Origin of the sequence: Dyella sp. (genome assembly GCF_035277725.1) — a bacterium.
Lineage (GTDB): Bacteria > Pseudomonadota > Gammaproteobacteria > Xanthomonadales > Rhodanobacteraceae > Dyella_B.
Window position 1 is genome coordinate 1 of sequence record NZ_DATEJY010000039.1, and the last position, 50927, is coordinate 50927.

The window sequence follows — 50927 nt, forward strand, 5'->3', positions numbered from 1 at the left end:
CGACACGGTGTTCTGGTTGTCGCCGGCGCTGACGACGAAATAGTCCTGGATATTGCGCGCACCGAGTTGACGCGCTTGCGCCAATGCCGCCGCATGATTCGGACTGGGCGGGAGATGTACCCACCAGCCGCGGGTCTGGGTGGTCTGCTCTTGGCGTGCGCGCATGCGCTGTGCTTCCGAACCCAGCGCGTTGCGGGCGATGCGCAGATCTTCCTGCGTTGCAAACGGTCCCAGTGCCATGCACTGGTAGCTGAGCGTGTTGGCGTTAGGTGTGGCGGCAGCGGCGGCATTCGTGCTGGCGGGGGCGGGAGTTGGCGCGGCAGCCGTCGCCGGCGGCGGCACCGAAGCGGCGTGAGCCACGGTTGTGGCAGGCGGGGGCAATTCGGAAAGCAGATGCAGCTTGGGTACGCCGGGGTCGGTGGCGAAACTGGCATGCGTGTCGTTCTGGCCCAGCAGCAGCCATGCACCGACGGCGATATTCAGAGCGATCAGCAGAACGAACAGCAGGCGCAGCAGCATCGAACAAGTCCCCCTGGGATGGCCGATTCTAGGGGGATGGCTGCGATGGATGTGCGGTCGCGTACACATTGAGGCCGCGCAACACGCTATCGGGAGCCAGCTCGGCGGGAATGCCAAGCAGCGGCAGCAAGGCTTCGGCATCGCCCCCGTCCAACAGCAGGCGTGGCGACCTGCTCGACTGCCTGGCGACGTTAGCCGCAAAGCGTTCAATGAGCGCGGCAATCGCCTGCCAGCAGCCGGAGACCACGGCGTCGGCGGTGTTGTCGGCGATCTCGCGAATGGCACCGGGACGATAAGGCTTGATGCGCGCGGTGGCGCCGAACAGCGATTGCTGCATCAGCAACGGCCCCGGCGCAATCAGGCCACCGAGGTGGCGGCCATCCGCCGTCAGTGCATCGAGCGTCAGCGCGGTACCGATGCCGGCCAAGACACAGGGCGATGTTCCTGCCGCATGCGCCGCCACCATGGCGAGAAAGCGGTCGACACCCAAGCGTTGCGGTTCGGCGTAGGCGATGCGCACGCCGTACGCTTCGGCTGGCGTACGCACCCATTCCACCGGCTGTGCAAAAACCTCCGCGACGATGCGTTCGATCTGCGCTTCCCGCGCAGCGTCCACCACCGACGCACCAAGCACCCATTGTGGTTTTGCTTGCTCACGCCACGCCTGCGCCAAGGCAGCAGGAACATCTTCCTCCCATGCCACAGCGCCGCGAGCAAGCCAGTCACCCGCGTTCACGACGGCCCATTTCAGGCGCGTATTGCCAAGATCGAGCAGCAACCTCATGCGCGTCGCACCGTGACATCGGCGCTATCGATACCGCATAGGCCAGCCGCCGTTTGCAGTTGCAACGCGCCGCGCGCATCGATGCCGGCCCCCACACCGTCGAGGTCACCCGAAGCACTGCTCACGCGCAGCGGCACGCCGCGCAAGGCATCGTATTGGGCGTATTCCTCGACAAACGCGGCAAAGCCGTCGCGCTCGAATTGCGCCAAACCTTCCACCAGGCTGGTGACCAAGGCGGCGGCCGCGCGATTGCGATCAGGCGGCATGCCTTGGGTAAGCGTGGCCAGATCACAGATGGGTTGCCCGGCCTGTTCGCGCAGGGCATCGGTAAGACGCACATTGAGGCCGATACCGACCACCGCGGCGCACGGCCCCTGGTATTCGCCGCTCAGCTCGACCAGGATGCCGGCCAGCTTGCCGCTGTCGGCCAGCACGTCGTTGGGCCACTTCAGGCGCGCGCCATCGATGCCAAGCGCATGCAGCGCACGCAGCACGATCACGCCGATAGCCAGCGATAATCCCGAAAGCGACGCAAACCCCGCCTCGAACCGCTTCAGGCAGGACAGGTAGATGTTCATACCGGGCGGCGAGAGCCAACGTCGGCCGCGTCGACCACGGCCAGCAGTCTGGGTCTCGGCCATCACGATGCTGAAATCGAAAGCCCCGCTGCCGCGCCGTTGCAACTCGCTGGAGGTGGAGTCGATCTCCCAATGGATCTCCAAGGCGCCGAGCCGACGTGCTACCGCCTGCGGCAACGCTGTACGGATGGCCTGTTCTTCCAGCATCTGGGTCGGCCACGGCAACCGATAACCGGCAGCCCCCGCGGATTCGATCGGCACGCCCCGTTGGCGCAAAGCCTCGATCTGCTTCCAGATGGCGGCACGAGTAATACCTGCCTCGGCAGCCAGACGGGAGCCGGAAAGTGCCTCCCCGGAAGCCAGGACGGCCAGGAGCTGGTGCGGCTGCATGGTCTTTAGTGATCCAGGAGGGAAGCGACCGGACAAGGCCGCGAGAGGGAAAGAAGGCGGTAGCGCATTCATAAATTCTAAGCCACCGGCCGCAGCGTAGAGGGCACTGGCATCCCGGCGGGGTTTCTGGGACCATCGGGCGGCTAGGCTTAATGCCTTGGGGGCTTTGATCGCCATGCGCGCCACTTCATTGCTGCTCGTCTGCCTGCTCGGCCTCGGAGCTGCCGCCAACGCGGCGGCCTCAGGCGGTGCTGTGGCTACAGGGGGCATGGGCGGAAATTCCGGCTGCACGCACAGCGGCAGCAGCAGCGAGCATGGCAGCAGCCACGACGCGTCAGCTTCTTCCTCAAGCGGGGATGCGCTGAGCGTGCCCCGCAACGGAGGCTCGTCTTCGTCCTCGTCGTCCAGCAGCCACTCCAGCGGCTCCGGCAGCAACATGGACGAGAGTCCCACGCGCCTGAGCAACGGCGACTCCTCGCCCGATGGCTCTTCGCATGGTTCTTCCGGACTCAGCTGGCAATCGCTGCTGCCCGGTTCGATCCAGTAAGCACTCCCGCGCAAACCACCCAGCGAATCAGGTCGGCGGCAGCGCCACGCTGAAGCGTGCGCCGCCGAATTCCGGCGAACGATCCACCGTCAGCTCGCCGTTATAGGCACGCACAATGTCCTGCACGATAGACAGGCCGATACCATGGCCTTTGACGCGCTCGTCGCCACGCACGCCACGCTGCAGGATCTTCTCGACCATGTCGTCTTCGATGCCGGGGCCATCGTCTTCCACGCTGAGCAACAAGCCCGGTCGCGGGCGCCCGGGTTGGCGTTGCGCCTTCACCACCAGCAGCACGTGATGGCCGGCCCACTTGAAGGCGTTTTCCAGCAGATTGCCCATCAACTCCAGCAAGTCGCCCTGCTCGCCATAGAACGCCGCGCCGTCCTCGATATCGAATTCGCACAGCACGTTCTTGGCGGCGTAGACCTTTTCCAGGCTTTGCACTAGATCTTCCGCGCGCCCGGCAATCGGCACCGCGGCGGCGGCAAACGTCTGGCGTCCGGTCGTCGCTGCACGTGCCAGCTGATAGGCGACCAGTTCGTCCATGCGGCGTACCTGATCCAGCACGGGTGCGCGTACGTTGGGCGGCAGTTCGCTGGCTTCCACCTGCGAGCGAATCACTGCCAGCGGCGTCTTCAAGCTGTGCGCCAGGTCGGCCAGCGTGTTGCGATAACGCGTGCGCTGCTCGCGCTCGCTATCGATGAACCCGTTGATGCGCCCGGTAAGGCCGGTGAGTTCGGCGGGATATTGGCTATCCAGATGATCGCTCTGGCCGCGCTCGACGCGGCTCATGTCGCTGGCGACCTTGCGCAACGGCGTAAGGCTCCAGCGCAACAGCAACAGCTGCAGCACGATCAGCATCACGCCGAGCGTGGCCAACCAGCCGACCAGGCTGCGCCGGTAGACGGTGGTGTTGCTTTCCAGTTCGGCTTCGGTCTGCGCCACCGTAAAGGTGAGATGCACTGGCGGACGCTCCGGCGCGCCCGCCGCGACCGGAACATCCAGCGCCACGCCAAAGCTGAAGTAATAAAGCCGCCCAAGTTCGGTATCCACCGGGCCGATGAATTGCTGCTGCCCCGGCTGCAACGGATGCAGAAAACTGAAGTCGCGCTGCAAGGCCGACGACGATTCCCAATGAAAGCCGTGATCGCCAATCACCACCGCATACAGGCCGGAACCGGGGCGGGAGAACATGGGGTCCGGCGGCGTGTCCGGCATCAATGGCGTGCCATCACGCCGCGGATCGGTGCCGGCAATATAGGTGATTACATAATCGTGCAGGCGCGCCTGCAGCTTGTTGAGTTCACTGGCGGCGTAGGTGCGCGACAAGGTCCAGCCGACGGCGCCCAGGAAGGCAGCCAGCACGAGGCCGGTGGTAAGCGCCGCTCGCGCCGCCAGCGAGAACGGGCGGCGCTCGGCGGCATCATTCGTCTTCGCTGCGAGGAATGGCAAAGCGATACCCGCGTCCGCGCACCGTCTCGATCGGTTTCAACGTGCCTTCCGGATCCAGCTTCCGGCGCAGGCGGCCGATGAAGACCTCGAGTACATTCGAATCGCGATCGAAATCCTGTTGATAGATGTGCTCGGTGAGATCGGCCTTCGACACCAGCTCGCCCGCGTGCAGCATCAGGTATTCCAGCACCTTGTACTCGTAGCTGGTGAGGTCCACCGGCTTGCCTTCCACCATTACCGTTTGCGCGGTGGTATCCAGCTTGATGGGCCCGCAGGCCAGCACCGGCTTGGACCACCCGCTCGCGCGGCGCACCAGCGCATTGATGCGCGCCAGCAGTTCTTCGACGTGGAACGGCTTGACCAGGTAATCGTCGGCGCCGTGCTTCAAGCCTTCCACCTTGTCCTGCCAGCTGCCGCGCGCGGTGAGGATCAGGATGGGATAACGCTGGCCGGCTTCGCGCAGCGACTTGACCAGGTCCATGCCCGACATCTTGGGCAGACCCAAGTCGATGATGGCCAGATCAAACGGCACTTCGCGGCCGAGGTACATGCCCTCTTCACCGTCCTGCGCGGTATCCACGGCAAACCCATCGCGTTTGAGTCGAGCCGCCAGCGTCTCGCGCAGCGGCGCTTCGTCTTCGACCAGGAGGATGCGCATCAGTGTTTCTCCTTCTTGCTCCCGCCGTTGGGAGACTTCTTGGGGGATTGTGCCGCAGGCGGCACGTGGGTGGCATCAGCAGGCACGGCGATGACGCGCACATGCCCTTCGGGCGTAAGCACCTTGATGCGGTACTCCACCCGGCGCCCGATATGACGCGGCTCGGCCGACAACACCTTGCCGCCGACCCGTTGCTGTACTTGCGTAACGGCCTGATCCAGGCTCATGCCACCCTGTGGCGGCGATGACTGGGCGACAGCCGAGCCGGCCACCAACAGCCCGGCTGCAGCCATCCAAGCGAGTTGCTTCAAAGCCATATTCCCTTAGGTTGCGTGCCGGAGGGGTCCGGCCGACGGGACATACTGCTCAACCCGGGCTGAATAATGACCGGACGGCTGAACGGCCTCACGCCGCCGCCAGCATCGGCGCCATCGCCTGCTCGATCAGCGCCCAGCCCGCCCCTTCCCGATGGGCTCCTTCGCTCAGGACACGCCGAAAACCACGCGCGCCCGGCTCGCCCTGATATAGCCCCAGGATGTGGCGACTGATGTGCTTGAGCGCCGTACCCCGCGCCAGCTCCGCTTCCACATAAGGCCGCATGTGTTGCAGCACGTTTTCGCGTGTGGGCAGCGGCACGCCATACAGCGCGTGCTCGACCCGCGCCAGCACGTACGGATCGTGATACGCCGCGCGCCCCAGCATCACCCCATCCACATGCATGAGATGTTCGCGCACCGCATCCACCGTGGTGATGCCGCCGTTGATCACCACCACCAGTTCCGGAAACTCGCGCTTCAAGCGATACACGCGCTGGTAATCCAGCGGCGGAATCTCCCGGTTCTCCTTCGGCGAAAGCCCCTGCAGCCACGCCTTGCGCGCATGCACGACCAGCACTTCCACGCCGGCTTCCAGCATGGTCTCGGTGAAGTGCTGCAGGTCGGCGTATTCGTCTTGATCGTCCACGCCTATCCGGCACTTCACCGTCACCGGCACCGACACGGCATCGCGCATGGCTTTCACGCAATCGCCCACCAATACCGGCTCGCGCATCAGGCATGCGCCGAAGCGCCCCGACTGCACGCGATCGGAAGGACAGCCCACGTTGAGATTGATTTCGTCATAACCGGCTACCGCACCATGACGCGCGGCTTGTGCCAACTCCTGCGGATCGCTACCGCCCAGTTGCAACGCTACGGGGTGCTCCTGCTGGCTATGTTCCAGCAGCCGCAACTGCTTGCCGCGCACCAGCGCGGCGCTGGTGACCATTTCGGTATACAGGCGGGCATTGGGGGAAAGCAGGCGGTGAAAGTACCGGCAGTGCCTGTCTGTCCAGTCCATCATGGGCGCTACGGACAGACGCCAGTCGTTGGGGTTGATGCTGTGCATGGCCAGCATTCTACCTGCAAGGCAAGCCACAGGCTTTTTAGCGTGGCTTATTACAAACCGCGCTCGTTATGTAAGTTCAAGAATCGAGCTGATTACAAAAGCGAAACTGCGCAACGTAGGCTGGGATGACAATCCCAGCATCGCCAAATCCATAGCTGAAATTTCATCCCAGCCTACGCGTTACCTTGCTTCAACACGCGCATCATCAACGGCAGGCCCTGCTCCAAGTCGCAACGAATCGGCCATCTGCTTGATTACCGGCAACCACCTGCTCTGTTCGTGCGGATCATAATCAAAGCGTACCGTTGCCAACGTGTCATCACGGATGATGATCTTCTCGTACACGATGCGGCCGGCAGGACTCAGGCAGGAATAGGCCACCACAGCAGGCTTGCTGACCTGATAAGTAACTTTGTTCTTCTCGCAATCCTCTTTCAGATTGTATTGCAGCATCTCCTTCGGCGTTTGCTCCAAGGCGTTGTAGCCGCCATAAGCGCGGATATCCGCATGACTGGCGTTGGATGCGAACTGCAAACCATCGCCGTTATCCGCTTCCTCGCCAGCGATCAACAATTTCGCCGGATAGTCCACGGCAAAATCGAACCGGACGTTGTGATACGTCGCCACATCGCTTGATGCCTGCTTAGCCGGCATCGCGGCGCCATGCGTCGTTGCCGATGGCGCACTGATCTGTGATTCGTAATGCGGACGAACGCCGTCATGGGTCGTCACTTGCTGGTGCGTGCGCCAACGAAATATCCACGCATACATGGCAATAAGCAGAACGCCCACAAGCAGCGCAAGGCTGGTCGCCCACGTCTTCTTTCCAGACATCCAGTCTCTCCCCTGAAACCCAACCACCCGCCGAACGCAAACACTATCAGCAAATCCATCCACCCATTGAAACCTCGTGCACGCAGTGCCAGGGCATACATGACGCAAGCATTACCAACTACATGCTTGGCGCCGGCGTACCGTCCGACCATTTGCTCACCGTGATCATCTGCACGTTGATCGGCTGCGCATCGCCGAGAAATTGCGGATTCGATATCACGGGCGAACCGGCCAGGTCGGCGCCCCAATCCATCTTGGCAGGCGTATAGAACATCACATGCGACATCCAATGGCCGGCCTGGTCATCGAGGTAGCCTTGCTTGGACATCATGTAAGACATCGCACCGGGCTCCAGCGGTGGCAGTTGCCTGGCGGCGAATGCCGCTTGCATGCCCTGCTGGATGCCTTCCTTGGAGTGCAAGGTCAGCGCCAGAACGGTCCTTTTCAATGTGAGCGGCAGGATGGAGGCGGCAGCCTGCGGGTTGAGGCACGTAGGTCCGCGCAACTTCGGATTCCAGAACTGCGGCGCATCGAACGCGGACATCCATGAGCGGTCCACGATGCACACATAGCCGTTGCTGCCTTTGACGGCTTCGACGTAGCCATGCGGCTGCAACACCATCACCGTGGCGTGGTCGGAAATGGCCGCGGGCGCCGCGCTTCGCGCCAGCTTTATCTCGGCGGCCTGGTCGGCCATCAGGTATTGGGACAGTGGCGCCATGCTGGGATAGCTGCGCTGTGCTTGCTGGGCAAACGCAGCGGGGGCGGCAGCCAGCGCGGCAAGCAGGCATGCGCCGAGCAAGCAGCTGAAAGAATGGACGTTTTTCATCGTGCGTTACTCCCCTTGTTCGTGATGGACCAGACGTTCCAGGTACACGCAAGCGACCGGCCTGACAGGCGTCGGGCCGGCAACGGGCTGTGTCATCTGGACGACGAAGAAGGGTGCACCAAATCGACAGGCGCCATCACCTAAGCCGATGCTGCTCGCCGCCCCTCCCACGCGTCCCCTTGTCTCGCCTGCCCCGAGCCCCATCTGAGAAAGCCATTAACGCGGAAACCGGGCAAATGCCGTAACCTATATCGCTTGTCCCGTGGCAAACACGGCACTCGCAAGGCAACGGCCCTGCCTCTCCCCGCGAGTTACACGCTGTCCCGTACAGCGCGCTTTCCCCCGTTTTACAACCCGAGAAGACAATCACCATGGTGGCTTTGGCGACCGAGCAAGTAATCGACGTCCATCACTGGAACGGCAGCCTTTTCAGCTTCCGCACCACGCGCGATCCGGGCTTCCGCTTCGACAGCGGCCAGTTCGTGATGATCGGCCTGCAGGTGGATGGCCGTCCGCTGATGCGCGCCTATTCCATCGCCAGTGCGAGTTGGGAGGAGCATCTGGAGTTCTTCTCGATCAAGGTGGAGAACGGTCCGCTCACCTCGCGCCTGCAGCACCTGCAGCCCGGCGACAGCATCACGGTAAGCCGCAAGCCCACCGGCACGCTGGTGCTGACCGATCTCAAGCCCGGCAAGCATCTGTATCTGCTCGGCACCGGCACGGGGCTGGCGCCGTTCATGAGCATCATCCGCGATCCGGAAACCTACGAGCGCTTCGACAAAGTCGTGCTGGCGCACGGTGTGCGCAACATCGACGACCTGGCCTATTCGGATTACCTGCAGAACGAACTGCCGCAGCACGAATATCTCGGCGAGCTGGTGCGCGAAAAGCTGATCTACTACCCCACCGTCACGCGCGAACCGTTCCGCAATCGCGGCCGCATTACCGACAACATCGTCGATGGCGCGATGGCGGCGGCGATCGGTTTGCCAGCGCTCAATCCGGACACGGATCGCGTGATGCTGTGCGGTAGCCCGGCAATGCTGGATGACCTGTGTGCGTTGCTGGATGCGCGTGGATTCCAGGCCTCGCCGCGTACGCGCGAGCCGGGTGATTACGTGATCGAGCGGGCATTCGTGGAGAAGTAGGCTGGGGTGCGAACCCCAACATGGCGATCCTTATCGGCATGGTGGTGTTGGGGTTCGCACCCCAACCTACGGGTCGCGATCAGTCGCGCACACGGCCTTTGCCTTCGTTGTCCCAATACCCAAACACCTTTCGCGCAATCAGCTTGTAAAGCCGCTTGCCCGTCGCACGCCACAACCGCGAATGCGGCGCAGGTGTATTCAATATCGCCCACTGACGCGCCGTCAACGCACGTGCGCAATACGTGCGCTTGTGCTTGAGCAGATGACGCAGATCCTCGCGCGCCAATAAGCGAAACAGGCGACCGCGCTTTCCGCGTGTCCAGGCGATCTGGAAATCGACCAGCGCGGGACGCCCATCGTCGCGCACCAGCCAATTCGGCTCTTTCGCCAGATCGTTGTGCACGATGCCATGCCGATGCAGTTGCGCCAGCAGGCGCAGCGCATTGCGGTAATAGGCCGGATCACGCGGCTGCGCGTGTTGCATGGGCCGGCCGGCGATATAGCCGCGCAACAGCTCGCGCCCGTTCCATGCCAGCAGCGCCGGCACGCCATCAAGGCCTTCGAGCTTTGCCAGTGCGCGTGCTTCGCGCGCTGCCGCGCGATAGGCAAACGCACGCGCCCACCATCTTGCCGCGCGAATATCGCGCCGAACGCATGGCACACCATCGCGCTGCACGATCTCGATGCGCCCCAGTTCGTCGGCTTTCAGCAGGATGGGATGGTTTGTCACGGGCTTACCTGGGAAGAAATCTCACAAATCGCCACCGAACAACCTAGGCGTCATTCCGGCGCAGGCCGGAATCCAGTCTAGAATGACGTGCACAGCACACTTCATAAAGGGTTTTGTGTGCTGCGCACGACGTATTTGACTGGATTCCGGCCTGCGCCGGCATGACGGTGCGCTTCGACATTGCATCGACACAAACACAAGCTCGAGGCACTTCCATCCAAGGACTCCTGCATGCTCTTCATGGACATCGCCCTCTACGCCCTCGCCATCGCGTTGATCATCGGCGGCCTGATCGGCACCGTGCTGCCCACGCTGCCGGGTATCCCGATGATCTTCGGCGGCGTCTGGCTGGCCGCGGCGCTGGACAACTACCAGCATCTCGGCGTCGCCTGGGTGATCGTTCTGGGCGTGCTGGCCGCCATCGGCGTGGCGGTGGATTTCATCTCCGCGTCGCTGGGCGCCAAGCGCGTGGGAGCAAGTTCGCTCGCTATCTGGGGCGCATCCATCGGCACCTTCGTCGGCATGTTCTTCGGTATCCCGGGGTTGGTACTCGGGCCTTTCGTCGGCGCTCTGATCGGCGAACTTATTTCCAGCAAAAGCGTGCTGCGCTCGGCTCACGTCAGTATCGGTACCTGGCTGGGACTCTTGTTCGGTACGCTGGTGAAGCTGGTGCTATCCGTGGTGATGGTGGCGCTGGCCGCGGGGGTATGGCTGTTCAACCTGTGACCGGTGGGGCATGCACGGCACGTGCGATGTCGCATAAGCTCGCCGCTCCAACTCCACAGGGATATTCGTCATGCTGAAACGTCTCGCCTTGGCTGCGTCGATTGCCGTGGCTGCCACCGGAACGGCTTGTGCGCAAGGCACCGCCCCATCCTCCTGGGTCGAGCGCAGCAACCAGGACGCCCAGGTCCTGCTCACCGCGCAGGCGCAGTTCAATCCCGAGAACGCCACGCAGATCGGCCTGCCGGGCTATGACGACAAGGTCAGCGACCTCAAGCCCGGCACCGATGAACGCCAGATCGCTGCGCTGAAGGAAGCCAAGAGCAAGCTCGAGGCGATGCTGGCGGCCGAACACGATCCCAACGTGCGCCAGGACCTGCAGATCATGATCAAGGCGGCCGCCTTGAACATCGAAGGTATCCAGCTCAATGACAAGTACATGCTGCCCTACTTCGACATTGGCCAGCTGTTCTTCAACGGCGAGTTCTATCTGCTGAAGGACGATGTGGACCCCAAGCGCCGCGCCTTGGCGGTGAAGCGCCTGGAATGCTATGTCGGCAAAGCGCCCGGCTGCACGCCGCTGACGCAACTGGCCCAGGCAAGAACCACCGAACGCCTGTCCGATGCGCATTTGCTCGGGCCCTACAAGGGCAACGTGGACCAGCAGCTCGCCAACACGCAGCGTTACGCGCAAGGCATTCGCCAGTTGTTTGTGAAGTACAAGCTGGACGACGCCGACGGCAAGGCCGCGCTCGATGCGATGGATGCACAGCTCAAGCAATACGATGCGTGGGTGCGCAAAACCATCATGCCGCACCAGCGCACCGACTTCCGCGTACCCGAGCCGCTGTACGCCTATAACCTCAAGGCAACCGGCATCGACATACCGGCCGACGACCTGATCAAGCAGGCGCAACTCGAATTCATGGAAGTGCAGCAGGCCATGGCGATGATGGCGCCGGTGGTGGCCAAGCAGGAAGGCACTCAAGCGTCCGATTATCGCGACGTGCTGAAGGCGTTGAAGAAGCAACAGCTCGGCAAGAACGACGTGGAACCCTGGTATCACCAGATCATCGCCAAGATCGAGGACACCATTCGCAACGAACACATCGTCACGCTGCCCAAGCGCGAGATGCAGATGCGCGTGGCATCCGACGCGGAAGCCGCTTCCACGCCCGCACCGCACATGGATCCGCCGCCACTCATCAACAATCATGGCGAACGAGGCACCTTCGTGCTGACCATGGGCAATCCGTCGACCAGCGGCGACAACTCGGACGCCTACGACGACTTCACCTTCAAGGCCGCCGCCTGGACGCTCACCGCGCACGAAGGGCGGCCGGGGCATGAGCTGCAGTATTCGGCCATGGTGGAACGCGGCGTATCGCTGGCACGCAGCCTGTTCGCGTTCAACAGCGTGAATGTGGAAGGCTGGGCGTTGTATGCGGAAGCGGAAATGCTGCCGTACGAGCCACCGGCCGGCCAGTTCGTTACGCTGCAGTTGCGTTTGATGCGCGCGGCACGCGCGTTTCTCGATCCCATGTTGAACCTGGGATTGATCAGCAAGGAACGCGCCCACGATGTGCTGCGTAACGACGTCGGCCTGTCCGAAGCGATGACGCGCGAGGAACTGGATCGCTACACCTTCAACAGCCCGGGCCAGGCCACTGCCTATTTCTATGGCTACATCCGCCTGCAGCAATTGCGCCTGCAGACCCAATTGGCGCTGGGCAAGCAGTTCAACCATCAAGCCTTCAATGACTTCATCATCGGCCAGGGCTTGCTGCCGCCGGATCAGCTTGCCGAAGCGGTGCGGACGCAGTTCATTCCGTCGCAGAAGAAGTGATGCTGCATCGGCTCCCTCTGCTGAGGGAGCCGCGCAGGCTGGGATGCAATCCCAGCATCCATGACGCACGGGAAAGGTGGGATTGCCCTTCCAGCCTTACGACTCCAGCCTACGACCCTGGGTAACGCGAACGATGGGTGGCGTGAAACTGTGGCGACGCTCACACCTCGGCATTTGTGAAGACCGTCGTCACATAAAACCAACGGTTCATCAAGCTACCTTTCTGGAAGATAGCTGTCACGGATATCGCCTCCCCGATATCCGTTAATCCTGCAGCCCCGCACCCCCGCGGGGTTTTTTTTGCGCCCTGAAAAAGTGCGTGGCCAAAAAAAGCTCCCCCGCCTCGGACGGGGGAGCCGGTGTGGCGGAAACTCAATACTTCAAGGTCACGCTGCTGGACGTGGTCGAGACGTTGTAGCTGCACTGCGGCGAGGTCGAGCCGACCGGATAATCCGCACCCCATGGCGTGCTGGAAATCTTGGTGAAGGCGGTATTGTAGACCGCGATGCTTGAGTAAGTGAGCGGCGAACTGGCCGGCAACTCATTGCAGCTGCTGACCCCATACACCTCCATCACGCCGCCGAACACCCACAGCAGGTTGCCGTAGGGGCTGGTGGTGAGCGTGGTGCTCTTGCCGGTGGTCACGTCCTTGGAGGTGATCGTCCACGTGCTGCAGCTGTTGGCGGCCTTGCACTGGGTGGTGCCCAGGATGGTGTCGCCCACGTTCACGTTGATCGGGCCGCTGTAGTAGGTCGTGCCGCTGACGCAGCAATTCCAGCTGGACAGCGTCCAGATCGTACCGCTGAAGGCGTCATAGCCAAGCACCGGTTGCAGGATGCTTTCCACCGTCGGCAACTGTTCCAGGCCGGGGAAGAAGTAATCGGTCTGGCCGGACTGGTTGGTCGGCGTGCTCGGCACTTTCCAGGTAGCTACCAGCTTGCCGATGTTCACCGAGCTGTCGTAGTTAGCGTCTTCCACCCAGCCGTTGATGGTGGGCTTGCGTACCGCCGAGATAGGCGGCATCGAGAAGCTGCCGTTCGCTTCCACGCGCGTACCGTCGAAACGGTAGTGTGCCTGCGTGCAGGCCGTCGGCTTGCGCAGCATGCCATTGGCCGATTCGATACTGCCGTCGGCATGCAGCGTTTCGCCTTCCGCAATGCGTTGCACGCATGACGGTGAGAAGAAGCCATTGGGCGTCACCACGTAATCGGTCGGCACGCCTTGGGGTCGTGCGTGGGTGGCGAACTCGCTGACCGCCTTGGGCGTAAATGATTGGCTGGCGTTTTCTGCCGCAAACGATACGCCGCATGCGCCGAACACCGTCATGGCAACGAGCGCGCAAGCGCTCTTCCACGATATCCGCAATTGAGTAACTGGTTTCATGACACGCGTCTCTCCTCTTTAGAAAAAATGAGCGAACGCGTTCCTTCGCAAACGAAGGGGTTTTTCACCGCTCGAGGTGAAGCACGAAACACAAGAAATCCCCGAAAGGGTACCCGGACCGTCCCTGTCGCCCTGGCAGGCCAAGACCGGGGCACTCTCGCGGCGAAGATGTGCAACACGGGTGAAGAAAACGCCCGCTTTCACGCGATTTGCACGAGTAATCGCCCAAAAGCAGAAGGGCGACACAAATCTCATGTCCGGGGATACCGATCAGTCCACGGCCCCCAGCTGGCGCAGCACCGCCGCCATCTGCTGATTGCCCTGTTTCAACGCTATCGCCAAAGGTGTCTGGCCTTGCACATCCCGGCTGTCGAGGCGCGCTCCCGCATGTACCAGGTCAGGCAGCACCTCATCGCGGCCGAACAGCACGGCAAAGGCCAGCGCCGTCTCGCCTGCGTTATTCACCTGATCGATAGGGCAACCGGCATGCAGCAGCCTGCGTGCGGTCTCGGTATGGCCCTTGTAGATGGCACCCATCAAGGCCGTGTTGCCGTTGCGGTCGGCAATGCACGCGTTGGCACCGGCACGCAGCAGATAGTCCAGCGCCTGCGGTTGCTCATCGTAAGCGGCCAACACCACGGCGGTGTAGCCGGGGCCATTGCGCGTGTCGATGGGATAGTGCGCGTCGCGCAGCAGGCGCAGGATATCCACCCTGCCCGCCCTGGCCGCATCGAACCATTCCGCGTCGTAGCGATGAGCATCGACCCACTGCGCCGCGGACGCTTGCTTGAGCGCATCCGCATGCATCCAAAGACGAAACTTGGGAAAGCAGACATAGGCGCCCACGAGCAGCGTCACCGCGAAAATCACAGCCATAGCGATATAGCGACGTTGCATGCGTATCTACTCGTGTCGAGGAGTGATGGAAAACGCGCCCTGCCTTCCGTGAGCAGGGCGCAACGGCTCAGCTGTCGGAAAGTTGATCCGCCAAACTTTTCACGCGCGCAACGTCCGCGTGCGTGGCCTTGGCCAGGCGCGTGCCGTAGTCGGCATCGGCTTTGTAGAAATACGACAGCATCGTGTATTTGTGGCCGTCGTCGGTGACGTGGTTGAGATCGGCGCTCAGTGCGGTGATCAAGTCCGCTTTGTCCTGCGTTGACAGGGCGCGATAGTACTCGCCAGCCTGCAGGAAATTACGCTTCTTCTCGATCGCACGCTGCTGCGTGGTGCCGCTCAATGCCGCTTGCACCAGTCGTGCATCCGGATCTTCGGAAATCGCTTTGGCGCTGGAAGGTTCAAAATTGATTTCGCCCTTGCGGCCGCTGATGTTCATGGCGCCGTCCTGGTCTTCGGAGTTCACCTGCACCAATGGACGGTTGACCGGGATGCTCTGGTAGTTGGCGCCGAGGCGATAGATCTGCGTATCGGCATAGGCAAACAGGCGTCCCTGCAGCATGCGGTCTTCCGAGGCTTCGATGCCTGGCACCATGCGCGACGGCGCAAACGCCGATTCTTCAGTGCTTTCGAAGTAATTGTCGGGAACGCGGTTGAGCGTCATCGTACCGATCTTCTGTTCCGGCACATCGGTCCAGATCTTGGTGTCGTCCAATGCATTGAAGTCGAATTTCGCCAGTTCCTTGGGCTCGAGCACCTGGATGTAGAGATCCCACTTTGGATAGTTGCCGGCCTTGATCGAGCCGTACAGGTCGTTGGTGTAGTGGTTCCAGTCCTCGGCCATGGATTGGGCCACTTGTTGTGGACGAAGACTGTGCAGACCCTGCTGGCTCCGCCAGTGGAATTTCACGTAGTGCACCTCGCCGTTGGCATTGACCATCTTGAACGCATGCACGCCAAAACCGTCCATATCGCGGTAGTTGTCCGGCATGCCTTCTTTCGAATACAGGCGCGTCAGCATGGCGGTGGCTTCGGGTGTGTGCGAGAAGAAGTCGAAAGCCAGGTTCGCATCCTGCACGCCGGTTACCGCGCTCGGCTTGTTCGCATGGACGAAATCCGGGAACTTGATGGCATCGCGAATGAAAAAGATTGGCATGTTGTTGCCGACCAGGTCCCAGTTACCCTGCTGGGTGTAGAACTTGGTGGCGAAGCCACGCGGATCGCGCGCCTGCTCGGGTGAGCCGCGGTAGTTCATGACGGTGGAAAACCGTACAAACACCGGCGTGCTCGTACCCGGCTTGAACACCACCGCCTTGCTCAGCGCGGAAATGTCGGCGGTCGGCTGGAAAACGCCGTATGCCCCCGTTCCGCGTGCATGCACCACGCGCTCGGGAATGCGCTCGCGGTCGAAGCGCTGCAGCTTTTCGATCAGATGGGAATCCTGCAGCAAGGTAGGCCCGTCGGGACCGGCCGTCTGCGAATTCTGATTGTCGCCGACGGGTGTGCCGGCATCGGTAGTGAGATGGACATCTTGCGCCTGGAGGCTCAAGACCACGCCCAAAGACAGGGCAAACAGGGAATAACGCGTGACGCGTTTTATGGTTTTCATGGATGACTCCTCGAAGGTGTGAGGTACGCAACAGCCGGCGTATTTCCACTGATGAAGTCTTCACGCGTCTAATTGTTTGTACGGATCGGATCGATAGGCGTTTTCTATATGGACGTCCATACGATGGAATGAAGAAAATCGCATGAAAAACCTGCACGCACGGAAAATTCTGCCGCGCAAGCAGCAAATAGCTGAGATGACCATCCCAGCATCGCCCTCCACACGAAAGCCGGGATGGTCATCCCAGCCTACATAGGGACATCTAGCCGCCTGACATCACCCAGCTCACCGGCTCCGTATTGGCGGGATGCGCATGCACCAACGGCAAGCCAAGCGTCTTCCACACGTCGACCATCGCCACCGCCAGCGCAGTCACCAGCGCCTGATCGTGAAGCGGCCCAGGTGTAATACGCAGACGCTCCGTTCCGCGCGGCACCGTTGGATAATTGATCGGCTGGATATAAATGCCGTGCTGTTCCAGCAACAGATCGCTCGCCTGCTTGCATAGATCCGGATCGCCCACCATTACCGGCACGATGTGCGTATCGCTCGCCATCACCGGCAAGCCGGCATCTTGCAGCGCTTTGCGTGTTGCCGCCACCGCCGCCTGCTGACCTGCGCGCTCAGCTTTCGACGTTTTCAGATGCGCAATCGAAGCCCTCGCAGCTGCCGCAATCGCCGGCGGCAACGCAGTAGTGAAAATAAAACCCGGTGCATGCGAGCGCACGGCATCCATCACCGCGCGCTTGCCGGCGATATAGCCGCCTAACGTACCGTACGCCTTGGCGAGCGTGCCTTCGATCACGTCGATGCGATCCATCAAGCCGTCGCGCTCAGCGATACCCGCACCACGCGGACCGTACATGCCGACGGCGTGCACTTCATCGATATATGTCATCGCGTTGTAGCGCTCGGCCAGGTCGCAGATGCCGGCGATCGGCGCGATATCGCCGTCCATCGAATACACGCTTTCGAACACGATCAGCTTGGGGCGGTTGCCCGCACGCGCAAGCAGTTCTTCCAGGTGCGCCAAGTCGTTGTGGCGCCAGATCAGCTTGTCGCTGCCGGCGGCGCGCACGCCTTCGATCATCGAATTGTGATTGAGCGAATCCGACAAGATCAGGCAATCGGGCAGCAGCCGGGCGATGGTGGAAATGCCGGCCAGGTTGGACACGTAGCCGGAAGTGAAAACCAGCGCCGCTTCCTTGCCATGCAGGTCGGCCAATTCGTGCTCCAGCGCCACGATGGCGCGGTGCGTGCCGGAGATATTGCGCGTACCGCCCGCACCGGCACCCATGCTTTGCGCCGCCTCGGTCAAGGCGGCGACCACGGCGGGATGCTGGCCCATGCCGAGGTAATCATTGGAACACCAGACCACGATATCGCGCGGGCCATCCGGCCCTTCCCAGCTGGCATGCGGAAAGCGCCCGGTCTGGCGCTCCAAGGTGGCAAAGACGCGGTAGCGGCGCTCCTGCTTCAGCTGGTCCAGCGTGGATTGGAAATGGGCGAGGTAGTCGATCATGCAATCCCCTGGAGCAGTTCCTGTCGCCGGCGGCGAGTGGTGGCGTGATCGTACGGAAGGCGCTCGGATTGTTGAAATTGAAAAATGATTTCGCCTCCATAGAGTCCGCCTATAGGGCACTTCCATAAATTGCGCGGAGCAGGCATCTATATGTTGCGAGAAAAGCTCCCTCCCCTACTGCCGCAGGGGAGGGAGCGCATCACCGCAAGCGACAGCTGGCTGGCACTTTATAGAAGTGCCCTATAGACCCAACGCCTCTTCTACCGTCGCCCCGGCGTTCGCCGGGACGGCGGGCAGAGGTTTGGCGATCTTTCTATGGGGAGATGGCTCGCACCTTTTAGACGGCTATTGCACAAACCCAAAAAACAGGCATACGCTGAAGCCGCACTCACACGATCCCCCCGTGTCCCCACACGGCGTGCCGGGTGCCTACAACCACATCGTCGTCAGGAGGTCGTCTTATGTCGTCCGCAGGCCTGGCAGTCGTTCGTCGTGCGCATCATCCAGACATGGTGCGCGTGGCTGCGCTCAGCGCAGCCATCACCCTCAACCTTGCCGCACTGGTCTTCGCCCTGCGTCCGTTGGCGCCGCAGATGGCCGAAGTGTTCAACGCGCCGCCACCCACGGTCGTGGATATCATTTTCAAGCCACCGCCGCCGCCCCAACCACCGCCCATCGTGTTGAAGGCATTGCCCAAACCCGTGCCGGTAACAGCGCCGGTGCACATACCGGTCGTGCGGCATGAACCGCCACCCGTGGTCGAGTCGCCACCCACCACCGAACCGTCGCACAACCTCGTCCCGGCAACGCCGCCGGCGGTGGCAACGCCGCCCAGCATCGCACCGGGCGTGGTCTCGCTCGCCTATCGTTCGTCGCCGTTACGTTTCCCCACGCAAGCCTTGCGCTTGCACATGCAAGGCACGGTGTTGCTGCGCGTGCTGGTGGATGAAAGCGGCAAGCCGATCGATGTGATCGTCGATCGCAGCAGCGGTTATCCGTTGTTGGATAAAAGCGCACGCGAACAAGTATTGGCGAGCTGGCTGTTTCAGCCAGCGGTGATGGATGGCCATGCGGTGAAGGCGTGGGCGCAGGTGCCGGTCAGTTTCGTGTTGCAGGATATGTAAAAGACAGGGTTGGGGAGTAGGGAATGGTCAAGAGCGATGGGCGGCATGTACCGCAGCATTGGCTTTTGCTGTTCCCTATTCCTCTTGTTTCCAACCGTATTCTGATCAACGCGCCACCGGCGTCACCGCCGGCTTGCGTGCCAGGTGCACGATCGTCCATATCAAGCCGAACAGCAGCAGCGCCGGCAGAAGAACCGGCAACAGCGACAAGGCAATGATCGGCAACACCAGCAGCATCACCACGCCGCTGATCACGATGCCAAGCGCGCCGGCGAGCAGGCTGAACAAGCCGCCGATCAAACCAAAGGTGATTTTGAAAGCCAGGCCGACCAAGGAACCCACCAGCCACAGCCCGCCTATCACCAGAAAGATTGCCATCAGTTCGATCATGTCCGTTCCTCCGACGTCGGTACGCGTTCGATGCGACGCGTCCGACAAAGGTTTAAGGCATTGTCCGCAAAGCTTGCACAACCTGCGATCGTGACTTGAGCAACTGGGAGGAAGCATAGGCCCCCACAAACGCGGTTTCATGCCTCGGAAGTCATGCTCGCTCCAGCCTTACGACCATTTAACGGTGCGCATGCTCCACTGCCGGGCATCTGCGGTCTGCTTACGAGTCCCATGCGTACATACCGAAATAGTCTTAAAAACTTGCGCGATATTGCACTTGCGTATTCGCTGGAAAAGAGTCCCGACCTCGCTTCGCTGTCACGCGAACTGGGCGCCATTGTGCATCGCGATGCGCAGGCGCTGGCCGTTGGCCTCTCCGATTTGCGAACGCACAACCGTGGTTTCGAACGCTGGATGCTGGCCCGTCGCGGCCATCCCGGCGTGAGTGTGCTGGTGATGGCATGGCCGCCCGGCTATAGCTCGCCGTCGCACGATCATGCGGGTTTGTGGGGTATCGAGATGAGCCTGTACGGCGCACTCGAAGTGGAGTCGTGGACGCGTGCGTCCACCTCGGAACCGTGGCAATTGCGCGGACGCGACTGGCTCGGTCCCGGCGATGCCACCTGGTTCGATGCGGACCCACCGTACATGCATCGCTGCCGCAATCTTTCACGGCAGGAAACGGCGTTGACCTTGCACGTGTATGGCGGCGATCTTGAAGACTACGCCACCTACGAGCAGGTCGAGGCAGAGCCGTACTGGCTGAGCTTGCCGCAGCGCGCGCGCATCGCCGGTCCGCTTCGCGTCTGATATCAACCTGAAGCCCGATCACCATTTCAAGGAGTGACATGTTTCGACGCGTCGCCATCGTTGGCGGCGGCGCCGCGGGAGCCACACTGCTCAGCGAACTGCTGGAGCGTCCCACGCCGCAGCCTCTGCATCTGGATTGGTACACCGGCGGCGGCACGCCAGGCCGCGGCATTGCCTATGGCACGCGTTCGGTACGGCATCTGTTGAACGTGCGCGCCGCATCCATGGGCATGTTTGCCAGCCGTCCCAACGGTTTCCTGGAATACATGCAGAAGCGCGATCCGGATATTTCCGGCACCGATTTCCTGCCGCGCTGCTGGTACGGCGAATACCTGGAAGCCGAAACGGCGAACGCACTGGCGCGCGCCAAAAGCAACGGCCATGACGTGCGCATCGTGCCGTATGCGGTGGATGCCATGGTGCCGGAAAACGAGGGCGTCACCATTTTCCAGGGCGAAAGCACCACGCGCGTCGAAGCGGCCGTGCTTGCGCTCGGCACGTTGCCGTCGCGCCCGCTTCCCAACGTGGATGACGCGTTGCTGGCCAGTGGCCGCTATGTGACGCAACCGTGGTCGTTGCTGGCCGAAGCCAAGCCGGATACACAGGCTTACCGCGTCGCGGTGGTTGGCCTGGGGCTTACCGCGGTGGACGTGATCATCGAGCTGGCTGCGCTGTGGCCCAACGCACGCTTCACCGCCATCTCCCGCCATGGCGTGGTGCCGGAGGTGCATCAGGCCAGTGCGTCGCTGCCGTTCGAGGATGGCGACGAATTGATCGAAACCATGCGCGATGCGCCGGACATCCGCACCTGGATGCGCCTGTTGCGCGAAGCCATCGAACACACCGACGACTGGCGCCGCGTGATCGACAGCCTGCGTCCGCACACGCCTGCACTCTGGCAATTGCTGCCGCAAGCCGACCGCGCACGTTTTCTGCGTCACGCGCGCTGGGCATGGGAGCGCGCGCGCCATCGCCTGCCGCAAGAAGTGGCGCAATCCATCGCCGAGCTGGAACAACAAGGGCGCCTGCAGCGTCTGCGCGGACGGCTGCACAGCGCGACGCTTGGCGAACGCGGCCCGCAACTCGCGTATGTACCGCAGCACGCACACCAGTCGCAGACGCTCGATGCCGATCTGATCGTGCAAAGCGTCGGCCTGGACAACGACATCCGCGGCACGCAGCACACCCTGTTGCAGCAACTGCTTACCAACGGCCACATCCGTCCCGATCCGTTCGGGCTGGGCATCCAGGCCACCCCGGAAGGCCGCCTGCTGCACGATGGCAACGCATGGCCGCGCCTGTATGCAATCGGCAGCATGCTGCGCGGCACGCTGTGGGAATCCACCGCCATGCCCGAAATACGGCAGCAGGCGCGCCAATTGGCGGACCGCTGGCTGGCCGACTGACGTAGGTTGGGGTGCGAACCCCAACTTTGCCATGCATGCGGGCATCACGACGTTGGGGTTCGCACCCCAACCTACGTCACCTCGCCCACGGCCGATATTCATGGCAACCCACGGCGAGCCGAGTGCCGATGCACCACGGCTCATGCTCTACTTCACGCCATGACGCTTTCGGAACTCATCCCGCTGCTCGCCTTCCTGCTGCATGCCGCCGGCATCCTTGCCGCCATGCACGCGGTGATGAACACGCGCACGCCGCAAGGCGCGTTCGCCTGGGCACTTGGATTGTCGTTGCTGCCCTACTTCACCTTGCTGCCGTATCTCTATCTCGGCCGCAGCCATTTCCAGGGTTACGTCACACTGCATCGCGTGCATCGCCAGCGTCTTTCGCAGGCCGCGCAGCGTGGCGAACGCAACCAGATTCCACCATCGTGCGATCGCTACAGCGCGCTGGTGCAAATGATGCACGGCACGTTTCATCCCGGGCAGCAACTGAAGTTGCTGATCGATGGCGAGACGACGTTCGAGGCGATTTTTCAGGCCATTGCGCGCGCCGAAAACTGCATCCTGGTGCAGTTCTTTATTTTTCATGACGACACACTTGGCCGGCGCATGCAGCAAGCGCTGCTGGAGCGGGCGGCGGCCGGCGTACGCGTGTTCGTGCTGTTCGATGGCATCGGCAGCCATGCCCTGCCCCGCCACTACGTCGACACGCTGCGCAACGGCGGCGTGGCCATCCATTCGTTTGCCACGCGGCGCCGGCCCAATCGTTTTCAGCTCAACTTTCGCAACCATCGCAAGATTGTCGTGGTAGATGGCAGGATCGGTTTTCTCGGTGGCCTCAACGTGGGCGATGAGTACCTTGGCCTCAAGCCGCCGCTCGCGCCATGGCGTGACACTCACCTGCAACTGGCCGGTCCGGCGGTGGCCGATCTGCAACGCAGCTTTGCGGTGGATTGGCATTGGGTCACCGGTGAATTGCCGCCCCTGTTGCCGGCAGGCCCCGCGCACGGCAGCGCGCATACGCTGATCGCCGCCTCCGGACCGGCCGATCCGCAGGAAAGCTGCTCGCTGTTCTTTACCGTCGCGATCAATGCCGCCTGCAAGCGCCTCTGGCTCAGCACACCGTACTTCGTACCCGACCAGGCCGTGCTGTCGGCGTTGCGACTGGCGGTGATGCGCGGCGTGGACGTGCGCGTGCTGCTGCCTTCGCGTCCGGATCATCACACCGTGTTTCTTGCATCCATCCTGCATGCGCACGATGCGATCGATGCCGGCATTCGCATCTATCGCTATCAGCCCGGCTTCATGCATCAGAAGGTGCTGCTGATCGACGACGACACCGCCTGCGTCAGCAGCATGAACCTCGACAACCGCTCGTTCCGGCTCAACTTCGAGATCGGCGCATTGAACGTAGATCGTGCGTTTGCCGAAGACGTGGAGCGGATGTTCGCAGCGGACTTCGCCAAGTCGGTAGAAATCACGCGCGATGAATATCGCAAATCGGCTTATCTGCGGAAGCTCGCCATGCACGTGGCGCGGTTGTTTGATCCGATATTGTAGGCTGGGATGAAATCCCAGTACCGCCATGCATGATCCATGCTGGGATTTCATCCCAGCCTGCGCTTAGACCTGGCGCGCTTCAGTCACCACGCAACGCACTGCGCCAATCGCCGCCGCGCAATAGCCATCCGAACACCGCCCCCACCAGCGCGCCAAGCAGCTCCCAGAACACGCGCAAGCCGATGTTGTCCGGATCGTGCACCTCAGCCAGCCGCACCTTCAGGTATTGCAGCGAGTTCATGTTGGCGTAGTTGAAATAGATCAGGTCCCACAAGTCGCCGCTGGCCGTCAGCAGCAGCGAGACCAGGAAGGCGATGGCGATCATCCGCAGCGGGCTCCAGCCCTGCTTGCGGCCAACGGCATAAGCGACCAGGTACACCAGCAAGGCCACGGCCGCACTGATGCCGCCCGCTTCCAGGCCGCCCACCAGCCCGTAGCCCATCCACGATTGGTCGTAATGCATCTGCCGTTCCCGCGTTCCTGAAGTGGTCGCTTGCATTATGCCGCCGCTCCGCTGTGGAATCTTGCGACCACTTCACCGGACCGTTTGCATGCATCCCCAGGCCGCCTTGATCGTCGTCGACGTGCAACCGGATTTCATGCCCGGCGGCGCGCTGGCCTGCCATGAAGGGGATGCCATCGTTCCCGGCATCGACCGGCTGCTGCGCCAACGTCTTTTCGGGCAAGTGGTCGCCACTCAGGACTGGCATCCGCGCGGGCACGTCTCCTTTGCCAGCACACATGCGGGAAAAAGTCCGTTCGAGCAGATTCCGCTGTACGGCCATCCACAAACGCTATGGCCCGACCACTGCGTGCAGGACACGCCGGGCGCAGCGTTGCACCCGGACATCGACTGGTCGCCGGTCGACCTGATCCTGCGCAAGGGCAGCAACCCGGCAGTGGATTCGTATAGCGCGTTTCAGGAGAACCACGGGCCGGATAGGCAGCGTCCTCGCACCGGGCTGGCGGGGTGGCTCAAGGAGCGTGGCGTGAGCGAGGTGTATGCCGTCGGGCTGGCGCGGGACGTGTGCGTGTTGTGGACCGTGCAGGATGCACTGGCGGCGGGATTCCGGGCGCGGGTGATCTGGGATCTGACGCGGCCGGTGACGTCGACGAGTGATGGCGCGATGCGGGCGAGGCTGCTGGAATGGGGCGTGGGGATGGTGGATTCGGCAAACCTTGGTTGATGCGCGAGCATCCGGACATCTCGTCTGCGCCCATCCGTTCACCTCACACCCGTCGCCCCGGCGAAAGCCGGGGCCCAGTGACTTTGAGGATCTAAAAGTCGCTGGGTGATTCGCTTCGCTCACCCCTTCGGGGCCATCCTTCGGATGTTCTTCGCGCTTCGCGCTACGTCCGGCTTTCGCCGGGACGACGATTTAAGGTTTTTCGTCGTATTCGAGTGAAGTACGGCCTAAGTTAGTGCCATTGCGCCTAACCCTCATCCTCTCCCGCCACACTGACCCGCACATCCTCGTCCGCCCCGATCCACACCGACACGCTGATCGGCCGGCAACACACCTGGCAATCCTCGATGTAATGCTGATCACCCGCCGAGGCGTCGACGAGTATCTCGATGTGCTCCCCGCAATACGGGCACTGGATCGTGCGTGGCCTCAGCATGTCCATGTCACGCCCCGGCGCGCTCGGCCAACTGCGCAATCGCCGCCGGTATGGCCGAAGGCATCTCGACGGTCAGCATGCGTGGCGCATCCGCTTCGCCCAGGCCGTTCTCCATTTCGTGCTCCCACGTCACGTGATAAGGCATGTGCACGCCCCAGCCGCCCAGGCGGATCACCGGCTCGATATCCGAGCGCAGCGAATTGCCCACCATCGCGAACTGCGCGGGCTCCAATGAAAACTCGCCAAGCACACGGTGATAAGTGGCCGTGTCTTTTTCCGAGACGATCTCGATGCGATGGAACAGATCCGCCATGCCGGACTGCGCCACTTTCTTTTCCTGATGAAACAGATCGCCCTTGGTGATCAACACCACCTCGTGATGCTCCGCCACCGCGGCGACCGCTTCACGCACACCGGGCAGCAGTTCCACCGGATGCTGCAATACGGTCTTGCCAACCTCCACCAATGCGTGAATATCCGCAGCGGAAATACGCCCCTCGGTGATCGCGATCGCAGTTTCCACCATCGACAGCGTCATGCCTTTTGCGCCATAGCCGAACAGCTTCAGATTGCGCCGCTCGGTAGCCAGCATGGTCGCCTGCACGTGGCTGTCGCCCACATCCACGTAGCGCCCGACCAGCTCGGTGAAGCGCGCGCTGGCTTGGCGGTAATAGCCCTCGCTGTGCCAAAGCGTGTCGTCGCCATCAAAGCCGATGAGCTTGAGCATGAGCCGTCCTTCGGATGGGGTTGGAAAGCTTACCGCGCCAGCCGCGCCGGCGCATGCCGAGCGTTACAATCGACCGCAGCATTGACGCGGGGGTTGGAAAGCATGAATGGCAATTGGGCGGGATCCTTCTGGCAACGGCCGCGCGTCGTGCAGATCGGCGGACGCCCGTTCGTCTCGCAAGGATTGAAAGACCACTTCTGGGACGACTTCTACCATCGCGCGCTGACCATGAGCTGGCCGGCCTTTTTCGGCGTGGCGATCAGCGTGTTCCTGATCTTCAACGCCCTGTTCGCGATGATCTATCAGGTCGACCCGAACGGCATCGCCAACCAGTTTCCGAAAGGCCTGGCCGGCGCATTCTTTTTCAGCGTGGAAACGCTGGCCACGGTGGGCTATGGCGACATGCATCCGCAGTCGGTCTACACGCACGTGGTGGCGACCGGGGAAATCATCCTGGGCATGGGCAACATCGCGGTGTTCACCGGGCTGATCTTCGCGCGCTTCTCGCGCCCACGCTCCAAGATCTTGTTCGGCAAGCATCCCATCGTGCGCATGATCGACGGCAAGCAGACGCTGATGCTGCGCGCCGCCAACATGCGGCAGAACCTGATCGCGCAAGCCTCGGCACAGCTGCATCTGCTGCGCCTGCATGCGTCGCCGGAAGGCTTTCAGATACGCCGCATCGAAGACCTGAAACTGGTGCGCGATCAGCACCCGATCTTCATGCTGAGCTGGAACGTGATGCATGTGATCGACGAGACCAGCCCGTTGTACGACGTGCCGCTGGAAAACCTCGAAGCCAGCGAAGCCGCGCTACTGCTCACCATCGAAGGCGTCGATGAAACCACCTCGCAATCGATGATGGCGCGGCAGCAATGGGGCATCAAGGAAGTGCGCTGGAACCATCGCTACGTCGATCTGGTACATCGGGATAGCGATGGCGTGAGCATCATTGATTACAACGTCTTTCATGACGTGTTGCCGATCGACGAACCGTAGGTTGGGGTGCGAACCCCAACATCGCCATCCACACCTGCATCACGATGTTGGGGTTCGCACCCCAACCTACGAGTTTCACGCACCGACGCGTTGACGCTCCGCATCGATATCCTTCACCGGCCGCACCTCGATACACCCCGTGGCCGCCCATGGAAACGACTGCGCAATGCGCACGGCCTCATCCATATCCTCGGCCTCGATCAGATTGAAGCCGCCCAGGTATTCCCGCGTTTCCGCAAACGGCCCATCCACCACCATGGTGCGGTTGTTGCGCACGCGCACGGTCTTGGTCTGCGCGGGCGGCTCCAGTTGCATGGAATCGAGCAGATGGCCTTCGGCGCGCAGCTCATCGGCATGCTTGAAGCAGCCGTTCATCATGGTGTCGAACTTGCCGGGGGGCAGCGTGTCCAGCAGGGTGTCGTCGTTGTAGATCATGACCAGGAATTTCATGGGCTTCTCACAGGGGCATGGGGATGAAAGGCGACCGACAGCCGGCGCAGGGTAGGCCAAGCCGGAAGCGCGGTCCAGGGCCATTACGCCTGCCTGGCGGCGCACCGTTCGAGACGCGCCCGGGGCGCCTGCCTTATAGTTCACATGCTTAGCTTTTGCCCAAGCGGTGCCCAGCTGCCGCCCCGTACCTTCCGAGTAACCTGAATGGGAATGCTTAATAACGCCTGGCTCGTGCTGGGATTGATCGGCCAGACGATCTTTTCAGGCCGCTTTCTACTGCAGTGGATCTACAGCGAATACAAGCGCCGCAGCGTCATCCCCGTGGCGTTCTGGTACGCCAGCATCATCGGCGCGCTGCTGTTGCTGTGCTACGCCTGCTACAAGAAAGACCCGGTATTCATCGTGGCCCAGGCCAGCGGCCTGCTGATTTACGTGCGCAACCTGCAGATGCGCCGGCGCGACAAGAAAGAACCCGCCGCCGAGCCGACGGAGCTTGCATCATGACGCTGAGCAACCAGGCCCTGTGGATCGGCCTTGGCATGGTCGGGCAACTGCTGTTCGGCGTGCGCTTCCTGGTGCAATGGCTGTATAGCGAAGCGCGCGGCCAGAGCCTGATCCCACCCGCTTTCTGGTACCTGAGCGTGGCCGGTGGCGTGATCGTATTGAGCTACGCCATCCACCAGCGCGAACTGGTGTTCATCATCGGCGAATCGGTGACGCTGGCGATTTTCCTGCGCAACCTGATCATGCTGCGCAAGCAGCCCGAGTCGGACTGACGCACATCACATGCGCCCGCTCTTGCTCTGCTTCGCCCTCCTGGCGCTGACGATTGCAAGAGCAGGCGCCGCCGCCCCCTCCTTCGATACACGCCCCGAACAAGCGGTCATCGCGCGCCTGCTACCGCATCAAGCGCAGCAATTCGAACTCGGCGCGCTACCGGCAAGCGGTCACGAGCGTTTCCGCATCGCTCGCGACAACGGCCATATCCGCGTGGAAGGCAGCACCCCGAGCGCACTGCTGTTCGGCGTGAACTGGTATCTCAAATACGTGGCGCACGTGCAGATCTCGCCTAATGGCGACCGCGTCGGCGATGCGCCGTTTCCGCTGCCGACGACGGTGATCGCGCGGGAAACACCTTACCCTTCCCGCTACGCTCTCAACGAAAACGTCGACGGCTATACCGCGCCTTACTGGGATTGGCCGCGCTGGCAGCGCGAAATCGACGTGCTCGCCTTGTCCGGCATCAATGCCGTGTTGATCGAGCGCGGCACGGATAGCGTGCTCTATCAAACCTTCCGCGATGCCGGCTACTCGGATCAGGACATCCGCAACTGGATCACCCAACCCGCGCACCAGAACTGGCAGCTGATGGGCAACCTGTGCTGCTTCAACGGACCGATCAGCACCACGCTGCTGCATAAGCGTGCAGCGTCCGCACAGCAGATCATCGCGCGCCTGCGCGAACTCGGCATTACACCTGTACTGCCCGGTTTCTACGGCATCGTGCCGGCGGATTTCCAGCGCAAGTTTCCCAAGGCGCATGTGATACCGCAGGGCGAATGGGCCGGCTTTACGCGGCCAGGCTGGCTCGATCCGCGCGACCCGATGTTTGCCAGGCTGGCTGCCTCGTTCTATCGACACCAGCGCGAGCTATTCGGCGACAGCAGCATCTACGATATGGAAGTGTTCCAGGAAGGTGGCGACGCCGGCGACGTGCCCGTACCGGAAGCCGCACGCGACGTGCAGAACGCCTTGCTTGCCGCGCATCCGGGTGCACGCTGGATGATGCTCGCCTGGCAGGGCAATCCACGTCAGGACTTGCTCGCGGGCGTGAATCGGAAGGACCTGCTGATCGTCGATATCGATCACGACCGCGCACCGCGCGACAACCGCCAAAAAGATTTCCAGGATGCACCGTTCCTGTTCGGCGGCATCTGGGAATTCGGTGGACGCACCACGCTCGGCGCCAACACCCGCAACATCACCCAACGGCTGCAACGCCTGGGTCGCAACAACGACAACATGGCCGGTACCGCGTTATTTACCGAAGGCATGGGCACCAATCCGTTCGCCTTCGACCTGTTTACCGAAATGGCCTGGCGCAGCGAGCCGGTCGATCTTGATGTATGGACTACCGACTACGTGCAACGCCGTTACGGCGCTGCCGATCCGCACGCATTGGCCGCATGGAACGTGCTGCTGCATACCGCTTATGACATCCGCATCGACCAGGTTGTGTTCAACAGCGAGCGCGATGCGGCACAGGAATCGCTGTTCAACGCACAACCCAGCCTTGTCGCCAATCGTGCCTCCAACTGGTCGCCGGAAGCGATGCGCTACAGCGCGCAAGCCTTCAAGCAAGCGCTGCCCGAACTGCTGCAAGTTGCCCCTGCCCTGCGCAGCAGCGACACCTATCACTACGATCTGGTGGATATCGCACGCCAGACGCTGGCCAACGAAAGCCGCCTGCTGCTGCCGCAGATCAAGGCGGCGTACGACGTCAAGGATCGAACGCGTTTCGAAACACTTGCGCAACGCTGGTTGAAGCTGATGGACCTGCAAGACCAGTTGCTTGCCACCAACCGATTCTTCCTGGTCGGCAACTGGCTGGCGCAGGTACAGCCGTGGGCATCTTCCCCACAGGAAGGCGCGCAGCTCGATTACGACGCGCGCTCTTTGCTCACTACCTGGGGCGACCGCAAGGCGAGCGAGGGCGCCAACCTGCACGACTACGGCAACAAGGATTGGGCCGGTCTTACGCGTGATTATTATCGGCAGCGTTGGCAGACGTATTTCCAATCACTGGATGAGGCGCTGCGCACCGGCACACCGCCCAAGGCAATCGACTGGTTTGCCATGGGCGAAGCGTGGAACCGCGGCAAGCAGGTGTATAGCGACAAGCCAGAAGGTGATGCCTGCGACGTTGCAAAACGTATCATCGAAGCATTGCGATAAATAACCGTAGGCTGGACTGAAACCCCAGCATTTCGCACCCTCAGTCAAGCTGGGATTATCATCCCAGCCTACGTCACTCATCCAACCTACACTGAGGACGTTATTCGTATGGTCAACGCAGCCGCAACGCACTACGCGCTGCATGCCGAAACCGCCGGCTCAAATCCAGCCGAGTGCCATCGTGCAGTACGACTTCCGCATGCCCTTGAAACAACGTATGCACTTCCCGGATGCGATTCATGTTGACGACGGTGCTGCGATGGATGCGCAAGAAATGCCCCGGGTCCAGCGACGCGTGCAGATGGCTCAGCGTTTCGCGATGCAGGTAAGTGCTGCCACTGGCATGGATGCGCACATAGTTGTCGTCGGCACGGATCCAGTCGATATCCGACACCGGAATCACCATGGTTCGCTCGCCTACCTGCACACTGATACGCTTTACGTAGTCGCCGCTGCCCGCCGCAACGCGATGTTGTTGCAGCCCGTGCCAGTGCCTGCGCACCCGCTCCATCGCCTGGTCGAAGCGGGCCTGGTCAATCGGCTTGAGCACGTAGTCGATCGCATTCGCATCGAACGCCTGCAGGGCGTGGTCAGCGAATGCCGTGGTGAACACGATCAATGGCAACGCTTCGCCGCAAGCGCGCTCGTGCAACAAGCTAAAGCCATTGCCGCCGGGCATCTGGATATCGAGGAAGGCCAAGTCCGGCTGCAGTGTTGCGATCGCCAGCGTGGCCTCCTGCACGTTGCCGCACTCGCCCACCACCTCGACATCCGCATGCACGGCCAACGCCTGGCGCAACGCCACGCGCGCAAGGATTTCATCATCCACCAACAAGGCGCGCAGGCGCAGAGCAGTCATGCGCCGACCTCCACGAAAGGAAAACGCAACGCCACGCGCGTGCCGCCGTCGGCACGCGGGGATAGATCCATATTCGCTTTGTCGCCGAACATCGCTTGCAGGCGTGCGCGGGTATTGCTCAAACCCACACCTTCCACGGCCCCGTTTGCCGGCAGGCCGAGGCCGTCGTCTTCCACGCACAGCAGCAAGTCATCACCATCGCGCCACGCAAGGATGTGCAATGCGCCGCCGTCGTTCTTGGCCAGCAATCCGTGACGCAGCGCGTTCTCCACCAGCGGCTGCAGGATCAGGCTCGGCACCATCGCCTTGCTGGTGTCGCCGACGTCCACGTGCGTCACCAACCGATCCTGGAACCGCACTTGCTGGATACCGAGATAGGATTCCAGAAACTGCATTTCGCGCGACAGGGGCACTTGTTGGGCATGGCGCTCTTCCAGCGTCAGCCGCAGAAAGTCGCTGAGCCTCGCAATCATCAGCTTGGCCTGTTGCGGATCGGCCACCGTCAGCGCAGAGATGGCATTGAAAGTGTTGAACAGAAAATGCGGCTGCAGTTGCATGCGCAGGGCTTGCAGTTGCGATTGCGCAAGCTGCGTTTCCAGTTGCGCATTGCGATATCGCTCATCGCGCAGCGAACGCCAGGATGCAAAGCCGCGCAGCACCACCAGCATCATCCAATAGGTCAGCAAGGCGAGATGGAATTTGTAGACGGATTCGTCGCGCAGCAAATCGCTCAGCGTGAGCACGTTTCCCTTGGGATTGGGACCACACCACCCGAAGTACAGCAGCAACATCACCGTGCTCTGCAAAGCGGCAAGCGCGATGCTGCTGGGAATATGCAGCATCCAGAATCGCCGCCATCCCTGTGCACCCGCACGACCCAGCCAGCTGACGACCGGCGTCAACGCCATCCATAAATAGAAGTCGATAAAGTTCCATGAGAGCACGCGGAACCACGACACAGAACGGCCTTCGCTGATGCCGCCAAGCACGGAGCTGGCCGCATACGACAGCGCCAGCACCGTCCAGAAGCCGAACGCCAGGCCGAAGGTTTTCAGTTTGTGCGTGCGGATCGACTCGTTCATGCCCCTTCGCCTTCCACCGCTGTATGGCCATTGACGCAACGCTAGTGTGCGGACTATGCAAAGGCTTTGGAAGCACGCTGCAAGGCTTTGTGCACGCACAACCGTTCACCCTGGCGATTCGACCGCTCACCCCGCATCAAAGGCGCTCGTCACAAAGCACGTGTCCGCCTGCCAAGGCATGCCGATGCTCGGCATTCTCACCGGACCTTACAGAGGATGCATATGGCGATCTTCACTCAAACCCGTCTAGCCACCATCACGGCGATTGCGTTGCTCGCTTGCCTGGTCATTCCGCTACACACCATGGCCGCGGATGCCGCGCAGATGTCGGTCGATGAAACACAGCAGACGCAAGCCGGCGTGATGGCCACCGACACGCATTGGTCCCTCGCCGAAATGACCGGCGATACCGCATGGCTCGATCAGATGCTGCTGCCGGAGTACCGCTCGGTGGGTAACAGCGGCCTGGTGCATGCCAAGGATGCGATTCTCGCCGGCGCCGCCAAGCGCAAGGGCACTAGCCTGGAACAGGCCCAGCTCAAGTTTGCGGAGTATCAGCGGCAGCATCCTTATGGCAGCGCGGTAGTCGTACATGGCAATACGGCTGTGATCACGTTTTATGACCCGGCGCTGGGGCCGCAGAAAGGTGTGCGTTCGTCAGATGTTTTCATTTACGTCGACGGGCGCTGGCATGCGTTGTATTCGCAGCATACGGGGGTGGATGCGTAGTGACGCACAGCTGCCGGATGCGTCCCCTCCCCTGCTCGCAGGGGAGGGCTAGGGTCAACGCTCCGAGCTTAAGGTTCTTCCAGCCGCTACAGAACCCAAACCCGTCATTCCAGCGAAAGCTGGTACGCGGGGAGAGCACATGGATGTGCTCGGCTTTGAGGAGCGAGGAATCCAGCGTCTTTGGGCTGAAAGGCACTCGATTCCAGCTTTCGCTGGAATGACAACAAGAGTTTCTCGCGGTTGAAAACCCTTAAGTTCGGAGCATTGGGGCTAGGGCGGGGTGCGAGCGTAGCGAGCGGCGGGATCTAAACCTCACTGCAATGCATGTCTTTCATGATGTTTTTCTGTCGTCAGCTGTGCGCTAAAGCTCAAGCAACCCCGCCCCGACCCTCCCCTACTGCCGCAGGGGAGGGAGCCGATCTCGGCAAGCATCACGACCTAAAACGAGTGCCATGCCCTCAAGCCAGCATCCACTCCGCCGCCTTGCGCGCATGAATCGCCGTCGTATCAAACAACGGCACCGCCGCATCCCGCGCGCTTACCAGCATGGATATTTCCGTGCAACCCAGAATGATCGCCTGCGCACCCCGCGCAACAAGCTCCGCCATGATGCGGCGATAGGCATCGCGTGAATCGTCGACGATCTTGCCCAGGCACAGCTCCTCGTACACCACCCGATGCACCAGCTCGCGATCGGCCTGTTCCGGTATCAATGTCTGCAAGCCATGCCGCGCCAGGCGTTCGGCGTAGAACGGCTGCTCCATGGTGAAACGCGTACCGAGCAAACCGACGTTGTGAAAGCCGGCAGCGCGAATGTCGTCGGCCACGGCATCCACCACATGCAGTACCGGCACGCGCACGACGGCTTCGATCGCGGGCGCCACCTTGTGCATGGTGTTCGCGCAGATCACCAGGCCTTGCGCACCGGCACGTTCCAGACGCCGCGCTGCATCCGCCAGCACCTGTCCGGCGGCATCCCAGTCGCCGGCATGCTGCAGCGTGGCGATCTCATCGAAATCGACGCTGTAAATCACCAGCCTTGCCGAATGCAGGCCGCCCAGCCTGGCCTTGATGGTTTCGTTGATCAGCCGGTAATAGGGAACGGTGGATTCCCAACTCATGCCGCCGATCAGCCCAAGCGTTTTCATCCTGCGTCCTCTCCGCGTGCAAACGCGTAGCATCGCGTAGGCTGGGATGAAATCCCAGCACCGGCCCCCGCATTGAAGTTCCGGGCCGGGCCGCCGATAACCCGGATGAGCCCGGCCCCATGCCGTGCGGCAGTGACCGGGAGACCCGCATGATCAGCACCCAGCCCAACCTCGCCTACCTCAAAACCGCCTGGGCGGCGCACGCCAGCATCAGTGCGGAGAACTGCCGCCAAAGCTACGAAGAGGCCGGCATCTCATTCGAGCGCGTCAATCACTCCTGGATCGTGCGCAAGAACGATACGCAGGTTTCCACCATGCCGCTGCGCTATACGCGGCAGGAGCTGCGCATGGGCTTCCTGGGCCGCATCGAGATGGAAGCGCGCAAAGCGGCGACGGAAATCGAAAGCGTGCTGCTGCGCGACCTCTCGCTGCCTGACGATCACGTGCTGATCGTGGAGCTGGAAGAATCCATGCGTCATCTGCGCCGCCGCGGCCACCGCGCGCTGGCCATCTTCATCGTGCCGACCGCCGCCGCGGCCCCTTCACAGCGCATCAGCGTGGAAATCCAGGCCTTTCTCGATGCCCCCCGGGCATGCCTGTACGCCCATGCCATGCAGGCTGACGGCCACACCGGCGCCGATCTGCTGGCGGGCTGCGCCAAACGTGAACGCCATCCCCGTGCTCAGACGTATGGGCAATTGGGGCAGCACATCGTTGCCACGCTGCATGGCGCGCTGGAGCGATCCGCGGCCAGCCAGCCCGCTACGCATTGATTTTTGCCCCGGGAGCGGGCTTACAATCGTTCACGACTTTTTCACCCGCTTCAGGGGCATCGTCGCTCTCTTTATAGGGCAAGTGTCTGGGAAAGGCGTTGAGCGTGTTGAGCAAGCTATCACCCACGGCGGGCGACCATACCAACGTATCGCCCGACTTGAATGTACTGAGTCACCTTCCGCTGGCGATCTACACCACCGACGCGGAAGGGCGCATCACGTATTTCAATGACGCCGCCGTCGCGTTCGCAGGACGGCAGCCTGCCCTCGGCGAAATGTGGTGCGTGACATGGCGACTGTTTCTGCCCGATGGCACGCCGCTGCCGCACGAGCAATGCCCCATGGCCATCGCCCTGCGCGAACGCCGCCCGGTGCGCGGCGTGGAAGCGGTGGCGGAGCGCCCCGACGGCAGGCGCGTGCCGTTCATGCCCTACCCTACGCCGCTGTTCGACGAGAACGGCGAGCTGATTGGCGCCATCAACGCGCTGGTGGATCTGACCGACCGCAAGCACGCGCAAGCGCAGCTCGCACAAGCGCAGGAACTCGCCGCGACGCAGGCGTCGGGCGCCGACGTACAGCATGCTGAAATGGTCGAAAATCTCGCCCGCTCCAAACGCGATTTCGAACTGCTGGTGCGCAGCGTTACCGACTACGCGATCTTCATGCTGGATACCACCGGCCACGTCACCAGCTGGAACGGCGGCGCGGAGAAGATCAAGGGCTATCGCGCCGAGGAAATCATCGGCCGCCATTTCTCCGCGTTCTACACGCCGGAAGACGTGGCCGCCGGCATTCCGCAACTGGCACTCACCACCGCATTGCACGAAGGACGCTTCGAAACGGACGCCTGGCGCGTGCGCAAGGATGGCACGCGCTTCTGGGCCAACGTGATCATCGATCCGGTGTGGAACAACGGCGAGCTGATCGGTTTTGCCAAAGTCACGCGCGATGCCACCACCCGCCGCAATGCGGAACTGGCGCTGTTCGAAAGCGAGCGCCGCTTCCGCGGCATCGTCAACACCGCGCTGGATGCCTTCGCGCAGATCGACGAATCCGGCCGCATTACCGAGTGGAATCCGCAGGCGCAGGAACTGTTCGGCTGGTCACGCGAACAAGTGCTGGGCAAGCCGCTGACCACGCTGTGCTTTCCGCACGGCGACAACACGGCGGAGGACTGGCTGACATCGGCGTGGCAGCACAAACCGGTACGGCAAACGCATCAACTCACTGCGGTGAATCGTTCGGGGCGGCGCTTCACCGCCGAATTGAGCGTCAGCGTGCTCTCGCTCGCCTCCGGGCCTGCGATGTGCATCTTCATGCGCGACCTTACCGAAAAGATCCAGATGGAAACCCAGCTGCGGCAATCGCAGAAGATGGAAGCGCTGGGCCAGCTCACCGGCGGCATCGCGCACGATTTCAATAACATCCTGCAGGCCATTTCCAGCTCGCTGGAAGTGGTGGAAATCATCGGCCGGCGCGCGCAATTCACTGCCGCCGACAAGCACATCCAGAACGCGCTCGGCAGCGTGCGCCGCGCCGCCGGTCTCACCCATCGCCTGCTCGCCTTTGCACGCCGCCAGGCCCTGGATCCGCAAGCCGTGGATGTGGGCGAGCTGATTGCCAGCATGAGCGAACTGCTGCGCCATTCGATCGGCGAACACATCGCGCTGGAACTCGCGCTGCCGGAAGAACTGTGGGCCGCGCACTGCGATGCGAACCAGCTTGAGAACGCCATTCTCAACCTCGCCATCAACGCGCGCGATGCGATGCCCAAAGGTGGTCGCCTGCGTATCGAAGCTTCCAACGTCAACGGTGATGATCCGTCCGCTTTCAACGTGCTTGATCCGGACGACAGCTACGTCAAGATCGTGGTGGCCGACAGCGGCACCGGCATGCCGGCAGACGTGCGCGAGCGTGCGTTCGATCCTTTCTACACCACCAAGCCGGTCGGCCAGGGTACCGGGCTCGGCCTGTCGATGGTGTACGGTTTTGCACGCCAATCCGGCGGCCATTGCGTCATCGAGAGTGAACTGGGCGAAGGCACGCGCATCATCTTGTTACTGCCGCGCTACGTCGGCCCGGCGCAGGCGCGTACCGAATGGGTGACGGCGCAAGGGCGGCCGGCCGCGCATGGCGAACACATCCTGCTGGTGGAAGACCAGAGCGTCATTCGTGAGGCAGTCACCGAAGTACTCGTCAAACTGGGTTACAACGTGACGCAAGCGTCGGATGGCCTGGAAGGTTTATCGATGGCGATGGCCGGACAAACCTTCGACCTGATCGTCACCGACATCGGCCTGCCCGGCATCAACGGACGCAGCCTGGCCGACACGGTGCGCCATGAGCATCCACACGTACCGGTGTTGCTGATCACCGGATACGATCCGACCGCGGTGCATTCTTCGCCAAGCCTGCCGGCTGGCATGGCGTTGCTGCCCAAGCCGTTCAACGTCGAGACGCTGGGGGAACAAGTGCGGCGATTGATCGAGTGGCGCCATGCGCAGCTCGAACCGAGCGGCGAGTAACGCGACGCAGGTCAGGGTGAGGCGCAACCGAACTCGCCATGCTGCAGGCATCGCGTGTTGGGGTTCGCGTTCCGCTCACCCCCACTTACAGCGAAACATCACATCCGCGCGCGCAAATGCTCCAGCGCACTCAGCAACGTGCTCACGCCATACGGCTTGTGCAAAAACAGGTCATAACGTGCGTGGTGCGGCGGAAACTGCGATTCGGGCACCGCGCTGCATAGAATGATCGGGCCGGCGTATCCCGCCGCGCGCGCTTGTTCGATCATCTCCAGCCCCGACATCATCGGCATCATGAAATCGGTGATGACCAGTTGCGGCTGTTCCTGCAGGATAAGGTCCAGGCCATAGCGGCCGTTGGAGGCCGTGGTGACGTGGTAGCCGGCATATTCCAGCATCCCACCGGTCACTTGCGCGACATCGGAATCGTCCTCCACCAACAGGATTCGTAGCATCAGCTCAATCCGCCTGGCCGGGACCGGCCGCCTTGGGGTTCAAGCCAAGCGCCAACCCCTGCTCCCCCATGTAGAACGGCTGCACGCGCAGATCGAAATGCCGATCGCGCATCTTGATGATGGATATGTAGCGTTGGTGCGTGTGATGACGGCGCGAAATGTTGAGCACCATCACATTATCGACCATGGCCGACAGCTCATCGTTGGGCATGGCACGGTCGACCTCCATTTCCGCGCATTCCTGCGTGTACACCACCGTCGCTCCGCATTCGCGCAATTGCAGGCTCAGGGCATTGATCAGATACGGCAGACGCTCGCGATAAATCAGGTTGTCGCGCAACACCACGATGCCATCGATGAAAACGCGTTTTGCACCAATCGCCTTGGCGTGCTGCACGATGCCATGCGCCACTTCGTCAACAACCAGTTCCGCCGGAGACAACCACAACAAGCGCAATACATTCTGGTCCGCCAGCCGATCCAGATCGAAGCCGAGTTCCCGTGCACGCGCACGCAAGCGCGTAGGACTCTCGTAAAAACTGAGCATCAACGCCGGTGCCTGCTCCGTCGCCTGCGCCACGAAATACATGCCCAGCGTGGTCTTGCCTGAGCCGGTAGGCCCCAAGATCAGCGTCGCCGATTCGGAGGGAAGACCGCCGCCCAGCAGCCGATTCAGATCCGGCAAGCCGGTGCTGACGGCGGTATTCGGATGCGGGCGCGGCGGCATATCGCTGATGCAGCTTTCGAGGCGCGGATACACTTCCACACCGTTCGCGCTGATGCGCAACAGATGCTTGCCGCTCAACACCTGCGCACCACGATGTTTGCGCACCTGGATGCTCGGCACCGCGCGGTAGCCGACGGTGTCGTAATTCATTTCGATCCAGCCGTCGACCATCGTGTGTTCGGGGCTGCTCTCTTCGCGCGCCTGATGCGTCAACATCACCAGCACGGCACCGGCCAGACCGGCCACGCCCTGCAAGGTGTGGATGAAAGAACGAAATTCATTCTCCGAAGCGACCGACTGCGCCACGAAGGTGCCATCCAGCACCATCGCCGTTGCATCGTGGCGTTTCAATTCGTGCTGGACCAGCTTCAAAAGGCCCGGCAAGCCTTCGCGTTCCAGCACGCCATAAGCACTGATGTACTCCATGCGCGAAGGCACCACGTCACGATCGAAAAACGCCATCTGGCTGACGTAATTGAGCATGCGTGCGCTCGATTCGGCCAGCAGCGACATGTACAGCGCCTTGCCGCCGGCACGCACGTGCGCATAGCAGAATTGATTGGCAAGCAGGGTTTTGCCCGCACCCGGCGGACCTTGAATGATGTACGCCGAGCCGCGCAAAAAACCGCCGCCCATCAGACGGTCCAGCCCTTCCACACCTGTGGAGATCTTTTCAATCACTAGCTGCTCTCCCCCGCTTTTTGTCGGTGGATCATACGGGCCCTTTGCCCGGACCAACAATGGCAGAGGGCACGGCAAGCGGACGTGCAGCAACCCGGCTTGATGACCGTCACGCGGCGCCGGGTATGATGCGATGCCACCAAACCGGCTTGTCGAGGAAACAGCGATGAAGCGCAGCGTGCTTGCTTGGGTTCTTGCTCTGTCCGCCAGCCCCCTCTTCGCCGCTGGCCAGGCGCCGGCCGTGCAACACATCAATCCATCCACGCTAGGCGCACCGCATGGCTACACGCACGTCATCACGGTCGATGGCGGGCGCACGGTGTACATCGCAGGCCAGGTGCCGCTCGATCAACACGGCCAGCTTGTCGGTGCCGGCGATTTCGCCGCGCAAGTTCGGCAAACTTTCGAGAATTTGAAAGCCGCGCTGGCGGCCGGCGACGCGAATTTTTCCGACGTGGTGGAGATGACGACGTATGTCACGGACATGTCGCAGATAGATACCTATCGCAAGATCCGCAACGAATACATGACCGGTCCCATGCCCACTGCCAGCCTGGTGGAAGTGAAAGGCTTGTTCCGCAAAGACGTGATGCTGGAAGTAAGCGCGGTAGCCGTCGTACCCGTGCCGATGCATGCGCCGGCGAAGCCGGCCGAACACACGCCCAAGGGTTAGTCGCTGTCACGACACATGTCCTCGCTCGCCCAAGAGCGCATGATGAAACGCGAGCAGCGGGCATCGTGCCCCGCTGCCGTTTTCCACGGCGAGGACCTTCCCATGCTCGACTGGCTGGATTACCGCAAGCAATTGATGGGCCGCATCGGCGAGATCGGCAAACTCAGCCCCGACACCGTCGCCGGCTACCAGACCCTGTCCAAGGCAGCCCAGAAAACCGGCAAGCTGGATGCCAAGACGCGCGAACTGATCGCCCTGGCCGTAGCGGTCACCACCCGCTGCGACGGCTGCATCACCGTGCACACCGGCGAAGCCCTGAAGCATGGCGCCAGCCACGAGGAAATCGCCGAGGCGCTGGGCGTGGCGATTGCCCTCAACGCAGGCGCCGCGCTGGTGTATTCGGCGAGGGTGATGGATGCGGTGAGTGCGCATGAGGCGGGGTCCTAATCCCGATGCTCCGGCCGTAACGTTTTTCACTTACCGGAAACTCTTGCTCGTCATTCCAGCGAAAGCTGGAATCCAGTGAAGTACGTCGTGCGAAGCACACAAAATCCTTATGTCGTGTGCTGCGCACGTCATTTTTTACTGGATTCCGGCCTGCGCCGGAATGACGTCAAGCAGGGCAATGCCACAGGCCAGCCACCGCGCCGTTTCAAAATCCGCCGCGCCAAACGTCTCCTCTCCAGCCGGCTCTGCGCCGGCTATTGACCTTGGCTACCCGAACGCGGAGACGTCGTGTCCATGCCCCTGCAGGAAGTTGAACGGCAATTGGCCGAACTGGCCGGCGCCATGCCGGAGCTGTTGAAGCACAACCAGGGTGTCGAGTTCTGGATCGAGTTCATGGACCGGGCCGATGCGATCCGCAACCGCGTATCGCTCGATCAGTTCGACTGGGTCACCGAACGTATCTACGAGGTGCTGGCCGCCTATGGCATTTGCACGCCCTCGCGCTGGATTCTGGCGGCCGCCGCTGGCGCCAACTGAACGGATTCAAGCTTGGCGCACATCGACCGATAAGGTTTCCAGGGCCCCAATGTTGCGGGGTCTTGGGGGTTCCGCCATGACTACTTCATCCGTCGTCGCAGCGCTGATGCTGCACAACCAATCCTGCTCCGCCTGCTGCGTGGGCGAGCCTTGCGTGGTCACCGAGCGCATCCTGGACGAATGGTTGCATCGCCAGGCTGCGCCCATGGCCGAAACGCAAACCGCGGCATGGCCCGCCGAAGACGCAGCATGAGCGCATCCCGGCTAAGCTAGCCCCACTCCAATGGGGAGCCAAAGCGGAAAGTGAGGGGCTTATGCATTCGCACCCGTTCTTTGGATTGTTCGCCGCCATCCTGGCCGTGATTCCTGCCTGGAAGATCGTCTCGAAAGCCGGCTACCACGGCGCGTGGTCGCTGCTGATCTTCGTGCCGCTGGTGAACATCATCATGATGTACGTGTTTGCGTTCAGCGTGTGGCCGATGGAGCGCGGGCGTACATAGCTTTTGAACACCACGGTCGTCATTCCGCTTTCGCGAGGATGACGGCCATATGGCCTCGTAGGCCGGGATGAAATCCCAGCATTGCGTACCTCATGGATGCTGGGATTTCATCCCAGCCTACGAGACTTGCACGCAACTTACGGCCGCGAGGCCCCCAACAAGCCCACCTTGTAACCCGCCTCGCGCAAGCGGCTGGTGGCCTTCATGCTCAACACCACCAGGATCACCAGGTTCACCAGCGGCACAAAACACCCGATCACCAGCAACACCTTGGTGCCGGTGGAATGCCCAAAACCGCCGCACAAACGAAGAATGCCGATGATCGCCATCACCAGCGCAACCAGGCTCAACGCCAATGCGAGACCTGGGGAATTCCGCGCCGCCATGGTCACGAAGTTCAAGATGATCGAATAAATCACCAGCTTCTGCCCGCTGGCAATCTGCTCCAGATCGGCACTGTCGGACGGTGAATGGTCGTCCACCTGCGCACGCGGCGCCTGATACGGATTGTCGTTGCTCATTATTCCCCCTGCTAACGCGATAACACGAAGAAACCTGCCGCTTGCAGCAGCAGATACACGATGAGAAATCAGCCCCCAGGCGGCCCTCGAAAGCGGACCGCCAAGCCACCTTGTACACGCGCAGGAACAGGCCACGCAAGCAAATTCATGCGACGCCAAACGCAGCCTTTGACGAAAATGTTATCTAACTATCATTGACACACAAATGTTATCTTGATACCAATGCACGCCACGGGCTGTCCGTATCTCGGGGAGGGGGTCGTGGACATGAGTGGTTTGCCATACGTTCGTCGCCGTCTAGTCACAGCGGTTGTCTTGGGCCTGATGAGCCCGCTCTGCGCCATCGCGCAAACGCAGGACGGCGGCAACCAGGCCGCCTCAAGCACGGCGCAGGCCACGCCGCAAAAAGCCGGCGCGCAAAAATCACGCAATACGCCGCAGCAAACGGCGCAACTGGGCACCATCATCGTCACCGCCAACAAGCGCGAAGAACGCCTGCAGGACGTGCCGATGGCGGTATCCGTGCTGGACGACACCAAGCTGCAACGCCAGAACGCGCTCAGCTTTACCGATTACGCCTCGCAGGTGCCGGGACTCAATGTGATCTCTTCCGGCGAAGGCTGGACGCAGCTGGTGCTGCGCGGCATCACCTCCGGCGGCAGGCAGCCGAATGCAACCGTGGGCACGTATATCGACGACACGCCGTTCGGATCGAGCACGGTGTATTCGGCCGGCAGCGTGCTCACGCCGGATATCGACCCCAGCGATCTGCAGCGCATCGAAGTGCTGCGCGGTCCGCAAGGCACCTTGTATGGATCGAACACGCTCGGCGGGCTGATCAAGTTCGTCACCACGCCGCCGGATGCCACGCAAGCCAGCGCGCATATCGGTTTCAGCACCAGCAGCGTGCAAGGCGGCGGCAGTGGTTATGGCGCGCACTCCACGGTCAATCTGCCATTGATCACCGACAAGCTCGCGCTGCGCGTGAACGTGTACGACCGCGACGATCCCGGCTACATCCGCAACATCACCACCGGCAAGACCGAGATCGACGAAGCGAAAGTCAGCGGCGGACGCGCGCAATTGTTGTGGACGCCGAACGATAAAGTATCGGTGCGTTTCTCTGCGCTCGCGCAGAATCTCCATAGCGATGGCCTGGCCAATCAAGGCATCGACATCGACCCCTCTACCTTGCGACCGGTCTATGGCTGGCCCAATCAGGCACGCGCTGCCAGCACGGGGTTGTTCAAGATCAAATACCGTCTCTACGATCTGACGGTAAATGCGGATTTCGGCTGGGCCAGGCTCGTTTCCACCACCAGCTACGGCACGCTGGGTTTCAAGGAAAACACCGACATTACGGCGCTCTACGGCCCGGTGCTGAATCCACTGTTTGGCCTCGCCAACGGTGGTTACTCAGAACTGCAACCGATCGCGTTGAACAAGGTGACGCAGGAACTGCGCCTGCAATCGCCGGCGGATCAAACCTGGGAATGGCGCGCCGGCGTGTTCTTTACGCATGAGCACACCACGGACAATCAGAGCATCCTGAGTTTCGACGCCACCACCGGCGCCCCCATCGACTTGCCAACGCTGGGGGTTATCGCCGAAGGGCCGGCGATCTTCCGCGAGTGGGCCGGCTATGGCGATCTCACCTGGCATGCCACGTCGCAACTGAGCATTCTGGTCGGCGCGCGCTACAGCAACGATTACACCTCCTACACGCAGACCAGCCAGGGTCTGTTGATCGGCCCCACCGACTTCACCATCGTCGGCCACGATCATCCGGTCACGTATCTGTTCAATCCCAGCTACAAATTCAGCGACGACGTGATGGCATATATCCGCGTCGCTTCGGGCTTCCGCCCCGGTGGCCCGAACGTAGGCGTACCGCCTGGACTCGGCGCACCCCTCACGTTCGATCCAGACAAGCTGGTGAATGACGAGTTCGGCCTGAAAGCGTTGATGCTCGACAAGCGCATGAGCTTCGACGGCGACGTGTTCTACATCGACTGGAGCAAGGTACAGCTCACCACCACCGTCGGCGGCATCAGTTTTCTCGGCAATGGCGGCAAGGCAACCAGCAAAGGCGTGGAATTGAACTGGACGTTCAAGCCGCTGCGCGGACTTACGCTGTTGGCCAATGCCACCTATACGAAAGCCGCGTTGGCAGCGGATACGCCCACCGGCAGCATCTATGGCCTGAAAGGCGATGCGCTGCCCTACGTACCGAAGTGGAGCGCGAACTTGGGCGCGGATTACGACTTTCCGATTGCCGGGGATTGGTCCGGTTTTATCGGCGGCAACGTCAGCTACATCGGCGCGCGTGCGTCGGAGTTCAATCCGGTGCCAGGGCCGCGCGTACGCCTGCCCGCTTACAACAATCTCGATCTGCACGCGGGTGTGAACGTCGATAACTGGACGGTCGAGGTGTACGCCAAGAACCTGGGCAACCAGCGCGGCATTACGGCGGTGTGGCCGGAAACGATCAATCCGCTTGGCAGTCCGTTCCAGGCCACGTACCAGACACCGCGCACGGTCGGCATGTCCGCCAGCCTCGATTTCTGAGCCCGCCCTTCATAAGCATGTTCCTGATGCTTCCCCTGCATGGAGTATCCGCATGAATCGCCACGTACGACGCCTGGTGGCTCTGTTCGCCGGCTTTACCGCCAGTTTCGCGATGGCGCAGGCGGCACCACCGACACCGCCAGGGCCCAGCACTGCGGCGCCACAACCAGGCGTCAATACCGAAACCGTACCACCCGCCATGACGCAACAAGACGTCACCGCGTTCTTTGATGGATTGATTGCCTTCGCACTCCAACGCAGCGATATCGCTGGCGGCGTGATCGTGGTGGTGAAGGACGGCAACGTGCTGTTCGCCAAAGGCTACGGTTACGCGGATCTCGCGCATCGTACGACACCGTCGCCGGAAAACACCCTGTTTCGCCCTGGCTCGATCTCCAAACTGTTCACCTGGACCTCGGTGATGCAGCTGGTCGAGCAGGGCAAGCTGCAGCTGGATCACGACGTCAACGATTACCTCGATTTCAAGATCCCGCCTTATCAAGGCAAACCGATCACCCTGCGCAACTTGATGACACACACGCCGGGTTTTGAAGATACCGCCAAGGGCTTGCTGCCGGCGTCGATTGGCGAGGTGAATCTGGAGCGTTACCTCAAGACGCATATTCCCGCGCGCATCTTCCCGCCGGGCGAGATCGTCGCCTATTCCAACTACGGTTGCGGTTTGGCCGGCTATATCGTGCAGCGTGTTTCCGGCGAACGCTTCGACGATTACGTCGCCAACCATATCTTCCAGCCGCTGAAGATGACGCATTCGAGCTTTGCGCAACCGCTGCCGCCAACGTTGGCATCGATGCTGTCGAAGGGTTACAAGACCGCCTCGGATGGCACGCCGCAACCGTTCGAACTGGTCGACCCGGCACCGGCAGGTTCCCTGAGTTCCACCGCCATGGACATGGCCCATTTCATGATCGCGCAGCTGCAGAACGGCCAGTACGGCAATACGCGCATCCTGCAACAACAAACCGCTGAGTTGATGCATAGCCAGCAGTACGTGCCGGCGCCAGGCATCAATGGTTTCGATCTGGGCTTCTATCAGGAAAACCGCAACGGCCTGCGTATCATCGGCCACGGCGGCGACACCGTGTATTTCCATAGCGACCTGCATTTGCTGCTGGACAAGAACATTGGCGTGTTCATGTCGTTCAACAGCGCCAGCAATCCGGAAGCGCATGGCACGCTGATGGTGCGCACGGCGATCTTTGACGCCTTTCTCGATCGCTACTTTCCCTATACCCAACCGGCTCAGCCAACGCTTTCCACCGCCAAGGACGATGCCGCGAAAGTGGTGGGCTGGTATGAGGCCAGCCGCCGCAACGAAAGTGCGCTGCGCATGCTGTACCTCACTGGACAGGTGAATGTCGGTGCGCAACCGGATGGCACGCTGATGGTGTCCTTCCTCACCGATTACGCGGGGCAGCCGCTGCGTTGGCGCGAAGTCGGCCCGCTGCAATATCAGGAAGTGAACGGGCAGGACAAGCTCGCGTTCGTCTCCAATCCGGATGGCAGCATTCGCTATTGGGCGACGGATTATCTGCCCGGCGTGGAAGTGTTTCAGCGTGTAGCCGGTTACAAGAGTCTGGGCAGCGCCGGCGTGCTGGTGGTTATTGCCATCGTGGTGATGCTGGTGACGATGCTGATCTGGTTCGTCGGCTGGCTGATACGTCGCCATTACCGCCGTTCGCTCGATCTCTCGCCGACACTGCTGCGTACTCGTTTGCTGTCGCGTCTTGGCACCTTGGCGATGCTGGTGAGCGTGCTGGGTTGGGTGGCGTTGCTGGTCGCCGCCGGCATTGACGAGAACGTGCTGCTGCACGGCTCGGCGACTCCATGGATGGTGCTGCTGTATGTGCTTGGTGTGATTGCGCTGTTCGGCGCCGCCGCCATCGTCGTGCACACCTGGCGCAACTGGCGCCCCGCCGAACGCAGCCGTTGGGTACGCGTGGGTGAAATCTTGCTCGCGCTGGCGGCGCTGTATCTGTTCTGGTTCATCCTGGCCTTCGGCTTGGTCAGCTTCAGCACCAGCTATTGATAAGGGGATCTCATGACCAAGCTCTGGCAAGCGCCACTCACCTTGCGCGCAAGCATCGAAAAGCGCCCGCTGACGCAGGCGTTCCACATCACCGGCTACACGTTTACCGAGAGCGAGGTGCTGGTGGTTTACCTGCAGGATGGCGAACGCGTGGGACGCGGCGAAGGGCTGGGCGTGTATTACCGCAACGACACACCTGCCTCCATGCTCAAGCAGATTGAAGCGTTGCACGAGCGCATCGAACTAGGCATCACGCGCGAACAATTGCAGGAACTGCTTCCCGCCGGCGGCGCACGCAACGCCCTCGATTGCGCGTTGTGGGACCTGGATGCCAAGCGCGCAGGCAAAGCGGTGTGGCAACTGGCCGGCATGCCCGCGCCGCAACCGCTATTGACCACCTTTACGTTGAGCGCCGACGAACCGGAGGTAATGGCCGAAAACGCCCGCCAGCTCCCCGATGCACGCGCGCTCAAACTCAAACTGACCAACGACCACCGCAATGCGGAACGTGTGCGCGCCGTACGCGCGGCACGCCCCAGTGCATGGATGATGGTGGACGCCAACCAGGGCTTTACGCGCGATTCGCTGCAGGATGCGTTGCCGGCTTTCGTGGAAGCCGGCGTTGCCGTGGTGGAGCAACCTTTCCCGGTCGGCAGCGAGAACTTGCTCGATGGCTTGAACTCCCCCATTCCACTTGCCGCCGACGAAAGCGTGCAGGATCACCGCGATCTGCAGAAGCTGGTGGGACGCGTGCAGATCATCAACATCAAGCTCGACAAATGCGGCGGCCTCACCGAAGCATTGACGATGGCGCGGATGGCGCGCGATCTTGGCTTCAAGGTGATGGTGGGCAATATGGGGGGATCATCGTGGTCGATGGCGCCGGCGTTCGTGCTGGGCTCGCTGTGCGCGGTGGTGGATCTGGATGGGCCGGTGTATGTGCGCACGGATCGCACGCCGGGGGTGAGTTATCGGGATGGGCGGATCTGGTGTGCGGATGAGGTGTGGGGTGGGCCGGTGACGGCTACTGCGTGAATCATGAGGAATGTTTCGTGGACTTGCCGCTTTCAGTGATGCCGATAAGCACCACACCGTCATTCCGGCGAAGGCCGGAATCCAGTGTGAATACGCCGTGCGCAGCACTCCCTATAAAACCAAATGCTGACTACCCCCAGAGCCGTCATTCCCGCGAAAGCGGGAATCCATCTTGCTCTGATGCATCCCTGAAAATGGATTCCCGCTTTCGCGGGAATGACGGCCTTGCGGAAACCCGAGCCTCTATGGCGTCCATCCGCTGCACGCCATAGAGGAAAGCCGCGCATGCCCACCACTAACAACCCACGCCAGCGCAACTGGTTCGGCCACCCACCCGGCCTCACCATCCTGTTCCTCACCGAAATGTGGGAGATGTTCTCCTTCTTCGGCATGCGCGCGCTGCTGGTCTACTACATGACCATGCACCTGGACATCCGCCAGGAATACGCCTCGCTGATCTACGGTGTCTACGCGGCGTTCGTCTACTTCACGCCAGTATTCGGCGGCATCGTTGCAGACCGCTGGCTGGGCAAGCGCAAGGCGGTGATCATCGGCGGCACCACGATGGCGCTGGGTCATTTCATGATGGCCTCCGAGCCGCTGTTCTATCCCGCGCTCGCCACCATTGCATTGGGCAACGGCTTGTTTCTGCCCAGTCTGGCCAGCCAGATCGAAGGCCTGTATCGCGAAGGCGACCCGCGCAGCAAGAGCGCGTACAACGTGTACTACGTAGGCGTGAATATCGGTGCCTTCATTGCGCCATTGATCTGCGGCAGCCTGGGCGAAGCCTATGGTTGGCACTGGGGTTTTGCTGCGGCCGGCATCGGCATGCTGACCTCGCTGGTGATTTATCTGGGCGGCCAGCACCATCTGCCGCGCGAGACTCAACGCACCGATAACAGCCAGCCCGCACGGCCGCCGCTCGATCAATCCGTATGGCGCCGGCTGGCATTCCTGATGGGCGTGGCGGCGATCATCGTGGTGTTCCGCGGTGCCTACGAACAGGTTGGCAACACCATCGCGCTATGGGCGGAGGAAGGCGTGGATCGCCACGTCACCACCAACTGGAGCATTCCCATGACGTGGTTCCAGTCGCTCGATTCGTTCGTGGTGTTTACGGCCACACCGTTGCTGCTGGCACGCTGGGCACGCCTGGCCAAGCGCGGCATCGAAACGCCCTGGCTGCACAAGATGGCGTTCGGCGCGGCGGTGGTGGGGCTCTCCTACATATTGCTGGCCGCGGTAGCCGCCTGGGCCGAGGCCCACGGCACGCGCGCCCACTGGGGCTGGCTTACCGCCTGGTTCGTGTTGATGACGCTGGGCGAGCTATACATCCTGCCGGTGGGCCTGGGGCTGTTCGGGCGCATGGCGCCGGAGGGTTTTCGCGCTACCTGCATCGCCACCTGGTTCTTCGCCGGCTTCTTCGGCAACCTGCTGGCTGGCGCGCTGGGCACCTTGTGGAGTCCGCTGCCGCACGGCTGGTTCTTCATGTTGATCGGCGGCGTAGCCGGCGTGGCCGCGTTGCTGCTGTATGTGGTCGGCGTGCGCATGGGACAGGTGGAAAAGCGCGAGAATGCGGGCCTGGCCGCCATGCTCTCCCGGTAACCCGATGACGACACCCAAGGACCTGCAACAACTGCTCAAGGATCGCTGGGACAGCTTCACCGCGTCCGAGCAGAAGATCGCCCATTACCTGCTGCACAACATCCGCGACCTGCCGTTCGAAACCGCCGCATCGCTGAGCAAGCGCGTCGGCGTCAGCCCCATGACCGTCGGCCGCTTTCTGCGCACGCTTGGCTACGACGGCCTCAACGAGCTGAAGGAAGCACTGCGCGGCGACGGCAGCTGGCGCCATCTGTACAAGGAACCGGAGCAACCCAAGGATACCGATGCGGTAGCCGCCCATCTGCAATCGGAGATCCGCGCACTCACCGACGTGCACGCGCTGGTCGCCACCAAGGAATGGAAATCGGTGACAAAACTACTGATGTCGGCCGACCGCGTTTCCGTCGCCAGCTTCCAGCACGCCGCCTTTCTCGCCGAGGGCTTCGCCAAGACGCTGGAGCACCTGCGTCCACACGTGTCATTCCACTCCGGCAGCGATGGTGCCTACATCGACATGCTGCTCGGCTCCACCCGCAACAGCTGCGTGGTGCTGCTCGACATGCGCCGCTATTTCAAGCAGTTCCGCGTACTGGCCGAAGAAGTCGCCGCACGCGGCATCCCGCTGGTGATGATCACCGACACCGACTGCTACTGGGCACGCGACCTCACCCCGCACGTACTGATGATCCGCCCCAGCTGGGTATGGCACAGCTACAGCGCCTACACCACCTTGTTCAGCCTGCTCGCCACCTCGTTCGTGCAGGAAATGGGCGAGGAGGTGATGGAGCGGTTGGGCGACGTCAACGAGTTGCGGCAGAAGCTGGTGGGGTATTTGGGTAGTGGTGTGCGTGAACCGTCGGCTGCAGGCACCGACAAGCGCAAGCCAAGAAAACCACGCTGACAACGTAGGTTGGGGTGAGCGGAACGCAAACCCCAACATCTCCGGGTGCTTGCGGGTCATGTTGGGGTTCGGCTTCACCTCATCCCAACCCACATACTGCTTCGACCCATGTAGTTCGTAAGCTGGGTTGCCAATCCCAGCATTCGCTGCCTCACACATGCTGGGATTTCATCCCAGCCTACGTACTGTGTACCGACGACTGCACCGGCTCAGGCAAACCAGACGCCGCAGCCTCGCTTGGCGGTTGAATCTTGCGGCCTTTGCGGAGGAAAGGCTTTTCGACGAAACGATAGGACAGGTACCCGGCAACCACCGCAAGCAGCATCGATATCGCCATGCCAGGCCAGAACTTGTGCGTCACTTTATTGATGACGATCTGCTGGATCGGAAATCCGTAGATATACATGCCATACGAAATATCGAATTTCCCGTTGATCAGCTTTTCGCTCAACGATTCGCCGATAACCGCCACCATAAGGGTGATGCCAAACGTTCCCAGGACACTGTATTCAAGCCCACCTGGCATGAGGAACATACCCGCGATGCCAAACATGCCCAGCAACCATCGGCTTGGATACCACGTCGCTTTTGTTACGGATAGCAGGGCGCCGCCGCTGAAGCATATTCCGAACATGCAAAGGTAATTCAGCGGCGCCCCATAAAACGCAAACCCGGTGCCGGTATGCACCAACGATGCCGTCCCGAGCATCGAGCCCACAAAGAGCGCGAGCACCATCTTCCACGATTGCGAAAAAGACAGCGCGACGCCGATGGCCACATAACAGAGACACTCGATCGGCAATGTCCAGAGACTTCCGTTGATCGCGTTTGGATAGATATAGTTTGCAAACACCCCTGGAATCGCCTGCCCCAGAAATGTCGAATACTTCAGGAACGTGACCCACGCAAACTTCGACGTGACGTAGTCCCATTCCGGCCCGCTCGCGTAGATGGCGCCCAGCACATACGTCATCAGAAACGAGCACACCACCATGCCAGGCAGCAGGCGCCTCAACCGCCGTTTGCTGAATTCGATGAAGTTGCCGGATCGACTGAAGCTGGCCGGCATGAAGTAACCGGATATCGAGAAGAAGATGGCGACCGCAACGAAGCCATAGCTATCCCAAAACGGATAAACAGGCTCTCCCAACCCATGCAGGGCAAATTGATGGCTGAATAGCACAAGCAAAGCCGCGAAGTGCCGCAGCAGATCGAAGGAATTCCCCCGATCG

Annotated in this window: 52 protein-coding genes; 26 read left to right on the forward strand and 26 right to left on the reverse strand. The window is 61.7% G+C overall.

Annotated elements, in window-relative coordinates; genetic code table 11:
- The 3 genes from VJR68_RS03225 to VJR68_RS03235 all read right to left on the reverse strand — a co-directional run.
- Window positions 1-519 (reverse strand): SPOR domain-containing protein (locus VJR68_RS03225; protein WP_324146109.1); only part of this gene is annotated, 519 nt, incomplete at its 3' end.
- A gap of 28 nt (window positions 520-547) precedes the next feature.
- Entirely contained in the window at window positions 548-1303 is a 756-nt protein-coding gene (locus VJR68_RS03230) for a type III pantothenate kinase (RefSeq protein WP_324146110.1), read from the reverse strand.
- A complete protein-coding gene (locus tag VJR68_RS03235) occupies window positions 1300-2271 on the reverse strand; it encodes a biotin--[acetyl-CoA-carboxylase] ligase (RefSeq protein ID WP_324146111.1) in 972 nt (323 codons plus the stop codon). The genes VJR68_RS03230 and VJR68_RS03235 overlap by 4 nt, the downstream gene beginning before the upstream one ends.
- A 175-nt stretch (window positions 2272-2446) precedes the next feature.
- Here VJR68_RS03235 and VJR68_RS03240 point away from each other — a divergent pair, with 175 nt between their 5' ends.
- A complete protein-coding gene (locus VJR68_RS03240) occupies window positions 2447-2818 on the forward strand; it encodes a hypothetical protein (RefSeq protein ID WP_324146112.1) in 372 nt (123 codons plus the stop codon).
- A gap of 27 nt (window positions 2819-2845) precedes the next feature.
- On the opposite strand, the gene VJR68_RS03245 is transcribed toward VJR68_RS03240, so the two are convergent.
- From VJR68_RS03245 to VJR68_RS03270, 6 genes are all read right to left on the reverse strand, one after another.
- Entirely contained in the window at window positions 2846-4273 is a 1428-nt protein-coding gene (locus VJR68_RS03245) for an ATP-binding protein (RefSeq protein ID WP_324146113.1), read from the reverse strand.
- Window positions 4245-4931 (reverse strand): response regulator transcription factor, encoded by a 687-nt coding sequence (locus VJR68_RS03250; protein WP_324146114.1) that lies wholly within the window; start codon window positions 4929-4931, stop codon window positions 4245-4247. Before VJR68_RS03250 ends, VJR68_RS03245 begins: the two co-directional genes overlap by 29 nt.
- On the reverse strand, window positions 4931-5248 hold the full coding sequence (locus tag VJR68_RS03255; protein WP_324146115.1) for a hypothetical protein: 318 nt from the start codon (window positions 5246-5248) through the stop codon (window positions 4931-4933). Before VJR68_RS03255 ends, VJR68_RS03250 begins: the two co-directional genes overlap by 1 nt.
- 88 nt (window positions 5249-5336) lie before the next feature.
- Window positions 5337-6317, reverse strand: a complete 981-nt coding sequence (dusA, locus tag VJR68_RS03260; protein WP_324146116.1) for a tRNA dihydrouridine(20/20a) synthase DusA — start codon at window positions 6315-6317, stop codon at window positions 5337-5339.
- Window positions 6318-6497: 180 nt separating this feature from the next.
- Window positions 6498-7214 (reverse strand): hypothetical protein, encoded by a 717-nt coding sequence (locus VJR68_RS03265; RefSeq protein ID WP_324146117.1) that lies wholly within the window; start codon window positions 7212-7214, stop codon window positions 6498-6500.
- A 55-nt stretch (window positions 7215-7269) separates the two neighbouring features.
- Window positions 7270-7980 (reverse strand): hypothetical protein, encoded by a 711-nt coding sequence (locus VJR68_RS03270; protein WP_324146118.1) that lies wholly within the window; start codon window positions 7978-7980, stop codon window positions 7270-7272.
- Window positions 7981-8351: 371 nt separating this feature from the next.
- On the opposite strand from VJR68_RS03270, the gene VJR68_RS03275 reads away from it, so the two are divergent.
- A complete protein-coding gene (locus tag VJR68_RS03275) occupies window positions 8352-9128 on the forward strand; it encodes a ferredoxin--NADP reductase (protein ID WP_324146119.1) in 777 nt (258 codons plus the stop codon).
- Between the two features lie 79 nt (window positions 9129-9207).
- Here the strand turns inward: VJR68_RS03275 and VJR68_RS03280 are convergent, their stop codons facing one another.
- Window positions 9208-9858, reverse strand: a complete 651-nt coding sequence (locus VJR68_RS03280) for an RIO1 family regulatory kinase/ATPase (protein WP_324146120.1) — start codon at window positions 9856-9858, stop codon at window positions 9208-9210.
- 240 nt (window positions 9859-10098) lie between these two features.
- On the opposite strand from VJR68_RS03280, the gene VJR68_RS03285 reads away from it, so the two are divergent.
- Both VJR68_RS03285 and VJR68_RS03290 read left to right on the forward strand, forming a co-directional pair.
- Entirely contained in the window at window positions 10099-10584 is a 486-nt protein-coding gene (locus tag VJR68_RS03285) for a DUF456 domain-containing protein (protein WP_324146159.1), read from the forward strand.
- 70 nt (window positions 10585-10654) lie between these two features.
- Window positions 10655-12427 (forward strand): DUF885 domain-containing protein, encoded by a 1773-nt coding sequence (locus VJR68_RS03290; RefSeq protein ID WP_324146121.1) that lies wholly within the window; start codon window positions 10655-10657, stop codon window positions 12425-12427.
- A 372-nt stretch (window positions 12428-12799) separates the two neighbouring features.
- On the opposite strand, the gene VJR68_RS03295 is transcribed toward VJR68_RS03290, so the two are convergent.
- The 4 genes from VJR68_RS03295 to hemA all read right to left on the reverse strand — a co-directional run bounded on the left by VJR68_RS03295 (window position 12800) and on the right by hemA (window position 17835).
- Window positions 12800-13810: a hypothetical protein gene (locus tag VJR68_RS03295; RefSeq protein ID WP_324146122.1), complete on the reverse strand. Its 1011-nt coding sequence runs from the start codon at window positions 13808-13810 to the stop codon at window positions 12800-12802.
- A gap of 270 nt (window positions 13811-14080) precedes the next feature.
- The gene (locus VJR68_RS03300) at window positions 14081-14707 is read right to left on the reverse strand and encodes an ankyrin repeat domain-containing protein (protein ID WP_324146123.1); all 627 of its coding nucleotides are present in this window, start codon (window positions 14705-14707) and stop codon (window positions 14081-14083) included.
- A gap of 67 nt (window positions 14708-14774) precedes the next feature.
- On the reverse strand, window positions 14775-16313 hold the full coding sequence (locus VJR68_RS03305) for a catalase (RefSeq protein ID WP_324146124.1): 1539 nt from the start codon (window positions 16311-16313) through the stop codon (window positions 14775-14777).
- 262 nt (window positions 16314-16575) lie between these two features.
- Window positions 16576-17835 carry a 5-aminolevulinate synthase gene (gene hemA, locus VJR68_RS03310; protein ID WP_324146125.1) on the reverse strand — a complete coding sequence of 420 codons (1260 nt, stop codon included), beginning with the start codon at window positions 17833-17835 and terminating at the stop codon, window positions 16576-16578.
- Window positions 17836-18296: 461 nt separating this feature from the next.
- Here hemA and VJR68_RS03315 point away from each other — a divergent pair, with 461 nt between their 5' ends.
- Window positions 18297-18959: a TonB family protein gene (locus VJR68_RS03315; RefSeq protein WP_324146126.1), complete on the forward strand. Its 663-nt coding sequence runs from the start codon at window positions 18297-18299 to the stop codon at window positions 18957-18959.
- 105 nt (window positions 18960-19064) lie between these two features.
- Here the strand turns inward: VJR68_RS03315 and VJR68_RS03320 are convergent, their stop codons facing one another.
- Complete coding sequence (locus tag VJR68_RS03320; RefSeq protein WP_324146127.1) at window positions 19065-19349, reverse strand: hypothetical protein; 285 nt, start codon at window positions 19347-19349, stop codon at window positions 19065-19067.
- 231 nt (window positions 19350-19580) lie between these two features.
- Here VJR68_RS03320 and VJR68_RS03325 point away from each other — a divergent pair, with 231 nt between their 5' ends.
- The 3 genes from VJR68_RS03325 to cls all read left to right on the forward strand — a co-directional run bounded on the left by VJR68_RS03325 (window position 19581) and on the right by cls (window position 23125).
- The gene (locus tag VJR68_RS03325) at window positions 19581-20159 is read left to right on the forward strand and encodes a cysteine dioxygenase family protein (protein ID WP_324146128.1); all 579 of its coding nucleotides are present in this window, start codon (window positions 19581-19583) and stop codon (window positions 20157-20159) included.
- Between the two features lie 38 nt (window positions 20160-20197).
- Window positions 20198-21565, forward strand: coding sequence for an FAD/NAD(P)-binding protein (locus VJR68_RS03330; protein WP_324146129.1), 1368 nt, complete (start codon window positions 20198-20200; stop codon window positions 21563-21565).
- 159 nt (window positions 21566-21724) lie between these two features.
- Window positions 21725-23125, forward strand: coding sequence for a cardiolipin synthase (gene cls, locus VJR68_RS03335; protein WP_324146130.1), 1401 nt, complete (start codon window positions 21725-21727; stop codon window positions 23123-23125).
- Window positions 23126-23204: 79 nt separating this feature from the next.
- Here the strand turns inward: cls and VJR68_RS03340 are convergent, their stop codons facing one another.
- Window positions 23205-23588, reverse strand: coding sequence for a hypothetical protein (locus tag VJR68_RS03340; RefSeq protein WP_324146131.1), 384 nt, complete (start codon window positions 23586-23588; stop codon window positions 23205-23207).
- 88 nt (window positions 23589-23676) lie between these two features.
- On the opposite strand from VJR68_RS03340, the gene pncA reads away from it, so the two are divergent.
- Window positions 23677-24312: a bifunctional nicotinamidase/pyrazinamidase gene (gene pncA / locus VJR68_RS03345; RefSeq protein WP_324146132.1), complete on the forward strand. Its 636-nt coding sequence runs from the start codon at window positions 23677-23679 to the stop codon at window positions 24310-24312.
- A gap of 247 nt (window positions 24313-24559) precedes the next feature.
- On the opposite strand, the gene VJR68_RS03350 is transcribed toward pncA, so the two are convergent.
- Both VJR68_RS03350 and VJR68_RS03355 read right to left on the reverse strand, forming a co-directional pair.
- A complete protein-coding gene (locus VJR68_RS03350) occupies window positions 24560-24748 on the reverse strand; it encodes a CPXCG motif-containing cysteine-rich protein (protein ID WP_324146161.1) in 189 nt (62 codons plus the stop codon).
- 7 nt (window positions 24749-24755) lie between these two features.
- Window positions 24756-25475 (reverse strand): HAD family hydrolase, encoded by a 720-nt coding sequence (locus tag VJR68_RS03355; RefSeq protein WP_324146133.1) that lies wholly within the window; start codon window positions 25473-25475, stop codon window positions 24756-24758.
- 102 nt (window positions 25476-25577) lie between these two features.
- Here VJR68_RS03355 and VJR68_RS03360 point away from each other — a divergent pair, with 102 nt between their 5' ends.
- Window positions 25578-26474, forward strand: coding sequence for an ion channel (locus VJR68_RS03360; protein WP_324146134.1), 897 nt, complete (start codon window positions 25578-25580; stop codon window positions 26472-26474).
- A gap of 75 nt (window positions 26475-26549) precedes the next feature.
- Here the strand turns inward: VJR68_RS03360 and VJR68_RS03365 are convergent, their stop codons facing one another.
- Entirely contained in the window at window positions 26550-26924 is a 375-nt protein-coding gene (locus VJR68_RS03365; protein ID WP_324146135.1) for a YciI family protein, read from the reverse strand.
- Between the two features lie 210 nt (window positions 26925-27134).
- Here VJR68_RS03365 and VJR68_RS03370 point away from each other — a divergent pair, with 210 nt between their 5' ends.
- Genes VJR68_RS03370 through VJR68_RS03380 form a run of 3 tightly spaced genes read left to right on the forward strand, consistent with a single transcriptional unit; the run spans window position 27135 to window position 29879 of the window.
- Window positions 27135-27428 (forward strand): lipid-A-disaccharide synthase N-terminal domain-containing protein, encoded by a 294-nt coding sequence (locus tag VJR68_RS03370; protein WP_324146136.1) that lies wholly within the window; start codon window positions 27135-27137, stop codon window positions 27426-27428.
- Window positions 27425-27700, forward strand: coding sequence for a lipid-A-disaccharide synthase N-terminal domain-containing protein (locus tag VJR68_RS03375; protein WP_324146137.1), 276 nt, complete (start codon window positions 27425-27427; stop codon window positions 27698-27700). The genes VJR68_RS03370 and VJR68_RS03375 overlap by 4 nt, the downstream gene beginning before the upstream one ends.
- Before the next feature lie 10 nt (window positions 27701-27710).
- Entirely contained in the window at window positions 27711-29879 is a 2169-nt protein-coding gene (locus VJR68_RS03380; protein ID WP_324146138.1) for an alpha-N-acetylglucosaminidase, read from the forward strand.
- Window positions 29880-29991: 112 nt separating this feature from the next.
- Here the strand turns inward: VJR68_RS03380 and VJR68_RS03385 are convergent, their stop codons facing one another.
- Window positions 29992-30738, reverse strand: a complete 747-nt coding sequence (locus VJR68_RS03385) for a LytTR family DNA-binding domain-containing protein (protein WP_324146139.1) — start codon at window positions 30736-30738, stop codon at window positions 29992-29994.
- Window positions 30735-31820: a sensor histidine kinase gene (locus VJR68_RS03390; RefSeq protein ID WP_324146140.1), complete on the reverse strand. Its 1086-nt coding sequence runs from the start codon at window positions 31818-31820 to the stop codon at window positions 30735-30737. Before VJR68_RS03390 ends, VJR68_RS03385 begins: the two co-directional genes overlap by 4 nt.
- A 222-nt stretch (window positions 31821-32042) precedes the next feature.
- Here VJR68_RS03390 and VJR68_RS03395 point away from each other — a divergent pair, with 222 nt between their 5' ends.
- Complete coding sequence (locus tag VJR68_RS03395) at window positions 32043-32549, forward strand: nuclear transport factor 2 family protein (protein WP_324146141.1); 507 nt, start codon at window positions 32043-32045, stop codon at window positions 32547-32549.
- 458 nt (window positions 32550-33007) lie between these two features.
- Here the strand turns inward: VJR68_RS03395 and VJR68_RS03400 are convergent, their stop codons facing one another.
- Entirely contained in the window at window positions 33008-33697 is a 690-nt protein-coding gene (locus tag VJR68_RS03400) for an aspartate/glutamate racemase family protein (protein WP_324146142.1), read from the reverse strand.
- A 149-nt stretch (window positions 33698-33846) separates the two neighbouring features.
- On the opposite strand from VJR68_RS03400, the gene VJR68_RS03405 reads away from it, so the two are divergent.
- Both VJR68_RS03405 and VJR68_RS03410 read left to right on the forward strand, forming a co-directional pair.
- Complete coding sequence (locus VJR68_RS03405; RefSeq protein WP_324146143.1) at window positions 33847-34470, forward strand: hypothetical protein; 624 nt, start codon at window positions 33847-33849, stop codon at window positions 34468-34470.
- Window positions 34471-34574: 104 nt separating this feature from the next.
- Window positions 34575-36995, forward strand: coding sequence for a PAS domain S-box protein (locus tag VJR68_RS03410; RefSeq protein WP_324146144.1), 2421 nt, complete (start codon window positions 34575-34577; stop codon window positions 36993-36995).
- Between the two features lie 98 nt (window positions 36996-37093).
- On the opposite strand, the gene VJR68_RS03415 is transcribed toward VJR68_RS03410, so the two are convergent.
- Window positions 37094-37450: a response regulator gene (locus VJR68_RS03415; RefSeq protein WP_324146145.1), complete on the reverse strand. Its 357-nt coding sequence runs from the start codon at window positions 37448-37450 to the stop codon at window positions 37094-37096.
- 4 nt (window positions 37451-37454) lie between these two features.
- Window positions 37455-38858 (reverse strand): RAD55 family ATPase, encoded by a 1404-nt coding sequence (locus VJR68_RS03420; RefSeq protein WP_324146146.1) that lies wholly within the window; start codon window positions 38856-38858, stop codon window positions 37455-37457.
- A gap of 166 nt (window positions 38859-39024) precedes the next feature.
- On the opposite strand from VJR68_RS03420, the gene VJR68_RS03425 reads away from it, so the two are divergent.
- The 5 genes from VJR68_RS03425 to VJR68_RS03445 all read left to right on the forward strand — a co-directional run bounded on the left by VJR68_RS03425 (window position 39025) and on the right by VJR68_RS03445 (window position 41015).
- On the forward strand, window positions 39025-39531 hold the full coding sequence (locus VJR68_RS03425; protein WP_324146147.1) for a RidA family protein: 507 nt from the start codon (window positions 39025-39027) through the stop codon (window positions 39529-39531).
- 102 nt (window positions 39532-39633) lie between these two features.
- Window positions 39634-39978 (forward strand): carboxymuconolactone decarboxylase family protein, encoded by a 345-nt coding sequence (locus VJR68_RS03430; RefSeq protein ID WP_324146148.1) that lies wholly within the window; start codon window positions 39634-39636, stop codon window positions 39976-39978.
- 288 nt (window positions 39979-40266) lie between these two features.
- Window positions 40267-40515 carry a hypothetical protein gene (locus tag VJR68_RS03435; RefSeq protein ID WP_324146149.1) on the forward strand — a complete coding sequence of 83 codons (249 nt, stop codon included), beginning with the start codon at window positions 40267-40269 and terminating at the stop codon, window positions 40513-40515.
- A 76-nt stretch (window positions 40516-40591) separates the two neighbouring features.
- Complete coding sequence (locus tag VJR68_RS03440; protein ID WP_324146150.1) at window positions 40592-40768, forward strand: hypothetical protein; 177 nt, start codon at window positions 40592-40594, stop codon at window positions 40766-40768.
- A 61-nt stretch (window positions 40769-40829) separates the two neighbouring features.
- Window positions 40830-41015 carry a hypothetical protein gene (locus VJR68_RS03445; protein ID WP_324146151.1) on the forward strand — a complete coding sequence of 62 codons (186 nt, stop codon included), beginning with the start codon at window positions 40830-40832 and terminating at the stop codon, window positions 41013-41015.
- 137 nt (window positions 41016-41152) lie between these two features.
- On the opposite strand, the gene VJR68_RS03450 is transcribed toward VJR68_RS03445, so the two are convergent.
- Window positions 41153-41536, reverse strand: coding sequence for a hypothetical protein (locus tag VJR68_RS03450; protein WP_324146152.1), 384 nt, complete (start codon window positions 41534-41536; stop codon window positions 41153-41155).
- A 267-nt stretch (window positions 41537-41803) separates the two neighbouring features.
- On the opposite strand from VJR68_RS03450, the gene VJR68_RS03455 reads away from it, so the two are divergent.
- The 5 genes from VJR68_RS03455 (at window position 41804) to VJR68_RS03475 (ending at window position 49695) form a co-directional block, all read left to right on the forward strand.
- Entirely contained in the window at window positions 41804-44104 is a 2301-nt protein-coding gene (locus VJR68_RS03455) for a TonB-dependent receptor (RefSeq protein ID WP_324146153.1), read from the forward strand.
- Between the two features lie 52 nt (window positions 44105-44156).
- Window positions 44157-46154 (forward strand): serine hydrolase domain-containing protein, encoded by a 1998-nt coding sequence (locus VJR68_RS03460; RefSeq protein ID WP_324146154.1) that lies wholly within the window; start codon window positions 44157-44159, stop codon window positions 46152-46154.
- 12 nt (window positions 46155-46166) lie between these two features.
- Window positions 46167-47189, forward strand: a complete 1023-nt coding sequence (locus tag VJR68_RS03465; protein WP_324146155.1) for a dipeptide epimerase — start codon at window positions 46167-46169, stop codon at window positions 47187-47189.
- Between the two features lie 285 nt (window positions 47190-47474).
- Window positions 47475-48794 carry a peptide MFS transporter gene (locus tag VJR68_RS03470; RefSeq protein WP_324146156.1) on the forward strand — a complete coding sequence of 440 codons (1320 nt, stop codon included), beginning with the start codon at window positions 47475-47477 and terminating at the stop codon, window positions 48792-48794.
- Between the two features lie 4 nt (window positions 48795-48798).
- Window positions 48799-49695, forward strand: coding sequence for a MurR/RpiR family transcriptional regulator (locus tag VJR68_RS03475; protein WP_324146157.1), 897 nt, complete (start codon window positions 48799-48801; stop codon window positions 49693-49695).
- A gap of 178 nt (window positions 49696-49873) precedes the next feature.
- Here VJR68_RS03475 and VJR68_RS03480 read toward each other — a convergent pair.
- Window positions 49874-50927, reverse strand: a 1054-nt coding sequence (locus VJR68_RS03480) for an acyltransferase (RefSeq protein WP_324146158.1), incomplete at its 5' end; no start/stop codon positions are given.

Bases quoted from the DNA above. Each gene is read 5' to 3' on its own strand.
- VJR68_RS03475 (WP_324146157.1), top strand. From the start codon at position 48,799: ATGACGACACCCAAGGACCTGCAACAACTGCTCAAGGATCGCTGGGAC.
- VJR68_RS03470 (WP_324146156.1), top strand. From the start codon at position 47,475: ATGCCCACCACTAACAACCCACGCCAGCGCAACTGGTTCGGCCACCCA.
- VJR68_RS03385 (WP_324146139.1), bottom strand. From the start codon at position 30,738: ATGACTGCTCTGCGCCTGCGCGCCTTGTTGGTGGATGATGAAATCCTT.
- VJR68_RS03465 (WP_324146155.1), top strand. From the start codon at position 46,167: ATGACCAAGCTCTGGCAAGCGCCACTCACCTTGCGCGCAAGCATCGAA.
- VJR68_RS03445 (WP_324146151.1), top strand. From the start codon at position 40,830: ATGCATTCGCACCCGTTCTTTGGATTGTTCGCCGCCATCCTGGCCGTG.
- dusA (WP_324146116.1), bottom strand. From the start codon at position 6,317: ATGCACAGCATCAACCCCAACGACTGGCGTCTGTCCGTAGCGCCCATG.
- VJR68_RS03400 (WP_324146142.1), bottom strand. From the start codon at position 33,697: ATGAAAACGCTTGGGCTGATCGGCGGCATGAGTTGGGAATCCACCGTT.
- VJR68_RS03455 (WP_324146153.1), top strand. From the start codon at position 41,804: ATGAGTGGTTTGCCATACGTTCGTCGCCGTCTAGTCACAGCGGTTGTC.
- VJR68_RS03380 (WP_324146138.1), top strand. From the start codon at position 27,711: ATGCGCCCGCTCTTGCTCTGCTTCGCCCTCCTGGCGCTGACGATTGCA.
- VJR68_RS03290 (WP_324146121.1), top strand. From the start codon at position 10,655: ATGCTGAAACGTCTCGCCTTGGCTGCGTCGATTGCCGTGGCTGCCACC.
- VJR68_RS03395 (WP_324146141.1), top strand. From the start codon at position 32,043: ATGGCGATCTTCACTCAAACCCGTCTAGCCACCATCACGGCGATTGCG.
- VJR68_RS03460 (WP_324146154.1), top strand. From the start codon at position 44,157: ATGAATCGCCACGTACGACGCCTGGTGGCTCTGTTCGCCGGCTTTACC.
- VJR68_RS03390 (WP_324146140.1), bottom strand. From the start codon at position 31,820: ATGAACGAGTCGATCCGCACGCACAAACTGAAAACCTTCGGCCTGGCG.
- VJR68_RS03330 (WP_324146129.1), top strand. From the start codon at position 20,198: ATGTTTCGACGCGTCGCCATCGTTGGCGGCGGCGCCGCGGGAGCCACA.
- VJR68_RS03235 (WP_324146111.1), bottom strand. From the start codon at position 2,271: ATGCAGCCGCACCAGCTCCTGGCCGTCCTGGCTTCCGGGGAGGCACTT.
- VJR68_RS03275 (WP_324146119.1), top strand. From the start codon at position 8,352: ATGGTGGCTTTGGCGACCGAGCAAGTAATCGACGTCCATCACTGGAAC.
- VJR68_RS03285 (WP_324146159.1), top strand. From the start codon at position 10,099: ATGGACATCGCCCTCTACGCCCTCGCCATCGCGTTGATCATCGGCGGC.
- VJR68_RS03360 (WP_324146134.1), top strand. From the start codon at position 25,578: ATGAATGGCAATTGGGCGGGATCCTTCTGGCAACGGCCGCGCGTCGTG.
- VJR68_RS03300 (WP_324146123.1), bottom strand. From the start codon at position 14,707: ATGCAACGTCGCTATATCGCTATGGCTGTGATTTTCGCGGTGACGCTG.
- VJR68_RS03295 (WP_324146122.1), bottom strand. From the start codon at position 13,810: ATGAAACCAGTTACTCAATTGCGGATATCGTGGAAGAGCGCTTGCGCG.
- cls (WP_324146130.1), top strand. From the start codon at position 21,725: ATGACGCTTTCGGAACTCATCCCGCTGCTCGCCTTCCTGCTGCATGCC.
- VJR68_RS03340 (WP_324146131.1), bottom strand. From the start codon at position 23,588: ATGCATTACGACCAATCGTGGATGGGCTACGGGCTGGTGGGCGGCCTG.
- VJR68_RS03430 (WP_324146148.1), top strand. From the start codon at position 39,634: ATGCTCGACTGGCTGGATTACCGCAAGCAATTGATGGGCCGCATCGGC.
- VJR68_RS03425 (WP_324146147.1), top strand. From the start codon at position 39,025: ATGAAGCGCAGCGTGCTTGCTTGGGTTCTTGCTCTGTCCGCCAGCCCC.
- VJR68_RS03355 (WP_324146133.1), bottom strand. From the start codon at position 25,475: ATGCTCAAGCTCATCGGCTTTGATGGCGACGACACGCTTTGGCACAGC.
- VJR68_RS03240 (WP_324146112.1), top strand. From the start codon at position 2,447: ATGCGCGCCACTTCATTGCTGCTCGTCTGCCTGCTCGGCCTCGGAGCT.
- VJR68_RS03450 (WP_324146152.1), bottom strand. From the start codon at position 41,536: ATGAGCAACGACAATCCGTATCAGGCGCCGCGTGCGCAGGTGGACGAC.
- VJR68_RS03370 (WP_324146136.1), top strand. From the start codon at position 27,135: ATGCTTAATAACGCCTGGCTCGTGCTGGGATTGATCGGCCAGACGATC.
- VJR68_RS03320 (WP_324146127.1), bottom strand. From the start codon at position 19,349: ATGATCGAACTGATGGCAATCTTTCTGGTGATAGGCGGGCTGTGGCTG.
- VJR68_RS03375 (WP_324146137.1), top strand. From the start codon at position 27,425: ATGACGCTGAGCAACCAGGCCCTGTGGATCGGCCTTGGCATGGTCGGG.
- VJR68_RS03440 (WP_324146150.1), top strand. From the start codon at position 40,592: ATGACTACTTCATCCGTCGTCGCAGCGCTGATGCTGCACAACCAATCC.
- VJR68_RS03255 (WP_324146115.1), bottom strand. From the start codon at position 5,248: ATGGCTTTGAAGCAACTCGCTTGGATGGCTGCAGCCGGGCTGTTGGTG.
- VJR68_RS03315 (WP_324146126.1), top strand. From the start codon at position 18,297: ATGTCGTCCGCAGGCCTGGCAGTCGTTCGTCGTGCGCATCATCCAGAC.
- hemA (WP_324146125.1), bottom strand. From the start codon at position 17,835: ATGATCGACTACCTCGCCCATTTCCAATCCACGCTGGACCAGCTGAAG.
- pncA (WP_324146132.1), top strand. From the start codon at position 23,677: ATGCATCCCCAGGCCGCCTTGATCGTCGTCGACGTGCAACCGGATTTC.
- VJR68_RS03230 (WP_324146110.1), bottom strand. From the start codon at position 1,303: ATGAGGTTGCTGCTCGATCTTGGCAATACGCGCCTGAAATGGGCCGTC.
- VJR68_RS03325 (WP_324146128.1), top strand. From the start codon at position 19,581: ATGCGTACATACCGAAATAGTCTTAAAAACTTGCGCGATATTGCACTT.
- VJR68_RS03365 (WP_324146135.1), bottom strand. From the start codon at position 26,924: ATGAAATTCCTGGTCATGATCTACAACGACGACACCCTGCTGGACACG.
- VJR68_RS03270 (WP_324146118.1), bottom strand. From the start codon at position 7,980: ATGAAAAACGTCCATTCTTTCAGCTGCTTGCTCGGCGCATGCCTGCTT.
- VJR68_RS03305 (WP_324146124.1), bottom strand. From the start codon at position 16,313: ATGAAAACCATAAAACGCGTCACGCGTTATTCCCTGTTTGCCCTGTCT.
- VJR68_RS03350 (WP_324146161.1), bottom strand. From the start codon at position 24,748: ATGCTGAGGCCACGCACGATCCAGTGCCCGTATTGCGGGGAGCACATC.
- VJR68_RS03415 (WP_324146145.1), bottom strand. From the start codon at position 37,450: ATGCTACGAATCCTGTTGGTGGAGGACGATTCCGATGTCGCGCAAGTG.
- VJR68_RS03250 (WP_324146114.1), bottom strand. From the start codon at position 4,931: ATGCGCATCCTCCTGGTCGAAGACGAAGCGCCGCTGCGCGAGACGCTG.
- VJR68_RS03405 (WP_324146143.1), top strand. From the start codon at position 33,847: ATGATCAGCACCCAGCCCAACCTCGCCTACCTCAAAACCGCCTGGGCG.